Raw genomic sequence first — 57,671 nt, forward strand, 5'->3', positions numbered from 1 at the left:
CGCCGATGGTAGTGTGGGGTCTCCCCATGTGAGAGTAGGTCATCGTCAAGCTCTTAACTCTAAAAGGGCCATCCTAAAGGATGGCCCTTTTTTTATGTCTTCTTAAAAACAATCCATATACCCTTCAAAAATAACTCGCTAAATTAAAACTCTCATCAGTGTTTTTAATAAATATCCAACTCATCTTGGATGAGTTAATTTCAATTACCCAATACTAGTTAGATGATTGAAGATTACTCAGAATAGTTAGCTATTTTTGGCCAGCCCGGTGTTTGGGGCTCTGGTTCTATTACTAGTGGCCTATCTCCCTAAGTCAATTTGTTTCGTTAAACGCTATGATGACTTGCTAGTTTCAGTGTTTTTTTAACTACAGTTTCTGGGCGTTTAAATGTTGCGACTAAAGTAGCGGTAGCTAATTTCGCCGTGATTAATTATAAAGATGCAGATCTTGAGTCTGATTAAGATTGTTAGGGTTATTCATAAACCTAACGGGGCGTGCTTAGGATGAGCAGAGTACTCGAGCTAATAATTACAGTGTGCTCAAGTCCCTGAAGAACGGCGTCGCCGGCGCTAAACAAAACGCATAATAATCCTGAAAATCCGCGTTGAGTTTTTCTTCTAAATCGAGATTTCTGTATTTCTTATATGATCTTAAATCTCGCCATATTTCCCCTTTTAGTTATACAGATGCTGTTTTCAAATTTTTGAAATTTCTGTGAATCTCAAACAACGTCTCGATGTTGTATTCGATCACTCCCTTGCTCTGTGCGACTGGGAAATGTCCCATAACCGATAATTAGATTAGAACGGATCACTGGCAACAGAGAGCCAAAAGCAATTTTTCTGTTCTGAGTTCGCTCGGTGACCGATCCAAGAGGCAGTAAATTATGGATGGTGGAAATCCCCGTAGTAGTTACGAAGCACTTCATAAGCCGCAGAGTGAATTTGCGACCCGTGAAGAATATCTTGAGCATGAATTAACCATCATGGCGCCAAAGCGTTGGCGACCAAATTTACCGTTTAAAGACTACCGATTTGAATTCGAAGATCTTGTCCCTGCAATTGCAGCGACAATCGGTAAAATCGTAATGGTTGCCGCAGTAGCGGGTGCATTTGCTATTCCATTGGGTTTAGACAACGCATTTGTGATTGAAAACGCGCGATTTGAAATGCTTATCGCAGCAGTTTTGTTTGTAATTTTAATTAACGGATTTTTTAATCCCACCGCTAACCTCGCAGGTACTCACGGGCCGTTAATACCTTTAATTCCATTAATTGTCGCCGCTGGCGGACACCCAATGGCATTCGGCATTATGGTGGGTGTGCTCGGATTTATGCTTGGCGTCTCAAAGGGGGGAAGTTTGCTGGCCAAACTCACCAGTAAAGGTGTGTGCGGCGGTTTATTGCTCTATCTCGGATTTGTGGGAATAACCGGGCAGGTTAAGGCCCTTTATACTTGGGCCGGAGGCTTTGATAAAGCCTATATCGCCTTTGTGATCGTATTTGCCACAATTTTAATGTACGCCTATTTAGAACATGTTCGCTTACGTTGGTTGGCAATCCCATTGGGTGCGCTGCTTGCGGCAATTATTGCTTTTGCTCTTGGCGCTCCCTTTGAATTTAAAACCGAACCGGGCATTCCTAACTTGAACCCAGCGTATTGGTGGGGTGAAAATACAGGTTGGCAATTGGGCTTACCAGATTTTCAGAACTTTTTAGCGGTTGCGCCGTTTGCGGTATTGGCCGTAGCCATGTGGTCACCAGACTTCTTAGGGCACAAAGTTTTCCAAGAATTAAATTACCCAAAGCGCTCTGAAAAAGTACTGATGAACATCGATGACACCATGATTGTCGCTGGTGCACGCCAAGTTGTTGGTACTGCGTTAGGTGGTGGTAACCTAACCTCGTCTTGGGGTACTTACATGATTCCGGCGGCAATCGCTAAACGACCAATTCCAGCCGGTGCCGTGCTTACGGGTTTATTCTGTGTGATTGCAGCACTTTGGGGTTACCCAATGGATTTGGCTGTCTGGCGTCCCGTATTGAGTGTTGCTTTGCTTGTGGGTGTGTTCGTACCTTTGCTAGAGGCGGGTATGCAAATGACTCGTGAAGGTAAAACCTCACAATCCGCAGCCGTTGTTATTTTCTCATCTACGTTGGTAAATCCAGCCTTCGGTTGGTCGTTGACCATGCTGCTTGATAACCTAGGATTAATTGGCGACAAAGAACGCGGCCAAGAAATGAGTCACATGCATCGCTGGGTTATACCAACCATTGTGTTTGTATTGTTAACTGGTATTTTGGCGGGTATTGGTCAAATTCCAGGAATCCCTGCATTTTTGTAATTGATTAAACAGCTATAGGAACCTCTGACTAACTCATTCACAATTTCAATTGCCTACAGCTCTTGAAATTGGCGACACATCTTTGTGTCGTGAGAAACTCCAAGTAAATCAGAGTTTCCTATACATTTAGCCACCAATATTTAAACCGTAGTTCTGTTACAGAGCTGCGGTTTTTTTTCGCCCTTAAAAATTTTGTATTAATGCTTTTTTATTCAATCAATATAGATGTATTAATAACAAATGATTCTTGGTTGATAAGTTAAGAAATTATTATGGCTTGCGGAGGTGAATTTCTATCGGTTAACAGAAAAGTTAAAAGTTTTCGGTAAGAATGAATAAATGATCTAGCTCTGATTTTTTGACTGAAACACTAAACAAATCAAAAAAACAATAACCTGATAATAATTACAGGTGTGAGTTTTTGAAGCTGCTTATAAAAAACTTATCAAAAAGGTTAGAAAATTAAAAAACTATTGTTTTATCAGAGTATTAATGACCGATACGAAACATACTTTTAATTCAATAGAAATATTACTTCTGTAATCAACCTAAAAAAGTATGAATATGCACTGTCGAAATATTTAAATATATTTGAGGCGGGAATATCCTCATTCGTTGAGTGCTTGTTGTTAAGACTTTATTGTTAATTCGTAATATTAATCAGAATTGATTATTAATTGGCGAATTATTGATTCTTATTATTGTTACCGTCAGTGGCTAAAGGCTCAAAATTTAGCGGCATTTTTAAATTAGGTGAAATAACCGTATGAATAGACAATCTCATAACCTTAAGTTTTTCGTTACGACATTAGGGTTGTTAATGATTTTTTTATCTAACCTAGCAAATGCAGCTAAACCTTGGGGGCCAACCTTTACCGATCTTGCCAAAGCAGTAAATACAACTGCTTTGGTTGAAGTTGAGAGTCAGGCAGACGACGAAATAACGGTAAAAGTTAAAGACGTTATTTTGGGTGATTTTGAAGAAGGCAAAAGCCTAACGTTGAAATTCTCAGATGACACCTTTGGTGCCTTGAGCGTTAGTGAAACCAAATTAGTTACCTTTTCTTTTTTAAAGAAACATCCAACCCTGCGCGATGAATACATTGAAGATCCAAATGGCCCAAGAGTCCTCGATATTCGTGGTCTAAGCACTAACGCTGCTTTTGATGTTAATCCAAAAGTTGTTGAGTTATTTGGTTTACAAAAAGAAATCCTAACAGTTAAAGATGACGACGCTCTTACAGCTTTTCAGAAGAAAAACAGCGAGCTATTGGTAAGCGCGATTAAAACCGCCACAGATATTAGAACTCAGCGGTTATTACTGCCAGAGTTGATGTTGCGAGATGATTTACATTCAGTTATTTCAGAAAAGCAAGCGAACATCTTGCTAAAAGAATTGGAAAAATCTGATCGCAGTGACGAACTCGATATTATGTTGTTTACTGCCTTACAAAAAATAGAAGCGACCAACGATAAAAGATTAGCGAAATATTCTAAAAAGCTGTTAGGTCAAAAATCTGAACAGGTTAATTTAGCCAGCTATGAACCCGGTTTAATTGTTAAAGCATTAGAGTCGTTCCCAGCCGGTAGCAAATCGAAAGACCTGCACGTTATCGAAAAATACTTAAACAGCAATTCGCCCTCAATTGTTAAACAAACCATTAAAGCAATGGATACCGTTGATGCCGATGCTGCACATAAAATTCTTGCTGACTTCGAACTATCAGATTCAGCACATCGCGATGCTAAGCAAGCTGTAGCATCGTATTTAAAGAAATAGAATTTAGCACTACCCACGCTAAAACTTCGGTTCGCGAGATTAATTTTGAGTTTAACTTCTAAATTAATCTCATGAGCCAAGGTCGCTATTGCAAAATAGCGAGGTCTTCTATTGTCGAATATTTTTTACCCTCTGGTTCGGCAATAGCAATACTGAATATTTCAGCCATTCGCGACAATAAAAACTGACGCTTAATTTTGGTCAGTGATTTTTAGCAAATACTTACGAGCAATTAAAATTAATTGAGTTGAGTGGGCTGAAGTTATTTAGACAATTCCAAAAGCTCAGAAAAGCTTTATTTTTTACAACTTAGTGGAGCGAGACATGCGTAAATCGATGAATCGAAGCAAGTTCGCCGCTATTGGAGCAGGTTGCGTTATGCTAGCCTCTGCGATTGGCCAAGCCTTCGCCGAAGCACCTGTTACCAATGCGAGTGAATGGACTCAAGCTGGAGACTTCCAGATGATGGTTCGCAAACCTGTACAGTTTGATCGTACTGGCGAGCGTTTAGACGAATTATTATTAAAAATGCCGAAGCGCCCAGCTTCAGCGGCCCCACGTCCTAGCCGTGAAATTCCTAACAAATTCAATACCGACCTAGCACCACGTCCACAAGCAGCCGTTCCTGCTGACTACGTTGACGCCATGGTAAGTGCTCCAACTGCATTGGCTCCTGTAGGTAATGTAAGTGTTCCTGGCCCAAGCAGCGACGACAACGCAGCCGTTGTTGGCGGTCGTATTGCGCCACCAGATATCACTGGTGACGTGGGTCGTGAGTTTGTTGTGGCTTACGCTAACTTGGTATGGACTTACTACGACAAGTCTGGTGCCGTTGTTGGTGGTCCGTTCCCAGGTAACAGCTTCTGGGCAGGTTTCGGTGGCCGTTGTGAATCTGACAACAGTGGTGACCCAATTGCCATTTACGATCACCTTGCAGATCGTTGGGTATTCAGCCAATTTGCTGTTGACCAAGCTCCATTCTTACAATGTTTCGCAATCTCTGAAACCAATGACCCTGCCGGTCCTTACACTCGTTACGCGTACGAAATCGTACCTGGCGACTTCAACGACTATCCAAAAATCGGTCTTTGGAGTGACGGTGCTGGTCAAAGCGCTTACCACGCAACTTTCCGTCAGTTCGCTAACGGTCAAAGCTTCTCTGGTATCGACGCTGTTGCCTTCGACCGTGACGCAATGTTAGCGGGTGATCCAGCAGCTTCATTCGTAGTATTCCGTATTAACACCAACGCTGTGCCAGATGGTATTCAACCTGCGCACATCGACGGTGGTCCAGTTGCACCTGCGGGTAGCTGTGGTCTATACGGCGCTGCGTTAAACAACAACAATAACGATGGTTACTTGTTCTGGGAATTGTGTACCGATTGGAACAACCCAGCTAACTCAACCTTCGATGCCAAACCATTGTTGACTCAAGGCGTACCGCCATGGGCTGCAAGTGGCACCGTTCCGCAACCAGCACCTGGTAGCAGCTTGGATGATCTCGATAACTTCACTGCTTATCGTTTCTCCACTCGCTTCTTCCCAGGCCAAGGTATGCGCGGTGTAATGGCGCACACCATCAACGCGGGTAACAACACCGCTGGTATGCGTTGGGCAACCTTCGATCTAGACAACCCAGATGCCATCACTCTTGATGACACCGGTACTCTAGGCCAAGGCGACGGCGTACATCGTTGGATGGGTTCTGCGACCTTCGACCAAATTGGTAACATCGGTATTGCTTACTCTGCGTCAGCAACTAACCTGTTCCCATCAGTTCGTTTCACTGGTCGTGAAACTACCGATCCTGCGGGCACTCTTCAACTAGAAGGCACCTGTGTTGATGGTACTGGTGTACAAACTGGTGTAAGCCGTTGGGGTGACTACTCAACTACCGCGGTTGACCCTGTTGACCAATGTACTTTCTGGAGCTTCCAAGAATACGTTGAGTTGACTGGTAACTTCCAGTGGAGCACTCGTGTATGTAGCTTCAGCTTCCCATCTTGTACTGGCGATGAGCCACCACCACCTCCTCCAGGTAACCAACCACCTGTTGCTGATGCTGGCGGTGACGTAACTATCGCTGCTCGTTCACGTGGTACTTTCGATGGCACTGGTTCTTTCGACCCAGACGGCAACATCGTTTCTTACTCTTGGACTACCAACAGTGGTGCCCTTCGTTTAACCAACACTACCAGCGCAAGTGTTGATTACTCAGTGCGTCGTGTAAGAACTACCACTACTGCACTTGTGACCTTAACTGTCACTGATAACAACGGTGCAACTGCAAGCGACACCATCACTGTTACCATCACTCCATAAGTGAATAACTTTGTTGGAATATAAAGAGGGGCCCGAAAGGGCCTCTTTCTTGTGACGCATAAAAATATCAGCTAGTCGACCTTACGCCCAAGCAATTACCTTGGGATTGCATCCATCAAATTTATTCCAACAGTAAAAACCTCGGATTTATCATGAGTATTACATCCGTTTGTGCCCGAAAACCATTTCAGCTTAGCTTAATAGCCGCTTGTATCATCAGTGCGAACTCCATGGCTTTCGCCCAAACCGATAATGAAACATCCAGTAAAAACATTAAAACAACCGTAAGCAGTGATATCGAAACTGTTTTGGTAATTGCTGATCAAAATCGTACTCAAAAAATTGCCTCTGAAACTCAACACTTTCTGAGTAGCGACCAAGTAGATTCTATACGTGGCATTACCAGTGGTGACCTGATTGCACGTTTACCGTCAGCCAATATCACCACCAACTCCCGTGGTGAAACCCTCGTTAATGTACGAAGTGCCGGCGAACGTCAGCTTTCCGTATTTTTTAACGGTGCCTTGGTTAATGTTCCTTGGGACAATCGATACGATCTCGATTTATTTCCCGCCAATCTTATCGACAGCGTAGCGACCGCAACAGGAACGCTATCGCCTCAATACGGCGTAAATGCACTCAGTGCTGTTTCTATTCAGCCAAAAACACAATTAAAAAATTCAAATAATTTCCAAGTGGATGGCCAATTTGGCTCTGAAAATCAACGCGGCGTTGATGTTGTTGGCTCCATTCGACGTGGCGACCACGACTTTATTCTAGGCATTGGCAATTACGAGCGTGACGGTCTGTCTTTATCCAGCGATGAGAGTTTGGAATTCCATCAGCGCGACGATGATCAAAGAACCAATACCGACTACGAACGCGACAACGCATTTTTCCATTATGGATACGAACAAGACACGTGGAACGTATCAACATCCATAATTTATTCCAATATCGAACGTGGCATCGCACCTGAAAGTGATCGCCCGGCGGATGACGTACGCTTTTGGCGTTACCCAAAAGCCGATACCTTTATGGCCGTTGTGAGTGGTTCGGCGTTAATAAATGCCAACAGCGAAATTACCGCAACCACATGGATGCAAAATTACCAACAAACCATCAACAGCTACACCGACGAAACTTATTCATTGATTAACGCCGTACAAGAAGACGACGACAATACCTTTGGTGCCCGCGTTATTTATAGCTACCATTTAAATAAAGCGTTGGTTAATGTGTCTGGTAATTACGTTCATTCTGAGCATCAACAAAAAGACACCGATTTCGACGAACTGGGCATTGCCATTGCCGACAGCGTTAGCGACCAAAACTACAGCCAAGATCTCATCAGTGCAGGGCTTGATTTTAAAACCGACCTTACCAACCAATTAACCTTAGAACTTGGTGCAGGCATTGACAGTGTTAATTATATTGATACCGGTGAATTACCCGGAATTGATAGCTTCAACGAACCCGTGTTGCGTGCGGGCTTAAACTGGCAAGCCACAGACGAGCTAACGCTACGTTTAGCGGTCGGTGAAAAATCCCGAGTGCCAACCATGCGTGAATTATTTGGCACAGCGCTAAATCGCTTTTTAATTAATCCCGATTTAGAGCCCGAAAAAGTTTTCTCAACCGAACTTGGTTTCGATTGGTTTACCGGCCCACACTTTTTATCGGTGACCTTATTCGACCAACAACTTGACGACACCATCGATCAACAACGCGTTGGTCGGTTGCGTCAGCGCATCAATCTAAAAGGCTCGCAAGTAACCGGCATTGAAGTAAACAGCTCTTGGGCATTAACAGAGCAATTAAATATTATTGCTCAAGCAACACTTTCCGACGCACGCCGCAAAGTTAGCTCAAGCGACGAGCCAGATGTGTTATCTGAACGACCAGAAAACCTTGGCAGACTCAAACTCGACTACGCGTTTTTACCAAACAGCAATCTATACCTAGAAGCCGACTATCGCGGCAAAAGCTACTCACCTGACCCTGATGGCGACCTCCAAGAACTCGACGACGCGACCCTATACAATATTGGTGTTGATTGGGTTCCAGAAACCCTAAGCAACTATACTGATAACCAACTGACCCTATTTATGCGTGCCGAAAACATCACCGACGAATACTACCTACCGCAGTCGGGTTTACCCGCCGCAGGTATGAGCTACCGCTTAGGGTTTAGATATTCGCTGTAAACAAAACGCTAAAATAAATCAATAAAAAAGCCCGACATTGTTCGGGCTTTTTTATATTTAAAATATGCTGTTTTGTGTTGGAGCTTATGACGATAATTTGCATCCTAAAAAATTAAAGGAAGCTCTGATTAAATTAGAGCTTCCAGCGACACATGGATGTGTTGCCAATTTCAAGAACGGTAAGTGATTGAAATAGTGAAGAAATTGGAAATCGCATTTTCAATTTCTATTCTCTGATTAAATCAGGGATGAGTTAATCAGAGATTCCTAAAAGTTCTCGCAATAAATTATGGCCTCAGTAACCGCTTTTGCGCTTTCTTTTGAATAACCTCCACCACCCAGAATCACAGTGGGAATTCTTAAATTTTTTAATGTTTGCAGTGTTAAGTATTCACGATTGCAAATATCTTGCACTGTTAATTTCAGCTTGCCGAGTTTATCGCTAGTTAACGTGTCTGTACCGGCTATTACGTATGCAAGACGGTACTCGTTAGTTATTTTCTCTAGTGATTTTTTAAAGACGTCTAAATATCGATCGCCTTGAGTGCCAGACTTTAAAGGTACGGAAATATTTACACGGTCACGAGTAAACTTAGAAGTAGGATAAATATCGGAATTATAAACATCTAAAATGGTAACATTACTGTTATCCATAAATGTATAAGCATTACCATTGCCGTGATGAGCATCTGTGTCAATAATTAGAACTTTATCGTATGCGGATAATAATTTGTTTTTAATTAATTGGTCATAAACAATTCCTACGTCGTTATAAATACAGAAGCCTTCCATATTTTGATGCATGGCATGATGGTAACCACCCGATAAATTCCAATAAATACCACCTTCTTGTAAAGCTTGTTCAGATCCCAATTGTGTTCCAGCAACTCCCCAGCGCATGGGTATTAGAATTTTTTTATCGATAAAATCAAAAGATAAAAAAGGAATCCTCGGAATCTCTAACGCTTTTAATATTCCGTTTTTATTTCTAACTCGATGCTGCATAATACTTGATAAAAACTCATCAATTACCACCATCTCCATTGGTTGCTTGGGCGATATTATATTGATTTTTTCGTGATGTTTTATAGCCTCGAAAATATTACGAAATTTAGCGCCTTCAAAAGGATGAAGGTACTTCAAAACGCCGAGATCAAAATTGTAATGGTCATCGTATATTACATTCATGAGTTATTTCATCATTCGGTAGCCAGTTCACGAGCATATCGCAGTATATCACCCGGTGTCCAAATTCCTCTCCCTAAAAATCTTCCTAGTTTTGAATAATCTTTCGCTGTTGGTGCAAAGCTCGGTTCTTTACCGCTTGCGGCTTTTAGGCATTCGGCAACAACACTGGAACAGTTATATTTTGCCAATTGATAACGTGGAGTATTTGAAATCAAGTTTGCTACAAACTCTGAAAGCTTACGCTCATCAATTTTTCGTATGATTACAGTGATAGGTTGCCTATTGCCTTCGAATTCAATATCTTCTTCTAGAGCGTTTATAAATGCACCTGGATGACTTCTCTTAATTTTTAAATCTTTCTTTCCAGCCGCATCTTCTGGCCAAAAACTAATATAGTTATTGCCAAAAGATAGTGATGTGTGTCCAACCATATTATCGTGCGGAAGCCAAATATGAACTCTTAGCATAATCCAACTCCAGAAAATAAACTTACGTATGATTTAATAAAAGTTAGCAGGACGGTTATTTTGTAAATTAATTTTATAAGATCAGTGAAGGTGCGCTCAGAATAGAACATTTGAATTAATTTTACATTTAATAATGCATAAGATGTAATTAGTGAAATCAATGATTGACAATTATCGGTCAATATCTAAATCTAGATGTGGGAATATTAAGTGCATCAGTCTCGTTAACTACAACCCAGAAGAAATAGCTGTAATGGCTTCAATTCAGATTCCAAACTGGGGGGAGGGTATAATTACTGATGAGTGAATTGTTGAGATCCTTTGGAGGCAGGTTGGTAGAGCAGATGGCGCAGTAATTTCCCGGGCAGTGGTGCTATTAGCTGGAATGACACATACCCAGACTACACCAACAGCTAAGTTCCTAGAGTTAACACCGAGTCAGAAATTGGGGATATAGATAGGTTATTGTTCATAAGGTAAATAGCAGAAGCTATAGATTACCTTTAATTCAAAGAGTTTATTGTGTTCCAATAAATTAAGATTAATAGATTTCTGTACTATGTAGACAACTGCAAATTGAACACTTTGATAATTGGTAAATAAAATATGGCTGAAATAGCGATTAAAAAAATCAAGTTATGGGATATGGTTGGAGTTGGGTTGATTTTTCTCCAAAAAAGTGGCGTGATTTATACTAATCAAGTTGCTGGTACGGCGTGCTTACACCCGCAAGCAGAAGGAATATTTGCACCAATCGAATACGATATTCCACTGGCTCATCCTGAGGATACCTTAGAGTCAAAGTTAGTATATTTACTTTGTAATTATAATTCTCTGCCTTCAAAGAAGGCAGAGAATTAGATGAGTTATTCTCCAGTAGATGGGAAACTGAATATTTAACCGTCGATAGAAGTAAGTTGGTAATGTCTTGTGAGTCTTGGGTTTATGTTTTAGTAAACGCAGGAAAATGTGATTTGTTTTCTGGTGATGCTATTCATTCTGCGATATTAACTTGGTCAAATAGTGATTGAGTTTTATTGCTGACTGATTTTTAGTTTATTTATCCTGTAATAAATATACCTAATTCGATAGCTTTTATTCACTCTGATAGCACGTATATACAACCATAGATATCATCGGCTTAGTTAGTGCTGGTTTCATATCCTCAAAAAAAGTGAAGTTATAACTGAATACATTATTTATAGAAAATAATTGTAAGTTAGCACGAACAAAATCAATACATCATACGAGTCAATCTTGGGTCAATATGCTTTTATGTGCTGCTCAAATTGACATGATTTCGAGGAATGGAGAAATGATGCCGTACTGGTGTGATACAGCAATGGTTGCGAGTATTTAACTGATTCCATCATACCTAAATTTTTTAAAACTCTATAGTTTCAAGCTAGGTATTGCATCCTTCGAATTCTTTATCGAAAGTTAAAAAACGGCCTTAATGTTATGATTACGATATTAATTCGGTAATTACAATTTGAATTATGAAGATTCTAATTAATATTCCACAAACTTGGCGTGTAGCTCCGAGTTATACAGAGTTTTCTATTAAAATAGATCAAAGAGATAGTGTTTTCGAGGTCCAATTTGGTGCTACCGAAAAAAGAGGAAATAGGTTTGCAGAGCTTGAGAAGAAATTATCGTTTCAAGATGTTTATTATTTCCAACAAGTACAATTTGATAACAAAATTTTAAACTATTATTTGGAAAATAATTTTGATTTTAGTGAGGTTTATGATTTTTCGAATGGAGGGCATAACAGATTTCGCGAAGAGTGGGAGAATTCTGATCTCTGTCCTGACTCGTCTTTCTATGTTGTAGAAAATTCAGACATTATTAGTCTTACTTCCATGAGTGTTGGAGAAGCTTTACAACATTACGTTCTGTTGGGTGATGAAACGCTTATTGAGATAGTTGCTGCTGGTTATAATGTTTTACCTTGAAATCTAATTTTTCAATTGTCAATGAAAATCCCTCGATTTCACATTAAATTCCATCAAATATTCGCTTAGGTCTGTTAATTTTCCGGCAATAACATGTACAACGTTATTGTCGGTTTCTACAACGCCGTTAATTTGTAGCAGTTTGCTGGTTAATAAAATAGTGCGGTACTGTTCTTGTACGCGTTTCCACACCACCACGTTGGTGTTGCCGAATTCGTCTTCTAGGGTTAAGAATAAAACGCCTTTGGCGGAGCCGGGTTTTTGTCTGCCGGTTACAAGCCCGGCAATGCGAATAAATCCGCCGTGGTGAATGCTGTTTAGATCGGCGCTGGTTTTGCAGCGGTTAAAGGGGAATTGGTTGCGCAAAATGGCCATTGGATGGCGGCGTAGGCTAAGGCCGGTGGTTTGGTAGTCTTGCTGAATATTTTCGTATTCGTCGGGTTGGTTTATGTTGTTAAAAACTTCTGGTAATTCTTTTTGTTGTTCTGATTTTTGTGCATTAATTAGCGGGCGATAGGTTTCTACGCCGCTGCTTAACCAATGCGCTTGGTAGCGATTACCAGCGATGGTTTGCAAGGCATCGGCTGAGGCCAATAAATTAATTTCGCTTTTCTCCAATTTTGCTGCATGAATAACTTGCGTTAATTCAGAGTTGTTTTTACGTGCTTCTATAATTCGCTCGGCGGATTCTTCATTAAAGCCTTTTACCCGAGAAAATCCTAAACGAATCACACCTAAATGATTGTTATTTGGGTTTTGCTCTAAGGTGGTTAGCCAGTGGCTTTTTAAAATATCCACCGGTAATACTTTTACCTTGTGGCGAGTGGCATCTTGCACCAGCTGCGACGGCGAATAAAAACCCATGGGTTGGCTGTTTAATAGGGCAATATAAAACGCCGCCGGATGATGACATTTAAACCAAGAGCTGAAGTAACACAGATTCGCAAAACTTGCCGAGTGTGATTCCGGAAAGCCATAACCGCCAAAACCTTTTAGCTGTTCAAACATGCGCTCGGCAAAATTTAATTCGTAACCGCGCGCTAACATGCCGTTAATGAGTTTATCTTTAAAAGTTAATAAATTGCCATTACGGCCCCAGGCGGCCATGGCGCGGCGCAGTTGATCGGCCTCGCCACCGCTAAAACCCGCGGCAACCATGGCAATTTTAATGGCTTGCTCCTGAAAAATCGGTACTCCCAAGGTGCGCTGCAAAACACTTTTAATGGCATCGCTGGGGTAGCTAATTGGTTCTATACCGTCGCGCCGCCGCAAATACGGGTGCACCATATCACCTTGAATGGGACCGGGACGAACGATGGCAATCTCAATCACCAAGTCATAAAAGATTTTTGGTTTAAGGCGCGGTAGCATGGCCATTTGCGCGCGGGATTCCACCTGAAACACCCCAATGCTGTCGGCACGGCTCAGCATGGCGTAGGTATGCGGGTCTTCTTGGGGAATATCTTGTAACGTTTGAATGGTTGGTTGGTATTTATTCACCAGTTTTAAACATTGGTGCAGGGCGGTAAGCATACCTAATGCAAGTACATCGACCTTTAATAATCCAAGGGTTTCGATATCGGTTTTATCCCACTGAATCACCGTGCGGCCTGTCATGCTGGCGTTTTCGATGGGCACCATTTCGCTGATTTTGCCCTCGCTAATCACAAAGCCGCCCACGTGTTGGGATAAATGCCGAGGGAAACCAATAATGCTGTGCACCAAACGGTAAAAATGCTGCAATAAAAAATTATCGGCATCGATTCCATATTCTGAGAAGCGAATTTTTAGATCTTCGGTTCTGTCCCACCAGGCGATATTTTTACTGAGGTGATCCAACAGGGATTCATCAAAACCCAAGGCTTTGCCAACATCGCGTACGGCGCTGCGGGCACGATAGGTAATCACCGTGGCGGTAAGAGCGGCGCGTTCGCGGCCGTATTTATCGTAAATGTATTGAATCACCTCTTCGCGGCGTTGATGTTCGAAATCTACGTCGATATCCGGCGGCTCGTCTCGTTCGCGAGAAATAAATCGCTCAAACAAAACATCAATTAGCTCTGGTGAGACTTCGGTAATTTGCAGACAATAACAAACAATCGAGTTCGCCGCCGAGCCTCGACCCTGACATAAAATATCGCGGCTGCGCGCAAAGGTGACAATATCGTTAACGGTTAAAAAATAATATTCGTAGCGCAGTTCTTCAATAAGCGTTAATTCGTAATCTAATTTGGCGGCGATTTTTCCGGGAATACCCTTGGGCCAACGAATGCTAATGCCGTTGTTCACAAGCTGGCGTAAATAATCAATAGGCGTAATGCCTTTGGGCACTAATTCTTTGGGATATTCGTATTTAAGTTCTTCTAGCGAAAAACTAAATTGTTCGCAAAAATAATCGGCTTCATTGATCAGTTCAACCGAATATCGTCCGTAAAACTCGTGTAGGTTTTTAATGTGCGATTCGCTGTTTGCTTGGGCACAATTGCCAAGACGTTGCACCGAGGTATTTAACCGAATTGCAGTCAATACATCGTGCAGTTTTTTTTGCTCTGGGCTGTGCATAAGCACGTGGTCACAAGCTAATAATGGAATATTGCATTCCAAACTCAGCTGTTGCAGTTCGTTAAAAAAGAACGCTTCACCAGCAGTGTAATTATGATTAACACCAATCCATAAACGCTCTTTAAATTGCCGTTGCAGTTTTTTACCCAGCCAAAAATTATCGAGATTAATCTCGCGAGAATAATCGTCTCGCTGCGGTAACCAAACCAGTAAACAGGTTTTTAGACGAAATTGTAGATCGTTAAATTCAAGATGATACTCGCCTTTTTCGCTGCGCCTTCGCGCCAAGGTAATTAAACCCGAAAGCTCCGCATAGGCTTGGCGAGTGGGGGCGTAGGCAATAATGTGCATACCGTTGGCAAGCTTAAATAACGAACCTATTAAGAGTTGAATCGCATCTGTTTTGGTTTGTGCGTAGGCTTTTACCACGCCTGCCAGCGAACACTCGTCGGTAATGGCGATGGTGTTATAGCCAAGTTCGGCAGCGGTAGAAATTAAATCTTCTGGGTGTGAGGCGCCGGTTAAAAAACTGAAATTACTTTGGCAAAACAGCAGGCTGGGCATTAGCTAAAAATACCCTGCACAAACCATTGTTGCGTGTGCTTGTCTTGATAAATCCAAACCCGGCGAAAATCGTTTTGTTCAGCAATAAAATAATCGCGATAAACATCGCCGGTATTCGTCCACCATTGGCTTTGAATACGCGCTGGGCCTTGTAAAATGGTTAAAGGCCCGTGCCAACAGAGTTGATCTTCACGGTGATTAATGCAAATGGGCGGTTCTAGTAACCACGTGGGTTTAGGGTCAAAAACAGTCGAGCTTAACAGTGTAGACTCACTCTGTGCTTGCTCATCATTTGAATTGTGAGCAACGCTTAATAAATCTTGTTGAAGATAAGCGTTTTTTTTTAACTGTTTTTTAGGCGTGTTTTTAGATGAGAGCTGATTAGACCCTTGCCGTTGAATACTGGAATGCTGCCAGAGATTTTGTTGCTCCGGTAAATGCTCGGTTTGTGGATTTGGTTCGACAATAGCATTTGCATCTAAACGATTATGCAATTTGGTTAATAATAATTGCCACTGGCGCTGAACCTCATTTTTATTTAAACCGTTATTGTCGTATTGAAAAATCTCGTCGCTGCTGTGTTGTAATGCCGAGCTGTGCGTCAGTTTTAATTCAATGTAATTAACTTCAAAACTTAATTGCAAATGATCAAAATGCAGTTGTGTGAGTTCTTGTAATAATTCGCCATCGGTATAAATGGGCTGGCACAATACCGCAATAGTGATGGATTGATATCGGTCCCCTAAGACCCATTCCACACCTTCACACTGTAGCTGCTGTGTTTTTAAAAAAATCAGTAATTGTTGTATTAGCTGTTTACTGTCGTGTTCTAATAATTGGGTATTTTGAATCGGAAAATCTAAATCTCGTTTTTGTTGAAAATAATGATTCTCGCTGGGGCGATGTCTTACGTTTTGGCGCAGTCCTTTCAATTGTTGAATGTAATCAACAAAACCGTTACCAAAACGTTTGCCTAATTCACTGTGCGGAATTTTAAAAACGTCTTCTAGGGTACGAATACCCATTTTCGCCATTTTTTTAAACGCACTTTGATAGCAGTCTAACTGTTGAATGCGTATGTTATTCAGTAGCGCTAAAAACTCATGAATAGACGAATGTTCGTTAATTGAAATGTGACTGTGCGTTAGCGCCCAAGCGGATTCCGGTGTAAGGCCAACGCCAAAACAAATTTGAATGTTTTTCTCAGCAAAATATTCTGCCAATTGCTGTTTGATTTTTTCAAGACCAAAAAACAGTTTTAAACTGCCGGAAATTTCCAGCAATAAACCCGGTTGTAAATAAGTGGGTTGGTCTTTATCGGTATTTTTTTCAATAAAACTTTGGCTATTAATTTTAAAAGTCTGTTTGGCTTTGTCACTATCAAGGGTTTCGTTGGTATTGCAACTGTGCAAACGAGTTTCTAACGTTGGCGTATTGTGCAGTTTTACGTAAGGCGTAAAGTCGTAACAGGCATCGGCAAATTTCTGCAAATAAAACCATTCCAGTTGCGTATTTTGTCCAAGGCTTATGTGCGTTAGGCTTTTGTCTAAACCAGTGGATGATTGTGATTGCTCGTGATTGTTAGTGAATAAAGAGTTGTCATCCTTTAATGAAGAGCTTTGAGCCGTTAATAAGGCATCGGCGGTGGATACATTCATTCCCTGACAAACACCCAACGCAAGGGCGCGGTCGTTGGCAAACAACACGCTCTTTTTACCGGCATTGTGGTTAAACACAAAGGTTGGCTTGTGGGCGAACTCTGCTTGGGAATCTTTTGGTGTGTCTGCCAAAAAAACGTCCAATGGCAAACGCGGAAAACGAATGGCTAACCACAACATAACTACTGCCCCGAATTCTGTGGAAAGTGCGTGTTAAGCGGCGTTAACGCCAATGAACCGCGATTAAAATGCAACACCTTTGCGAGCTGTTTACTGGTTTGTGCGGATGAATCTGTTGTGGTTTTGGGTTTAAGTTGATGGTGTTTGGGCGCCCAAAGGTTGGGTCTTGCCAGCACACACTGCTGTGGCCGCTGTTGCCCGCGCTGCTTAGTGATATGCACTAATAAACCTTCAACTGAGAACGCAGCCGTAATACGCAGTGGCGCCGGTGACTGAACCTGCGCCGGGCGCTGTTTGCGAAAACAAAAGCACAAAGCTTGGCTTTGGCTGGCCGCCAGTTGCAGTTTGCGCAATTCGGCGTAACGCCAGTTGAGTTTACCCTCCCACGCCACCACCGACGTACAGCAGCGCGCTTGCAAGATATCGAGCAAAGCACTGATGGCTTGAGCTTTTTTGTGATGCGATTGAATACGCACCACGCGAATGCTGTCGCACCGAATACCCAGCTGACTTAAACCCGGTGCAAACGGCATGGCCGGTGGGTTAAACAGCAGAATCAACCCGGTCTTGTGGCTTAGACTCGCCAAAGCTGGCGCTATAAGCTGCCATTCGCCGTGGCCATTGGCCTTTTGGCCTACATCAATCAATTCCGAAACCGGCCAACCGCCGTTAATCAACAACTTATCTAAAGCTTTGTGTTTGCTGCTAATGACTCGTCCTTGAGTAACTGCTGCACCACGCCAAACATCTTTGCGGCGCAGCAGTTGTTCCAGTAAATCGTTGCTACCGTTGATTGCAGATTGCTCGGAAGAAGTATCGTAAATGATTGTGCTCATACTGTATTTATATACAGTACTTTGGTCTTTGGCAAGATATGGCCACACGCTTTAGCGCAAAGTTTTGTGTACCCACCAGAAAAGCCAGTAAAAACAAGAACTTCATTATTATTGCTGATTGCTATTGAAATTTTTATGCTAATAGTTTTTGTTGGGTAAAAATGTGCAAAAAAGAAGGGTTTTTGAGCGAACAAACATTTCTTAATGGCGTAAAACACCCATAAAGGCATCTAAGAGGCGATCATTTTTACCAATACGGCCGTTTTCTTAACGATGAGATTCCGGTCATTTAAGAAAGAGAGCATTCATTTATGAGAAACTTGATGGTAAATCGACCTGTTATGGGCTTGTTGTTGGCGGCAAGCCTTGCATCACCCGTGTGGGCGGCACCCATAGCGCAAGCGCAAACTGAGCTAAAAGGCTCGCCAGAAGAACTGCGTAACTTTTTGCATCCCCGAGAAAACATCATCAGCCTATCGGCCAGTGCCGAAGAAACCGCGTATTCTGACGAGGCGACCCTGAGTTTAGTCGTAACCACCGAAGAAAAAGCCTTGGCGCAATCCATCGAAAAGAACGCAGCTTTGCGTGATTCTATTCGAGCTACCTTGTTAAAAAGCGGCATTAAGGTTGAAGACATCAACAATTCTAAGTTTTCCAGCTCGCCGCAATACGGCTGGTTTGGCAAAAAGCCGAGCAGCTTTGAGGTGGTAAACCGCGTTGCCATTAAAATCACCACCGAAGAACAACTTAAAACCGTCGCCAAGCTTGCCGATGAACATGAAGAAATTATCTTGGGCGGCACCGAGTTTAAACACTCCGCCAAAGAAGAGTTTGAGAAAAAGGTAAAAGAAGAAGCCTTAAATAAAATTCTGGCCGAACAAAAGGTCTACGAAAGCAAGCTCGGCGTAAAACTCACACCGGTTGCCTTTTACGATCAACCCATTCAATTTGCTGCCACCCGTGGCGCGTTTGAGATAGAAGAGGTTGTGGTGCAACGTCGACAAAAAAGTAACGATAGTTATGCTGCTGAAGCGTTTGCGAGTTCACCTGTTAGCCAACAGGCCAGCAGTTTTGACGAGGTAACCTACCGCGCCAATATTCGTGTTGAGTTTAAAGTTGAGTCGGCTCGATAATTTTGGGCAATGGTTGTTGCAAATCGAGCCGTGGCATAATGGTGTTCTTGATAAGACACTTCATAAACGTTAGGAACCTCTGATTAACTCATCCATGATTTAATCAGAAGACATAATCAGCCCTGTTGATGTTTGGTGAAAGCTCAACGGGGCTTTTTGCAACAATAACCATAAAGAATTCAATATGTTACCAGCAGACTCTCATTCTACCTCACAACGAACAGCCGCTTTGATTGGTATCGCTCGTCGAGCAGAAAAGCGCGCAGCCATGGAAACGCTGCCAGAAAGCTGGATTACTCAACAATCCGGTGTGCAAGGTGATTCCCGAGGCAAACCCAGTCGTCGCCAAGTTACGGTGCTTAGCAAGCAAGCTTGGGAAGCAGCTTGTGCAGAAGTCAGCAGCGAAACACAACCTTGGACGATTCGTCGCGCTAACTTGCTGATTGATGGTTTTGATTTTAGTGAACAATACGTTGGTAAAAAAATTACCATTGGTGAGTTGGTACTAGAAGTTATGATTGAAACCGATCCGTGTTTTCGAATGGATGAACAACTCGATGGCCTACAAGCAGCGTTAAAACCCGATTGGCGTGGGGGCGTTTGCTGTAAGGTTATTAACGACGGATTTGTTCGCCTAGGTGATACAGTTGAAATAAATTAATGTTGCACAAAAAACTTTGTGTTTAATGCTTGAAGTTTTTTATTTCACGCCCATATTGATTCGCCACAAAATTAAATTATTGCGTGGCGATTTAGATTTTTGAACAGCATTAACAAAATCCTAAAACTGTAGGAACCTCTGATTAACTCATTCATGATTTAATCAGAGGATAGAAATTGACAATGCGATTTCCAATTTCTTCACAATTTCAATCACTTACCGGTCTTGAAATTGACGACACATCCGTGTGCCGCGAAAAACTCTAGGTTAAGCAGAGTTTCCTAAACCTGCTTTTTTATTTTTAGCTAATTTTATTCCTGCCTAATACAAAGCACACTACAACCAATTTAGCCTTTGTTGTTTGCGACGGTTAAAAAAATTATTTTTTTACCCTTGAAGTTTTCCAACACGAACTCATATTTATAGTAAGACGCAGAGAAGATACTCTTTAAAGAAAGTTTTCTGAAAGGGATTCTTTTCTAAAGGAAACTGTTTTTAAAAGGAAAGTTTTCAAAAGAAGTTGTTTTCAAAAGTGTCTTACCCAATGTAATGCTAAATGCTTTTTCGCAATGTTAATTTAATCGTTAATTAACTTGGATTTTAATTTTTTTGAAAAGAAATTTTAAAAACCTTAAAAAAGAAACTTGAAATCCCGAAAATCATCCTCAAATTATTTATTAAGAGATCGACTCTAAGAGTGTTCTCGAAATTAAATCGTATTGCTTCCAAGGAGAATATGTAATGAAATCTATCGACTTAAGCCCACTTTACCGTAACAGCGTTGGTTTTGATCATCTTGCGTCTTTATTAAATAACGCGATGCGTACCGACAGTGTTAATGTGAGTTATCCACCCTACAATATTGAAGTGCTCGGCGAAAATAAATACGCCATTACCTTATCGGTTGCAGGCTTTGCACAAGACGAACTCGACATTAATGTCGATCGAGGAATTTTAACGGTGCGCGGTAAAAAAGCGTCATCAGAAGAAAGACGATTCTTGCATCAAGGTATTGCAAATCGATCTTTCGAAAGAAAATTTAATTTGGCCGATCACGTAGAAGTAAAAGAAGCCGATTTATCTAACGGTTTGCTAACCATTAACTTGCTGCGTGAAATTCCAGAAGCCATGAAACCAAGAAGTATTGCGATTAATGGTGTCCAACCCGCCATTGAAAACAAGCGTCAAGATACTCGTGACGATGCAGTTAACGACCAAATCGACGTTGCCCAGACCAGTGCTGCATAATAAAACGCGGTCAATAGGGTTGTAGTAGCTGACGACGAGTCATCAGACAAGAGATTCGTCCGATGCGAGACCTAAAAATAAACTGAAGAAAATGAAAGATTCGCGAATAAAAAAACCGGCTTATGCCGGTTTTTTTATGGATTCTATAGCGTGCTTCTTAACTGAATTTCTGGGTTTTCCTGTAATTAGAATCTGCAAAAAAGCGGGCAGATAAGCAATGATCTGGTGACTTAAAATTGCAATAACAAACCAAGCAGGAGTTACAATAAAAAAGTAGACGATGTAAGGAAATTCGAGATCTTTACCAAAAAAGAGCTGCCAAGCGCCCCAGGTTAAAATAAAGAAGACGTTGTGCGCTAAAAAGATAAAGTAGGTGGATTTATCGAGTTTACCAATCCAATGGTTAAAGCGTGTTTGTGTCAACAAATAGGCTGCATAGATTGCCACAGCACTTACGGCAAAACGTTTAATGGTTTGATAACCGGGAACATCAAAAATATCGACGCCGTTAAAGGCTAGCCAATATTCTCTAACAAGCACCGCAACACTGAGAGCAAGTGTTAACCATTTGATGTTGTGAATAGGTTTAAAATCATTAAAGCGATAGCAATAAACAATGCCTAAACCAAAAAATACCAAAATAATGCCCCGCGTTACGACGGGTTGAAAGGTGATTGTGTTATCAATTAACAGCAATAAAACAACCAATAACCAAGAAATGCGTTTGGCTAACCAAATTAAAATGGGTGATAGAAAGGCACAAGCGAAAATATCGTGAAGGAAATTTAGGCTTTCGGACGATGATCCATTAAAGAAGCCCAAGAGTCTTAAAAATACAATCTGAAATGCATCCAATCCTTCTAGATCGTCAATGACCTGAATAGATACACCCGTTGGCGCTAGAATACCAAAGCCAATAACGATAATGGCGCCGTTCCAAAATACCATAGGAACGATCAGTGATTTAAGTCGATTAACGACAACATTAAGCCATTTTTGATAGTTGGAGTTGTCATTGTTGGCGTAATTGTGAACAATTAAAAAGCCGCTGATAAAACTCAAGGCCGTAACACTGGCGCGACCAAGAATATCGGCTAGGAATACATTAATGGCCTGAAGATAGCTTGGCATGCTATCAACAGCACCCAAACCCGGTGGGATGTGCACAATGCACATAAAAAAAATACAAATAAAACGACAATATTTTATTTGTAGAGAAGTTTGGTCATCTATTTTTCGAATTTCCATGCCTTCCTCAACAGCTGCATGTTATTTGCTTCCTTGAAAACCTTGCAACGGCGTCAATTCACAGTGCAGTCATCATAACACCATAGTAATTCAGTGATCAAAAGACGGGAAACCGGCACGACTTACAGTTGCTGAGTAATTAAACAGATGGTCATCCAAGTGATTAAATAATAGCGATCAATAAACGAGTAAATTAAATAGTGTTGCTTGTGCTTGAATAATTTGCAGTGCTAAAGATGTTGCACGAAAGACTCAGAAAAATCGTAAATAAGTTGTCGGTTCTCTAGGGTTAATGGATTAATTATCTCTTCTGGTGGCTGTATTGAATACACTGTTGATGGCTGTACTCAACCTAATGAAAGAATAATCCATTGGTCTAGACATGGTTTGAGCGCCAATCGGCGTATCTTGGCGAAGTAACCAAATAGCGCGCCTGTATCATTACCGGCAGAGACGAATCTTGTTGGTATTTGAGGCACCGATTGTTCGACTCATTGTCGTCAATTACGGGCCGTTAATTTATAGCGAAAACAATGGATTTAGGTGATTTATATACGAAAATATTTGGCTACCCAAACAATGATTCGGTAAAGCATAAAATTTATCATCAAAGAAACGCCAATTAACACGGGGTTTTCTGTATGAAAATCAGTGATTTTGGTATCGAGTATTTAATCAGCTGCCGACGTTAGCGATAGATCGCGTATCGCTGGTGTAATTAGGTTAATTAACGTTTGAGTGATTTTCTGGTAAATCTTGATCACACTGGAAATTGCGATTAAATACGCTTTACTCATACAAGGTTTGTTGGGTTTGGCATGAGTTATATTATGGATTCTACATATAAAGAAAGCGATCTTGTTAGATGCGGTCGATGCCGAGACGAATCGGGTTTAGATTTTGATTTTACAATGGCATTTCAACCGATTGTTAACTTACGTAATAAAGAAATTTTTGGCTACGAAGCTCTAGTGCGCGGCTTAAATAATGAATCGGCCTATTCCATTATCTCTCAAGTAAACGAACATAATCGCTACGCCTTCGATCAGCAGTGTCGCATAAAGGCTATTAGCCTAGCGTCACAGCTGAAATTGCAATCCATATTGAGCATCAACTTTCTGCCAAAAGCGATTTATCAGCCCGATCGTTGTATTCGAACCACACTAGAAGCTGCGAAGAAATATAAATTCCCTATCGAAAATATTTTGTTTGAGTTCACCGAGGTTGAAAAAATAGAAGACGCCGAACATGTTAGACGTGTGGTCGAGTATTATAACTCTCTAGGATTCAAAACCGCAGTTGATGATTTTGGTGCGGGTTATTCCGGTTTAGGGCAATTGGCAAACTTTCAAACCGATTTCATTAAAATCGATATGGGACTGATTCGATCAGTACAAAAGGACAAAGTCAGACAAATTATTTTAAAAAATTGCATTCATATGATGAATGAATTAAATATTTCAATTTTGGCCGAAGGTGTTGAGACCGAAGGCGAACTTAATTGGTTAGCCGAAGCCGGTATTGTGCTGATGCAAGGTTATTTATTTGCCAAGCCCGGATTTGAAGAATTACCGTCGGTTATTTTCTAGAGCGGGAATCGAAAAGAGATTTCTAGAGTTTTTGATCTAAAGGTAAGCTCCTAAAAAGTTATTATTGAAGAGCATGTTTGAAGAATAAATGTGCTTATTCGCCCCTCTAAAATTCCATTTTGAATACTCTTTAAAAACAGATTTGTAGATAAATTTCAGTGATCTGCAAATCTGCGCTTTTTTATAATCTGTATTTGTGGTGGTTGCCTTCGGTTTTTATTTAATGCTTAGATTTTAAAGAATGAACTTAAGTATTAGTTTCTAACAAATGTATCCCATTTTGACGCTCAAAAATCAGTGAATATCAATACATGAGGTTATAGCTCAATTTTTTTGGATTTATAAAAAATTAATTTTAAATTTCGCTATTTTATACGTTGCGAACACAAGTACTCTAAACGTCGTTAGTTGGAATGTAGGAACCTCTGAGTAACCCCAAAATTACTCAGCGTGATCTCACCCCACGGGACCTGCCAGTTTTTTCCTGCTCTGTGTTGTGCTTTTTCGATTTAATCTGTTAGACCTCCAAAAGCGCGCCTTAATCAGAAAAAACCCTTGGCCCGAGTGATCTTGGGGTTACTCAGAGGTTCCTATATATTCAACTCAAAGAATTCTTTCTTTAATATTTCGTTGACGAATAACAAAGGGGATAGTCATGCGGAAGATACTAAAATCGACAGCTAAAATTACCGTAGGAGCCGCGGTATTACTTGCTGTGCAAAGCAATATGGCATTTGCCGATCAGGCAAGTGCGCCGGGTCAGCTGAAGAAATTGGGCAGTGCCTTAATGCAGGTCTCTGCAAACTCAGCGAAAACCAGTGGCAAGGCCATGGGTTTGATGGGTCCTAAAGACAACGAAATGGTCTTAGCGGAAGTAACCGCTGACGGTTATGTTTTAGTCGATGCTGTTGCCTCGGGTGAGACTGCAAAATTAGTCGCCATGTTAGAAAAAGTAGGCGCTCGCAATATTTCTAGCTACGGTCGAGTTGTATCGGCGCAAGTGCCGGCCAGCAGCCTTGGTGACATGGCGTTAAGCGATACTCTTGCCTTTGCAAAACCCGCGTTTATGGAAACTAATGTTGGTGTGGTTACTCAACAGGGTGACCGTTCAATGGGTACCGATATCAATCGTGCACTTGCTGGTTTAAGTGGCGAAGGCTTTACCGTTGGTGTGCTTTCAGACAGCTTCGACTGTAACCCCGGTTCTTTGGCGGGCGGTTTATACACTACGCCGGACGAAGACGTTGCTAATGGTGATCTACCTGCAACCTTCCGTAACCTAGAACCAATCGGCGATCCTTCTGGCTGTACCGATGAAGGTCGTGCAATGGCGCAATTGATTGTTGATGCCGTTCCTGGCGTAAACATCCTTTTCCACACCGCGTTTAATGGCCAAGCAAGCTTTGCAGAAGGTATTGTTGAGCTAGCACGTGCCGGTGCTGACGTTATTGTTGATGACGTAATTTACTTCACCGAGCCAATGTTCCAAGACGGTATCATCGCGCAAGCCGCAGACGAAGTTGCACGTTTGGGTGTGCCATATTACTCATCCAACGGTAACCGTGCCCGCGATGCCTTCGAGACCGAATACCGCGCAACCACCGCAACCATCGATGGCGTTGAAGGCGTATGGCACGACTTCGATCCAGGTGAAGGTGTTGATTTACTTAAAACCATCACTTTTGGCGGCGCTTTACAAACTAACATGACCTTCCAATGGGATAGCCCAAGTCTTTCTGCTGGCGGTGTTGGTGCTCAAAACGACGTTGACGTCGTTATGTTCGACGAAAATGGCGTACGTGTTCCCGACTGTTTTGTTTTCCAAGCAGAAAACGGTTTCTTCCCGCCATTGTGTCAATTCCAGTTTACCGACGGTGGCGGCAACCCAATTGATGGCGGAGCCGGTGGCGACGCGATCGAATTCGTTTCTCTGGTAGACTTTGTTGGCGGTTCTACCGTGCAGCTTGGTTTCTTGGCTGAAACCGGTGATGCACCTGGATTCGTAAAATACGTACTTACCGGCGGTGCTATCGTTGAGTCTGAGTACCCAGTTGATGCGGCTTCAGGTTTTGGTCACAACAACGCAGCCGGTGCTGAAGGTGTCGCTGCGGCAGCGTTCTTCTTCACCGAAGAGTTTATTGGCGATGCCAACACCAATACGCTACGTGCGGGTGCCGGTGAGCCTGAGTGTGTTCCTGCGTGTTTGAACGATTTCTCATCAGCAGGTGGTACACCCATCTTCTTCGATGTTGCTGGTAACCGTTTACCTGCGCCAGAAATCCGCTTTAAGCCAGGTTTAACCGCGCCAGACGGTGCTAACACCTCGTTCTTCTTCTCTGATACCAGCCGTGACGACGACGACAGCGATGGCGAATTCGTTACCGGTGAAGCAGAAGAATTCCCGAACTTCTTTGGTACCTCAGCGGCAGCACCGAGTGCTTCTGCGGTAGCGGTACAAATGTTAGCAGCGGTAACTGCGCCAATTTTGACCACTCGTCCTGATGGCGAAGTTGTTTACAACATGTGTCGTCCATTGTTTGGTGAGCGTAAATACGGTGTTAGCTTCCGTGTGCGTGAAGAGAAGGTTGATCAACGTTTAGAGCAAGGTTTCTTGTTAGGCCGTTGTGATCGTCCTGATCCACAAGACATTTACCATGTAATGCGTGAAACCGCTGATGACATGACCATTCGTGCCTCACTGGGTACTGGCGCTACCGTTCAAGTCTTTGACGAAGTTGGTCCAGAAGGCTTCGACTTTGACTCAGGTTTTGGTTTTGTAAATGCTCCAGCTGCGGTAAAAGCCATCAAAAAGAAACAACACTACGGTCACTTCCCGTACTTCAAAAAGTTTTATTAATTAAAACTGCTGAACCCCAGTGACACGAAAACCGGTGGTAGAAATACCACCGGTTTTTTTATGCCCAAATTTCTAGTCGGTGATGGTTTTTAATACGACTGACCGATTTTGTTGTTTGTTTGGCGAATTTTGCCAGAATCCAAACCCTTTGCAGGGCACTATCCATAGGTGCTTTGCGAAAAACCACCGATTTTTTTTCAATGTGAAAACAATTGTCACTAAAACTGGTGACTTTTGTCATTGGATAAAAAAGGCGTTTAGCCGAAGCTTATTTCCACAAAGAACCCAATGCTGATAATGCCGATCAAGTATTTAAAAATCGGCGCTGAGCAATTCATAACAATAAAAATGACACACGAGGATGTTGGTTATGCCCGAATACAAAGCGCCGCTGCGCGATATGGACTTTGTACTCAACGAAGTACTTAAAGCAGAACAACATTACCAAAGCCTGCCAGGTTACGAAGACGCAACGCCGGATATGGTTTCGGCGATTATGGAAGAAGGTGCAAAATTCGCTGAGAAAGTCTTGTCACCGCTAAACCAAATCGGCGATCAACAAGGCTGTACTTGGGCGGATGGTAAAGTCACAACCCCAGCAGGTTTTAAAGAAGCGTATCAACAATTTGTTGAAGGCGGCTGGCCATCACTTGCGCACGAAGTTGAATACGGCGGCCAAGGTCTGCCGGAATCCTTAGGCTTGGTTATTAATGAAATGGTTGGCACTGCCAACTGGTCTTGGAGTATGTATCCAGGCCTAAGCCACGGCGCCATGAACACGTTGGATGCCCACGGTACCGAAGAGCAAAAGCAAACCTACCTAACCAAACTGGTAGAAGGTTCTTGGACCGGCACCATGTGTTTGACCGAGCCGCACTGCGGTACCGACTTGGGTATGCTCAGAACCAAAGCCGAGCCACAAGCCGACGGCAGCTACAAAATCAGCGGCACCAAAATCTTTATTTCAGCCGGCGAACACGACATGGCTGAAAACATTGTGCACATTGTACTGGCACGTCTGCCCGATGCGCCCGCCGGTACCAAAGGTATTTCTCTATTTATTGTGCCTAAGCATTTGCCAGAATCCTTGAGTGAATCCAACGGTGTAAGCTGTGGTTCTATCGAGCACAAGATGGGTATTCACGGCAATGCAACCTGTGTAATGAATTTTGACGATGCCACAGGCTTTTTGATTGGCCCGCCAAACAAAGGCTTGAACTGCATGTTCACCTTTATGAATACCGCGCGTCTAGGCACGGCATTACAGGGTTTGGCTCACGCCGAATGGGGTTTCCAAAACTCGTTGGTTTACGCCAAAGATCGCTTACAAATGCGCGCCTTAAATGGCCCGGCCGAGCCCGATAAGCCTGCCGATCCGATTATTGTTCACCCAGAAGTGCGCAAAATGTTGCTGACCCAAAAAGCCTTCGCCGAAGGTGGTCGAGCCATGATTTATTACTGCGCCCAGCTTGTGGATAAAGTCAAAGTTTGTGACGGTGAAGAAAAAGAATACGCCGACGGTCTGTTAGCCTTCTTAACGCCTATCGCCAAAGCATTCTTAACCGAAGTGGGTTTCGAATCCGCCAACCATGGTTTACAAATCTTTGGTGGCCATGGCTATATCGCAGAATGGGGCATGGAGCAGAACGTTCGCGACAGTCGTATCTCTATGTTGTACGAAGGCACCACGCAAATCCAAGCACTGGATTTGTTAGGTCGTAAAGTACTGATGACCCAAGGCGAAGCGCTAAAACGTTTTACCAAGATTGTTCACAAATTCTGCCAAGCCGAAGCCGACACCCAAGCCATGGCGAAATTTGTTAAACCGCTGGTTGAAATTAACAAAGAGTGGGGCGACATCACCATGCAAATTGGTATGAAAGCCATGCAAAACCGCGACGAAGTCGGTGCTGCCAGCGTTGATTACTTAATGTACTCGGGTTATGCCGTATTGGGTTACTTGTGGGCTTTAATGGCCAAAGAAGCCCAAGAAAAAATTGCCGCAGGTACCAATGAAGAAGATTTCTACCGAGCTAAAATTAAAACGGCAGAGTTCTACTTCGCGCGCATTTTGCCACGCACTCGTTCACTGGTGGCAACCATGACCTCCGGTTGCGAGAGTCTTATGGATTTAGACGCCGAGCACTTTGTTTTTTAATGAAAACTAAGAGAACGATCAAACAACAAATACTGAGTTCTCCTCCGGCTCGTGCGTTAATACAGGGCGCCGTAAAACTCGGCTTTGCACTGATTAGCGCATCGGCCAAATCAAGGCGTAAGCCCCGGCAAGAACTCAGAGAGAAAGATAATAAACAGGTACCAGTAATGACCGATTTAAACGCATTGTTTGCAGAAATGAAAAACCGCTTCAATCCAAGTGCAGCTGCAAACATGGAAGCAGTATTCCAATACGACATCACCGATGGCACACCGTGGTTTGTAACCATCGAAAACGGCGACTGTGCTTTTGCCGAAGGTGAGTCTGACGATCCAACCGTAACCTTGTCTATGGATTCAGTCACCTTAAACGAAGTCATGACCGGTGAAACCGATGGTATGCAAGCGTTCATGACTGGCAGAATTAAAGCATCCGGCGACATTATGTTGGCGACTAAACTCGCAGCATTATTCCCAGAGGCCTAAGCCAATTTTGCTCACGCATTTGGGCCTAGAAATGTGTGAGCAAAATCTTTATTCGCGGTTAAATATCGCTTGTGGTTAAACTAAAGCACGTAGCTTAGTTAAAAAAAGAGAATAACTTTCTTCTCGATAATAATAATTAAGAGGGGCTAACAATGGTGCAGCAACTGCCTGACGCCAAGACCATTCCCGCGGATATAAATCCTTACGGATTTAAAACGCTTCCCGATGTTTTAGATTATTGTCTAAGACATTACAGTGAACGACCAGCATTTACCAGCTTAGGTAGAACCATCGATTATGCCGAGCTTGATAAATTATCATCGGCTTTTGCGGTTTACTTACAGCAAGAAACCCGTTTAAAACCGGGTGACCGAGTAGCGATTCAATTGCCTAACTTGGTTCAGTATCCAATCGTCTTATTCGGTATTTTTAAAGCAGGATTAATTGCCGTAAATACCAACCCGTTATACACCGCTTCAGAAATGCAGCATCAATTTGTGGACAGTGGCGCTAAAGCGTTAATTATTCACAAAAGCATGGCACACAATGCTGAAAAAATTCTGACCAAAACCGCCATCGAAACGGTGTTTGTTACTCAGGTTGCTGACCTGCACAGCTTGATGAAGCGCACCGTTATTAATGCGGCGGTTAAATACCTTAAAAAATTAGAGCCAGAATATCATTTACCCAATGCCATCGATTTACGATCGGCGCTGACAAAATATTCCGGCGAAAAACCAGCACCGGTTAAAACCGATCCGGGTGATGTTGCTGTATTGCAATACACCGGTGGCACCACAGGTGTTTCTAAAGGTGCGGTGTTAACTCATGCGAATTTAATTTCCAATATGCTGCAAGCCCGTGAACGGCTTGAGGTTAAAGGCGTTAACTGGCAAGAGACGGTGATCTCGCCGTTACCCTTGTACCATATTTATGCTTTTACCGTGGCGCAGTTGGTTTCGCTCTTAGGCGGTCACAGTGTATTAATTCCAAATCCAAAAGATATTGATGGATTTGTAAAAGAAATGATGCGCTGGAAAATGACCACCTTTATTGGTTTGAATACCTTATTTGTAGCGCTGTGCAATAATGAGAAATTCAAAGACGTCGATTTTAGTCATCTTAAATTTACCGCCTCCGGCGGCATGGCGTTAAATCCGTCCACCGCAGAATTGTGGCGGCGCGTAACCGGTTGCCAAATTGTGGAAGGCTACGGCCTTACCGAAACTTCGCCTGCGGTTAGCTTTAATGTTCCCGGAAAAACCCGCTTGGGCACTATTGGCCAAGCTGTGATTCATACCGACGTGCGTCTGATCGATCCACAAGGCAACGATGTAGAACACGGAGCCGCCGGTGAATTGTGCGTTAAAGGACCGCAAGTCATGCGCGGTTACTGGCAGCGAGAAAAAGAAACAAAATCGGCGTTCACCGAAGATGGTTACTTTATTACTGGTGATATCGCCGTGCTCGACGACGAAGGATATTTACGCATTGTTGATCGCGCCAAAGACATGATTATTGTCTCTGGTTTTAATGTGTATCCTAACGAAGTTGAAGACGTTATTTGCCAGCATCCTGAAGTTATCGAATGTGCAGTCATTGGCGTACCCGATAACAACAGCGGCGAAGCGGTAAAAGCCTTTATTGTAACGAATAATTCGAGCCTATCATCGGGCGCTATTCGCACCTGGTGTAAAGATCGTTTAACACGTTACAAAGTACCAAAAATCATCGAGTTTGCCGACGAACTACCAAAAACCAACGTTGGTAAAATTATGCGTCGTAAATTGCGTGATTCTAGCTCCCACGCTGCCTAGGAGAGCCTTATGCCATTGCCAAAACCGTCGCCGAGGCGAGCCGATCACGCTCGCACGGTGACCAGCCAAGGTTATATGCGTGACGACGGCCTCTGGGACATAGACGCGCGCATGACCGACGTGAAAACCGATAACATGGATCATCCCGAGCGGGGTCTAATTCCCGCCGGTGTTGCCTACCACGACATCAGCATTCGTATCACCGTGGACGAAACACTGCTCATTAAAGATGTACACGTGAGTATGGATAGCACGCCGTTTTTTATGTGCCCAAACATCGCTCCTGCCTTTGATAAATTAAAAGACACGCGCATTGGGGGCGGCTGGTTTAGCGAAGTGCGTAAGCGAGTAGGCGGTATGCTCGGCTGTACCCACGTTAATGAGCTGCTTCCAGTTGTTGCGACAACAGCGTTCCAATGTTTATGGCCAAAAAGAATGGAGCACGAAGGCGAAAGTAGCGTCGAGAATATTTTAAATACCTGCCACACCTGGGCGGCGAAAAGCGACGTTATTAAAAATTACGCACCGAGCTATTACCAACCCGAAGACATAATTGCCAAGCAGGAATCCTAATGACAGTAACTGTTGCCACCGATCTGGTAAAAATCGAACTTAATGGTTCTGTATTAGAATTAGTCTTAAATCGTCCCGACAAAAAAAACGCCTTAACGCTCGATATGTACGAGAGTTTAACGCGCGCTTTAATTGAAGCCGGAGAGAATCCCGATATTTCTGCGGTTTTATTGTTTGGCGAAGGCCCAAGTTTTAGCTCCGGTAACGATATTGGCGAATTTATTGCCGTTGCAACCAGCGATAATAATCACGCCTTAAAAACCATTATTGGCTTTATTCAAACCCTTGTGAGTTTTCCAAAACCCATTATTGCCGCTGTACATGGTGACGCCGTCGGTATTGGCACCACCATCATGTTACATTGCGATCTCGTGTTGGTTGCCGAAAATTTACGAGCACAAATGCCTTTCGTAAAATTGGGATTAGTACCAGAGGCCGGTTCAACACTATTAGTGCCGAATTTAATTGGCCACCGCAAAGCGTTTCAATGGCTTGTAGAAGGCAGCGTAATTACCGCAACAGAAGCTGTAACCGAAGGCTTAGCAAACAGCGTTTGCAGCGATGATGAGCTAATTAATAACGCTCGCACCCGTGCACAAAACGTTGCGCGATTACCGCAAGAATCCGTAAAACTGTCTAAACAACTGCTTAAAAAAACCTACCTTAAACAGCTGCAAGACATTATCGACGAAGAAGGCGATTTATTTTATCAACGCCTTTCTTCTGCTGAAGCGAAGCAAGCGTTTATGAGTTTTATTAGCAAGGGTGCGAGATAAATAAAACGTAAATAACGTTTTTTATTGCTTAGTTGGGATAAGTGTTAAATTGTCCCAATGCCATACTTGTTGTTCGTAATTAGCCGCGTTTATTTTAACTTTTGAAAGCAAGGTTTGTGTTTCTGAGTCTATTTTAAATGCGGGATAGTTACCTAAAAATATAAAACCATTTGCTTCTGAATTTAGCCAATAATCAAAATACAAATTCGGCGTACCAAATGACGTTGATACAGCTAAGTCTAGACGGCCATCAAAATTAATGTCGCGATATTGCATAATCAAAATATCATCGTTAAAAACCGAAATCTCAGGGGAGCCGATCAGAGTATGAGTCTCGCTTTCTTGCGTTACAGAAATTGACTCTATAAGCTGTTCGTGTGAACCAACAGGATTTAAATTTAACGATAGATTTATCGAAGAATTTTCTGAATTAAATGTACAGCCATTAGCGTCACCTATTGTAAGTTCACATTTATAACCGCTTGTTGCAGCGTGATTCTCTGTGAATACATTAAGCGCGTGACATTTATTGATAGCCAACAAGAAAAATACGAGAACCCGCCCTAAATTTCTGCACATAAATAAATAATATTATTGATTATATTTTATTGGGCATCTTTTAATAAATCGTTTAGAGGAACCGGTGCAAAACCTTTTTCTTCTTCTTTTTTATAAATTTCACAAAGTCTAGCTAACTCAACTTCATACATGTACACACATTCTTCATAGTTTTCGCTATCTGTAGTGTCTGACTGAGACAACAGCTCGTAGTAACGAGTAGCATCCTCTAAAGCTTGAATGCAAACTGCTAAAGTTCGTATATCAACGTTGGGCATTTCGAGTTACTCCTATTTTTATTTTTGCATTGATGGCTAATTGATCGAGAGATTTAAGGAATTTAGTGACGGGCATATCATAGTTTGGTGATATGGAATAATGCCAACAATTCTTTTTAGGAATATGGTGATCTTTGGTAATAATTAATTCAGGAGGGATATTCGTTCCTGCGGGAATGAAGATATATTCCCAGCTTTTATGACCAAATAAGCCTTCTTTGTCGGATAAGGATGTGCCTCTACTCTCTTCAGATTTTACGAATAGAATGCCGTCGTCATTAAAATAAGTCGCAACATCTGCGAGCCTAGTTCGCCCGTTGGGTAAAATACGTTTATTCAAGTCTGGATAAAGAGGATTTGTTAGTTGCTTGTTAGATTTATTAACTGCTCGCCATAGAGTTAGAGATATGTCCGAACGGTAGATTCTTTCAATATCACCGCGGGAGATTATCATTTCTTCCAAAGTAATCATTACTTGTCTCAGCTTTAATTTAAAAATAGTCAAAACAGTACAATAATTTATATCGAAAAAAGTTAATTTAGATGTAAAACTTAATAAGTTTTAGAGACTGTTAACATATTCCCGAGTCGTGTTTTGCCAAATTTACTTGTGAAGAAAATGTCGGGAGAGGTGGTGAAGTTGCTGTCAGTTGGATATTTGTGACTCTTTTTGTCGGTCAAAAAACTCTCTAAAGCCTTTTGTTTATAAGCCTTAAAGCGTCTCTGATAGTTTTTGTTAGTCAATCAGCTGTATTTTGTCATTGTTGAAATCTGACTAAATACTAGTATTTATACACAGCCAGAGGCCCGTTTTGGGTGTGTGTTTAGAATAACAAGAACAATGAGGCAGTTATGAAAGTACTGGTCGCGATTAAGCGCGTGATTGACTATAACGTGAAGGTACGCGTCAAGGCGGATAATTCCGATGTTGATCTCGCCAATGTCAAAATGGCGATGAATCCCTTCTGTGAGATCGCTGTTGAAGAAGCCGTGCGTTTGAAAGAAAGCGGTGTGGCTTCAGAGGTAGTGGTGGTGTCTGTTGGCAGCAAATCCTGTGAAGAACAAATTCGTGCGGCGATGGCCTTAGGTGCTGATCGCGGTATTCGTATTGATGCCGAAGACGGCCCAGATTCGCTGTCGGTCGCCAAGCTTTTAGCCAAGGTAGTTGAGCAAGAACAACCGGGTTTGGTGATTTTAGGTAAACAAGCCATCGATTCGGATAACAACCAAACCGGCCAAATGTTGGCGGCGCTGTTGAATCGTCCGCAGGGCACCTTTGCCTCAGAAGTGAAGGTGGAAGGCGAGCAAGTCTTAGTAACCCGCGAAATCGACGGTGGCTTACAAACCGTTGCCTTGGATATGCCCGCCATTGTCACTACCGATTTACGACTGAACGAACCGCGTTACGCAAAACTGCCCGATATAATGAAGGCCAAGCGTAAACCTCTAGAGGTTAAAGCACCTGCTGATTACGGTGTCACCGTGGCCAGCAAACTAAGCCTTGTGAGCGTTGAATTACCAGCCACTCGCCAAGCGGGTATTAAAGTGGCGTCGGTAGATGAGTTAATCGATAAGCTTCGTAACGAAGCCAAAGTGATTTAAGGGGAGCGATGATGACAACTTTAGTAATCGCAGAACACGATAACAACGAACTTAAATCCGCAACCCTAAGCACCGTTACCGCAGCCACAGAAATCGGCGGCGATGTTCATGTGTTGGTGGCAGGCAGTCAATGCCAAGCCGTTGCCGACGCTGCTTCTCAGCTGGCCGGTGTCAGCAAAGTGTTGTTGGCCGATAACAGCACTTACGAGCATCAATTGGCCGAAAATCTAGGTCAGCTTGTGGTTAGCCTTGCCGGTGATTATTCCCACATTTTGGCCAGCGCCACCACCACCGGTAAAAACTTCTTACCACGTGTTGCGGCCTTGTTGGATGTGAACCAAATCTCTGAAGTGATCGCCGTTGTTGCGCCAGATACCTTCAAAAGACCAATCTACGCGGGCAATGCCATCGCCACCGTAAAATCTGAAGACGCCGTAAAAGTCATGACCGTACGCGCGACTGCGTTTGATCGCTGCGCCACGGGTGGCAGTGCGGAAGTGGTTTCAGTGGGCGAGAGCTGTGATGCCGGAATCTCTAAGTTTGTGGGTGAGCAATTAACCGTTAGCGAGCGTCCAGAATTAACCGCAGCCAGCATTGTGGTATCGGGCGGTCGCGGCATGGGCAGCGGCGAAAACTTTGAGCTACTGTATAAATTGGCCGACAAAATAGGCGCCGCAGTAGGTGCATCGCGCGCTGCCGTTGACGCGGGCTTTGTACCTAACGATATGCAGGTTGGTCAAACCGGCAAGATGGTTGCGCCAGATTTATACATTGCCGTGGGTCTTTCGGGCGCCATTCAGCATTTGGCGGGCATGAAAGAGTCTAAAGTTATTGTCGCTATCAACAAAGACGAAGAAGCACCGATTTTCCAAGTGGCCGATTACGGCTTGGTGGCGGATTTGTTTGAAGTTATTCCAGAGTTAGAAAGCAAGTTGTAATTGCCAAACCATGTTGTTCAGCCGTAAAAGCGTAAAAAAACCACGCTTTTATTGGCTGAGCTAAACACATACGCGCAGTTTTGCAAATTTGTGTTGCACGGGTGACGTTAACAATTCCGCTGCAACAACCAGTGTCGCAAGAGCTTCTGATAAACATCAGGGTTCCCATACTAAAAAGGGGCAAACAATGCTTTTTGAAGGCAAAACCGTTTTCGTAGACGCGTTAGAAGACGGCATTTACGAAGTGGTTATCGATCACAAAAGTGATTCGGTTAATAAATTAGATCAGGCAACACTTGCCGAGCTTGGTCAAGTAACCGAATTATTAAAGGGCCAAGACAAATTAACCGGTGTTATTTTCGCAAGCCGCAAAGACACCTTTATTGTTGGTGCCGACATTACCGAATTTATGGCGATGTTTGCCGTAGAGCAAGATGAAATCGTCGAAGGGCTCTTAAAAATCCACGATATTTTTAACGCTATCGAAGATCTACCATGTCCAACCGTTACTGCTATTAATGGTTTGTGCTTGGGAGGTGGTTTTGAATTAGCGCTATCCACCGATTTCCGAGTCATGAGTGACACGGCAAAAGTGGGTTTGCCTGAAGTTAAACTCGGTATTTATCCCGGCTGGGGCGGCACTGTACGCTTACCGCGTTTGATTGGTGTTGATAACGCCAACGAATGGATTTGCGCCGGTGATGAAAAACGTGCAGACAATGCCTTAAAAGATGGCGCCGTTGATTCGGTCGTTAGTGGTGATAAGCTTCAAGCTGCAGCCATTGATCTTATTAAAAACTGCGCCGCTGGCAAATTTGATTACCAAGCGCGTCGCACCGAAAAACAAAGCCCCATTAAGCTTAACCAAATTGAGCAAATGATGGCCTTTGAAACCGCCAAAGGTTTGGTGGGTGCAAAAGCAGGCCCGCATTATCCGGCGCCAATGGAAGCGTTAAAAAGCATCCAAAAACATGTGAACGTAACGCGCGAAAAAGCGGTTGCGATCGAAGCCAAAGGTTTTGCCAAATTGGCAAAAACCGACGTGTGCGCGGCATTGGTTGGCTTGTTCTTAAAAGATCAGCAAGTTAAACGCGTGAGCAAACAGTACGAGCGCCAAGCCGAGCCAGTTAAACAAGCGGCGGTATTGGGGGCAGGCATTATGGGCGGCGGCATTGCCTATCAATCGGCGTCTAAAGGCACGCCGATTATCATGAAAGACATCAACCAAGGCGCCATTGAATTGGGTTTGAGCGAAGCCACCAAGCTTTTGGATAAGCTAGTTTCCAGAGGCAAAATGGACAGCTTAAAAATGGCGAAAGTCTTAAACTCCATTACGCCAACGCTAAGTTACGGTGACTTCGCCGGTGTTGATTTGGTGGTAGAAGCCGTTGTTGAAAACCCAAAAGTGAAAAAGTCCGTATTGGCGGAAGTTGAACAACAACTGCAAGATGGCGCCGTGTTAACCTCTAACACCTCAACCATTTCAATCACCGATCTTGCCACTGCGCTAGAAAAACCAGAAAACTTCTGCGGTATGCACTTCTTTAACCCGGTACACAAGATGCCGTTGGTAGAGGTGATTCGCGGCGAAAAAACCTCGGAAGCGACCATCGCAAAAACCGTTGCCTACGCAAAAGCCATGGGTAAAACCCCAATCGTTGTTAACGATTGTCCTGGGTTCTTGGTAAACCGCGTATTGTTCCCGTATTTTGGTGGTTTTAGCCAATTGATTAGCGACGGCGCGAATTTCCAACAAGTCGATAAAGTCATGGAAAAATTCGGCTGGCCAATGGGCCCCGCCTATTTGCTTGACGTTGTCGGCATGGATACCGCGTATCACGCCGATGCGGTAATGGCGGCGGGTTTCCCCGATCGCATGCAACACGACGGCGAAAACGTGATTGATCGCTTGTATAAGCTAGAGCGTTTTGGTCAGAAAAATGGCAAAGGTTTCTACAAGTACGAAATCGATCGCAAAGGCAAACCAGCTAAGTTGGTTGATGAAGAATTGGCAAACTTACTAGATGGCGTTGTCACGCAAGCTCGTGAATTTACCGACGAAGAAATTATCGAACGCATGATGATTCCGTTGTGTATCGAAACCGTGCGCTGCTTAGAAGACAACATTGTTGCCAGTGCCGCCGAGGCCGACATGGGCTTGATCTACGGTATTGGTTTCCCTCCATTCAGAGGCGGCGCCCTGCATTATCTTGATCAGATGGGTCTCGATAGCTTTATCGCCATGACCGAAAAATATCAGGCGCTTGGTCCCTTGTATCAACCGACTGAAACCATGAAACAAATGGCTGCCGACGGCAAAAAATATCACGGTTAGGAGAACAGACATGACGTTAAATCCAAATGATGCCGTGATTATCGACGGCGTTCGTACCCCAATGGGTAAATCCAAAAACGGTTCTTTCAGAAATGTGCGTGCAGAAGCTCTGTCTGCGGCCGTTATGAAAGGTTTGCTAGCTCGCCATCCTTCGGTAAACGTAAACGATATCGAAGACATTATGTGGGGCTGTGTTAACCAAACCAAAGAACAAGGTTTTAACATTGGCCGTAATGCCGCCGTACTCGCGGGCATTCCACACACGGTTTCGGCGCAAACCATCAACAGATTGTGCGGCTCATCCATGGCGGCACTGCACGCCTGTGCACAAGCCATCATGACCGGTAACGGCGATGTATTTATTGCCGGCGGTGTTGAGCACATGGGTCATATTTCGATTATGCACGGCGTTGACATCAACCCAGAAATCTCAAAATACGCGGCTAAAGCGGCGATGATGATGGGTTTAACCGCAGAAATGCTCGGTAAAATGAACGGTATTTCTCGCGAGATGCAAGATGAGTTTGGCGCTCGTTCTCATCAATTGGCCTATCAAGCACAATTAAACGGTCTTTGGGATAACGAAATTATTCCCGTAGAAGGTCACGACGATAACGGCTTTAAAAGCTTGTTAGAGCACGACGAAGTTATTCGACCCGAAACCACCGTAGAATCATTGAGCGGACTAAAGCCCGTATTTATTCCTAAAGTGGGTACCGTAACTGCGGGTACTTCCTCTGCGTTCTCCGACGGTGCATCGGCAATGCTAATTACCTCGGCAGCAAAAGCCCAAGAGCTAGGCCTAAAACCGCGCGCGCGTATTGTCAGCATGGCCGTTGCCGGTTGTGATCCATCCATCATGGGTTACGGGCCGGTACCTGCCACGCAAAAAGCGCTAAAACGTGCGGGCTTAAAAATCGACGATATTGATTACGTTGAATTAAACGAAGCCTTCGCGGCGCAAGGCTTATCGGTACTCAAAGGCCTTAAACTCATCGATAAAATGGAAGAAAAAGTGAACCTAAAAGGCGGCGCCATCGCTCTAGGTCACCCATTAGGTTGCTCTGGTACACGCATCACCACAACCTTGTTAAATACCCTTGATCAACAAGACGGCACCCTTGGTTTAGCGACCATGTGTATCGGCATGGGACAAGGTATTTCTACCGTGATTGAACGTTTGAATTAATCGTTCTCTTCAATCACGAACTCCAGTTAAATCGCTATTGATTTAACTGGAGTTTTTATTTTATGTACAGAATTAAGACTTTTCTCTTGCGTAACAAAATTTCTAATGTATTAAATACGCGATAAGTAAGTTTAGTAACCACGTTTACTTTTTGCAGATTTGGTATTGGACTGAATTTTTGTTAAATCGGCTTTTTTTAATCTACTTTTTGCCTCTTCTACAGATTTCGCTACATTTGGGGTTTCTACCAATTTAGTCATCCTCATCTCCATATTTTTGCTGGCGTTTAAGCTCTAACTCATCAAATTTGCCGCTAATAAGCGACTTTGGTTCTTTATCTTTAGATTTACTGTGATTAGCGTCGATTTTTACTTTTGCCTTTTTGAGTCGATCTATAGCAGATTTAATCTCGTCCGGTTCCGTGCTCATAACAAATCTCCAACTCTCGATGATTTAGATACATTTACACAAAAAAACGATGATTCTGGATTCAATAAAATATCGGAGCTATAGATTTAGGCGTCAAAAAAGGTGAAGTAGATAACTTTTTCTATTAATGAGAATAAAATCTCTATTTCACAAACTTAGGTGAGATTTTTACCAATCATCTAATCTCGCAGGCAAATAAATGCAAGACTAACAGAAAGTCAACCCTGCCTTTTAACTTAAAGTGACGGTAAAATAGCTGAAATCAAAGTTTAGGGAGAGAACACACAATGATCGTAAAAGTACTACGTAACGCCACCGGTGCGGTGGTAGTTGGGCTGGATTTACTTACCCGTTGGAGCCGAGTTAAGCGCTCAACAGAAGGTCAAAACCAAGTAAACAACGCCACCAAAAACATGAAGCTCTATCACTTTTTGGGCTGCCCGTTTTGCGTAAAAACACGCCGCGCTATGTACAAATTAAACCTACCCATAGAAACCCGCAGCGTAACTAATGGATCACCATATCGCGAATCATTACTCAATGGCGGCGGAAAAATCCAAGTGCCGTGTTTACACATACAACACGAAGACGGCAAAGAAGAATGGATGTATGAATCAAAAAGTATTATTGCTTACTTGAATAATCAGTTTGCAGATATTAGATAAATATCTCCATGATAAAAATTGAAATTTCACCGCGTTAGTGCTTTTTCCTCGAATATATAGATTTAATAATTAAGAAAAGCATTATTACATAATGAAATTTGACTAAATGTGAATTTTAACAAAGATAAAGCTCTTTTTGATGCTCAAAAGCGTCTTGATGCGCGTCTTAAAGAAATTAATAAAAGGCATGAAAAAGGCATAGAGAACAGTACGGAGGAGCCTGATAGAATTCAATCGGGAAAATCGCTAGATGAATTAGAAATTCGCCGTATTCAAAGGGAGCAGGAAGATGAAAACTAAAACAGTCTCAAGTTATGATATTCGAAAAGCTCTTGATGCTGCAATGAAACATGTTGATGCCAAAGAAGAAAGAATACGTAACAACACTGTTTCTGCGATTACAAAACGTAAAGTAATTCGCAACGGTAAATCCCTCTAAGGGCTTAAATGCTCTCTTCCCGACATACTTCAGATACCTCTGATTAAAGCGCGATTTAGTCAGAGGATAAAGATTTAAAATTTCTTCAAAATCTAAGTTGCTTATCGTTTTTGAAATTGATAACACATTCTTACATGGCTAACAGTCGCTATTAATCAGAGGTTATTTATAAATAAAAAAGCTGGTTTTTGTTTGACGGTCTTGAGTTTTATTTAAAAATACCGAATGGAGTTTTTGATTAAGGTTTTTTGATTAAAAGTTTTTAAGAAATAAGGATTTGGGCCGGAGTGAATCATCTCTTTATGATGTTGTGAAAGATAAAAAGCGTATTTTAATTTGCCTTTCTGTATGGTTTTTTTTCGTAATTATTAGTCTGACAGTTTGTTGATAATAATCATTTTAAGGTTGTATTTGTTAAACCTTTTGATTTTTACGGCAGTAGGCTTTTTAAGGCATCGGCGCTTGCTACGTTGCAGGCAAAGGGTACGTTGTAAAGAATGGCCAGTCTTAATAAGGCTTTTACGTCCACGTCGTGGGGATGCGGTGATAAAGGATCGATAAAGAATACCATTGCGTCTAAACGGGCTTCACAAATGGCCGCGCCGAGTTGTTGATCGCCGCCAAGGGGACCGCTTTTTAAGCGTGTTACGTTAAGTTGCGGACATTTTTCTTGAATTAAACCGCCGGTAGTTCCTGTTGAAAGAATCGAAAGGTCTTTTAATTGGTGTTGATTTTTTTCAACCCAGCTTACTAGCTCGGTTTTTTTTTCGTCGTGGGCTACAAAGCCGATGGTTTTAATGGTCATGTTTTGGCTGCTCTTTTATTTATTTTATGTTTGCAACGGAATTTCGAAGAATTATCTTGTACGGGCATAACCCCGAGATTTTTTCTGGTGCTTGTTTTCGTATTGTTGCAATTAATGCATCGGCGCAGTTTCTTGCAATTTCTCGGGCCGGTAGTCTAACGGTGGTCAGTGGTGGCCAAAGGCGTTCGGCGGTGGGGCTGTCGTCAAAGCCAACGATGGATAAATCCTTCGGTAGGGTTAATCCTTGGGATAATGCGTATTGCATAGCGCCTGCGGCCATGGCGTCGTTGCAGGCGAATATGGCGGTGGGTGGATTGGGTAGTGCGAGCCATTGCTCGCAGCTGTCTTTACCGGATTGAAAATCAAACAGGCCGCGATGGCGGTAGGTATCGGGGCACGAAAATCCCGCCTCGGCCATAGCGTCTTCATAACCTTGCAAGCGCAAATAGGCGGCACCGTGGCTTGGATCGCCGCTGATAATGGCGATTTTTTCATGACCAAATTCAATTAGATGTCTGACTAATTCCCGAGCTGCGGCGCGCTCATCGATTCCGGTAAAGGGTGCGTTTGATGCGCTAGGGTCGCCCGGTTGCAAGCGGGCGAATGGCAACTGTTGTTGATCTAATGCCTGAATTAACGCTTGCGTGTCGCACATTGGCGGGGTTAACAAAATGCCATCGACCTTGCGTGATTCATACAATGCGAGCAACTCGCGAGTTAAGTGTGGATCGGTGTGATCACAGGGATGAATAATTAATTCAAAACCCCATTTTTTGCAGGCCTCTAAAGCGCCAGATTGAGCATCAAATATGTAACTTGGGCTTGCGTTGGAATACACCAGTGCAATGTTAAACGTCAGGTTTCCAGCGAGACTTCTTGCGAAGTTGCTCGGCTGATAATTTAGCGCTTTGGCCGCCGTAAGGACTTTGTTAACGGTGCTGGCACGGACGTTAGGTTCTTGGTTAATGACTCTCGAAACTGTTTTGATCGAGACCTCAGCTAAGCGTGCAACGTCGTTAATGGTGGCTTTTTTTGATTCGGTTTCCATAAATGATAAATTTTCTAGGGTGGTTTAGGGCCTGTTAACAGCGTTAGCGTAAGTGCTCAGCCCAAAGCGTTGCGCCTTGATCAGTAGTTTCCGGTGTAACAGAAACGGCTTGATGCGTGTTAACCGAGTCTAGAAAGTACTGCGCATTGACAGCGCTGTCAATTGAGAATAGGATGACAACGCTGTCATTACCATTGTGTGAAGATTAAATCGTTGCACAACGTGATTTATGAAGAATAACAATAGAACAATGAATCGCTGCGCCAGGCAGACTCAAGCGGAAAACATTATGAGAAGTGAAGCCGATATTGTCGTATTCGGAGGTTTAGGAGATTTATCACTACGCAAGTTAATCCCCTCGCTGTACCGCAGTGTGGTTGCCAATCAGCTGTCGTCAAACAGTCGAATTATTTTGGTTTCCCGAGAAGACGTCAGCCAACAACAGTGTCTTGAGCGAGCTGAAGCATCCCTGCGTGCGCACTTAAATGATGAGGAATTTGAGTCGAGTCACTGGAGCACGTTTTCTCAGCGGTTGTCATACTGTTTTCTCGATCTCGCGATCTGCGATGAGCGTTGGGATTCACTCAAAGCGCTCATTGGCGATGACGAAAGCCGCACACGAGTATTTTATTTTGCCATTCCACCGGGCTTATACGGTGACGTCTGTGCGCATCTATCCAGTTGTCAGCTGCTCAATAAAAATACCCGAGTGGTGGTCGAAAAACCCTTGGGTTACGACCGAGAATCCGCCGACTCGATTAATTCTCGAATCGCCGAGTTTTTACCGGAAGAATCCATCTATCGAATCGACCATTATCTTGGTAAAGAAACCGTACAAAATCTCATGGCGTTGCGCTTTGGCAACGTTTTATTCGAGCCGCTGTGGGATTGTAAACGCATCGATAACGTGCAAATTACCATTGCCGAAACCGTGGGTTTAGAAGGCCGAGTCTCTTTTTACGATCGTGCCGGCGCCCTTCGAGATATGGTGCAAAATCATTTGTTGCAGATGATGTGTCTGCTGACAATGGAGCCGCCCACCAAGCTCAATGCCGATAATATTCGTGCAGAAAAATTAAAAGTATTGAAATCGCTGCGCGCCATCGATGCATCCAACGTCGCCGAAGACACGGTTCGCGGCCAGTACGGGCCGGGTGTGGTTGGCGGTAAAGTGGTGCCTGGCTATCAGGATGAACTCGGTGGAGCCAGCAGCACCGAGACCTTTGTCGCTATTCGCGCCCATATTGATAACTGGCGCTGGGCGGGGGTACCGTTTTATTTGCGCACTGGCAAACGTTTGGCCGAGCGCTTTGCCGAAATCGTCATTAACTACAAACCTGTTACTCACTGCGTGTTTGAACCCGAAGCAGGGCCGCTGCAACCGAATCGGCTGGTGATTCGTTTACAGCCCGATGAACGCATTCAACTCACCTTAATGTCGAAAGAATTGAATCGCCAAGGGATTCGATTAAAACCGGCAACCCTTAATCTCAACTTTGCCGACACCTTTAAATACACCAAAAGTGATGGTTATCAGCGTTTGATTCTCGACGCTGTGCGCGGTGATCCCGCGTTATTCACGCATCGCGATGAGGTTGATCAAGCCTGGGCTTGGATCGACCCCATTATTGCCGCTTGGCAGAGCGAGCAGATTGACCCAGTGCAATACGCCGCGGGCAGTTGGGGACCAGACAAAAGTGTTGGTTGGTTTGGTGATCATTAACGGCGGGGTGCAAGACCATGGTTGAAGAGCACTTTTTCGATGATCGCGACGAACTCATTCAAACCTTAGCGGCGCGCTGCGAAGCCCAATTAATTCACGCCATCGATCAACGCGGTAAGGCGTCGTTATTGGTCTCCGGTGGCTCCACACCGGCTCCGCTTTATCGAGAGCTTTCTCACCGCATGCTCGACTGGTCGCGTGTTGGTGTGGGTTTGGTGGATGAGCGCTGGGTAAATGCCGATCACAGTGCCAGTAATGAACGTTTTATCCGTGAGCACCTATTATTTAATAAAGCCCGTGACGCTGCTTTTTATCCCATGAAACAAAACGGCAGCAGTGCGCAGGCTGCGGCGGCCGACGTCGCCGAGTTGTATCAATCTAAGCTGAGTTGGCCTGCGGATTTGGTGATTTTAGGCATGGGAGCCGATGGTCATACCGCATCGTTATTTCCAAGAGCGGAGGGCTTGGAGCAGGGGTTAAATCCTGATAATCCGAGCGTTTGTTGCGCGATTAACGCGATCCGTTCGCCAGTGACCGGCGAGTATACCGAGCGGCTCAGTTTGACCTATGCAACCCTTTGCCGAGCCAAAGAGCTAGTGTTATTGATAACCGGCTCAGAAAAATTAGCGGTGTACCAAGCGGCGAAAACATGGCAAAACACCATTGACGATTGCCCGATAGCGGCGCTGTTGACAGATGCCAAAGTGACGGTTTCTGTCTTTTGGGCGCCTTGATAGAGGAATTCTTATGTTGCATGAATTGGTTAGCGAAGTAACGGAACGATTAAAAGAGCGCAGTGTTCGCACTCGCACAATCTATTTAGACCGAATTGAAAAATCAGCGGGAGAAGGCCCAAGCCGCAAACGATTATCCTGCGGTAATCTCGCCCACGGTTTTGCCGCGTGCAACCCGTCCGATAAAGACGGATTAACCGGAGAGCAAAAGCCAAACGTGGGCATTGTGACCGCCTATAACGACATGTTGTCGGCCCATCAGCCCTACGAAGATATGCCAAAGTTGATTCGCCAAGCCGTGCGTGATGCCGGTGGTGTCGCTCAAGTTGCCGGTGGTGTACCAGCCATGTGCGACGGCGTTACCCAGGGTCAAAGTGGCATGGAGTTGTCGCTGTTCAGTCGCGATGTGATTGCTATGTCCACTGCCGTGGCTTTGTCTCATGATATGTTTGATGCGGTTTTGTGTTTGGGTATTTGCGACAAGATCGTGCCGGGTTTGCTGATGGGCGCGCTGTCGTTTGGCCATTTGCCGTGTATTTTTGTGCCCAGCGGGCCCATGACCACAGGCGCTTCTAACGACGAAAAACACCAAGTTCGCCAGCTCTACGCCGAGGGCAAGGTTGGTCGCGAAGAACTGCTGAAGATGGAATCAAAATCCTACCACGGGCCGGGTACCTGTACCTTTTATGGTACGGCGAACTCCAATCAAATGCTGGTAGAGATTATGGGCTTGCATTTGCCCGGTTCCTCGTTTGTAAATCCTAATACGCCGTTGCGCGAGGCGTTAACAATAGCTGCCGCTCAGCAGGTGTTAAAGCTGACGGCACTCGGTGATGATTATCGTCCCATCGGTAAAGTCATAGACGAGCGCGCCATCATCAACGGCGTTGTTGGTTTGTTAGCAACCGGTGGCTCAACCAATCACACCATGCACCTAGTGGCCATTGCCAAGGCCGCTGGCATTCAATTGCAGTGGGACGATTTTTCTGAGCTATCGAAAGTGATTCCGCTCTTGGCTCGCGTTTATCCAAACGGATCTGCGGATATCAATCACTTCCAGGCCGCAGGCGGCATGGGTTATTTAATGGCGAGCTTGATGGATGCGGGTTTGCTGCACACGGATATTCTGTCTGTGGCTGAAACCCCGGGGCTTCAAAGCTATCGTACCGAGCCGTTTTTGGTGGGGGATAAAGTCGAATGGCGCCCAGCACCCGAAGTTTCGTTGGATTCGGATGTATTACGCCCAGCCAGTGAGCCGTTTTCCGAAGACGGCGGCCTAAAATTGCTGACCGGCAATATCGGTCGCGCGATCATCAAAACCTCTGCCGTAAAACCAGAGCACTGGGTTATTGAAGCGCCTGCCATTGTGTTTGACGACCAAAACGAACTGGAGGCCGCGTTTAGAACCGGTGCTCTGGACAAAGATTTTGTCGCCGTCATTCGCTTTCAAGGTCCCAGAGCGAATGGTATGCCCGAGTTGCACAAACTCACGCCGGTGTTGAGTTCTTTGCAATCGCGCGGTTTTAAGGTGGCGTTGGTTACCGATGGCCGTATGTCTGGTGCATCTGGAAAAGTCCCCGCTGCCATACAGGTGACTCCAGAATGTGTTGCCGGTGGTTTGCTCAGTAAAGTACACAACGGCGATGTCATTCGCCTAGATGCCAAGAATTGCACCTTAGAGTTGCTTGTGGACGAGACCGTATTGGCCAATCGCATTACCGTCATGCCCGATTTGAGCGCTCGCCAGAGTGGTACCGGACGAGAATTGTTCGGTTTGTTCAGAGCCAACGCCACAGACGCCGATCAAGGTGCCAGTGTGCTGCAACTGAGCGAGTACTGATGTGAACGCTGGAATCTCTGCTGCAATCTTAGTGGCCGATATTGGCGGCACCAACGCTCGGTTTGGTGTTGCCTGCGAAGACCCGGATTCCGGTGTAATCATCGTCAAACACCAACGCCAGTTTCTCTGTAGCGAATTTGACAGTGCCACCGAGGTTTTTGAGCATTACCGCCGAGAGTTAGACGCCGATTGGCCGACATTGGCGTGTGTGGGTGTTGCAGGCCCTGTGGTTTCTGATGTGGTGAAATTCATCAACCTCGATTGGCAAATCGATTACTCAACCCTTAAAACTCAGTTTGCCTTCGACGAATTGCTGTTGGTGAATGATTTTGTCACCCAAGCCTACGCTGCCGTTCATTTGCCAGATGCGCAAATACAGTGTTTTCGTGCTGGAAAGCCCAAGTTGAGCACCCCAAGGTTGATTGTCGGCCCCGGCACCGGTTTGGGCGTTGCCGCACTAAAACCGCTGGGTAATGGCCGTTGGCTGGCAATTCCCGGTGAAGCCGGGCATGTCAGTTTTGCACCGTCCAATGAGCTTGAGCGTGAAATCCACCGTGTACTCAGTAATGAGTTGAGCTTTGTGGCAGTAGAAGATTTGATTTCGGGGCCGGGCCTTCAGAGGCTCTATCAGGCGCTGGCAAAAATCCGAGGTGAAACCGTGCGTTTACGCAGCGCGCCAGAGATCACCGCCGAGGCTTGCGAGCACCCTCAAGGTATTGCTTTTGAGACGGTGAATGTCTTTTTGAGTGCTCTGGGCGGTGCCGCCGGAAACGCTGCATTGACGCTTGGCGCCTTCGCGGGTGTTTATTTTGCCGGTGGTATTTTGCCGCAAATTCAATCGCTGATTGCCAACAGTGGTTTGATCTCAGCGTTTGAAAACAAAGGCCCATTACAACCGCTTTTATCGGAAACCCCGCTGCATCTGATCACCGGACAAACCCCGGCGTTGGTTGGTGCCGCACACTTACTTATCGACCAAATAGGTCTTACAAATACTTACTCCCGCTAACAGGAGACAAACAGTGAAAGCCTCACTCGAAGAAATTATGTCTGCATCTCCGGTCATTCCGGTCATTGTGATTGACGAGATATCTCAAGCATTACCGCTGGCCGAAGCACTCGTTGCCGGTGGTTTGAAGGTATTGGAGATCACCTTGCGCAGTGACTGTGCCATGGCCGCGATTGAGCTGATCGCCGAAAAAGTGCCAGACGCATACGTCGGAGCCGGTACCGTGACCACGCCCGAACAGGTCACCGATGTTGTTAAAGCTGGCGCCTGTTTTATGGTGAGTCCAGGTTCCACCGAAAAACTGCTTGATGCCGCTGAGGCGTCACCCATCGAAATTTTACCGGGCGTTGCTACCGCCAGCGAAGCCATGCGCTTGAGAGAGCGTGGCATCACGCGCATGAAGTTTTTTCCCGCCGAGGCCGCCGGTGGTGTAGCCATGTTGAAATCGTTGGCAGGGCCTCTGCCGGATTTAAGGTTCTGCCCAACCGGTGGCATCACCCCGGAACTTGCCCCTAAATATTTGGCTTTGGCCAACGTTGCCTGTGTTGGCGGCTCTTGGATGGTGCCGAAAGATTTGGTCGCTGCGGGGGATTGGCAAGCCATCACCGAGTTGGCTAAAGAAGCCTCGAAATTAGCCCCTTAAGTATTCGAAAAATCACAGAGGCGTTTAGCGCCTCGTTTGTAATCAAAAAATATCCGTTAAAAGCGCCCCTAAAAAATGCCCTGGGGCAGATAGCTTAATGAGGCTCTGCGTTTTCAAACAATGCCGAAAGCTCGTGACGCTCAAACGACCAGCTTTAAGCGCTGAACCTGTTGCTCGCGCGGGGTTTTGGCTCGGTTTGAGGCGGGCATACAAAAATAATAACGATAAAAATTAATTCAAATGTGTTGAGGTGAACAATGTCTACACGTGTTGCAATCAATGGCTTTGGCCGTATTGGCCGAAATATTCTGCGTGCCTGCTACGAAGGTAACTACAAAAGTAACTACAAAGGTAACGACAACGATCAGATCGAAATCGTTGCCATTAACGACCTCGGCGATGCCAGCATTAACGCGCATCTGACCCAGTACGATAGTGTTCACGGTCGCTTTGCCGGAGACGTATCGGTAGAGGGCGATAGCCTGTTGGTCAACGGAGATCGAATCCGCTGTGTACAGGAGCGCTCCCCAAAAGACTTGCCTTGGAAAGAACTCGACGTCGATGTGGTGTTGGAGTGCACCGGATTATTTACCGATCGTGCAGCGGCTGCCGGACACATTGAGGCGGGTGCGAAAAAAGTCATTGTCTCGGCGCCGGGCAAAAACATGGATGCCACCGTGGTTTACGGTATTAATCACAAAGCGTTAAACCGCGATCATCAGATTATTTCCAACGCTTCTTGTACCACCAATTGCTTGGCGCCACTGGCGTCGGTACTCAATCGAGCCATCGGTATTGAACGCGGATTGATGACCACCATTCACAGCTACACCAACGATCAGAAGCTCAGTGATGTTTATCACACCGACTTGTACCGTGCACGCAGCGCTACGCAATCAATGATTCCCACCAAAACCGGCGCTGCTCAAGCGATTGGTTTGGTCTTGCCTGAATTGGCCGGCCGCTTAGATGGTCTGGCGGTGCGAGTACCGACCATCAATGTCAGTTTGGTGGATTTCACCTTTGATGCAGCAAGAGCAACCAGCGTTGATGAAATCAACAGCCTGATGGCTGAGGCCGCGCAGGGTGAACTTGGGTGTGTGCTCAATTACAGCGAAGCGCCCTTGGTCTCCATTGATTACAACCACAGCCTCGCGTCTTGTAATTTCGATGCTAGCCATACACGGGTGCAAGGTAATTTGGTGAAAGTACTCGCGTGGTACGACAACGAGTGGGGTTTTGCCAATCGCATGCTCGATAACACGCTGGCGTTAGCCAGTACGTTTTAAATTGGTCGGCATTGCACAGGTGAGTTCGAACATGTTACGTAGAACCAAAATTGTAACCACGTTGGGTCCCGCAACGGATTCAGAACCGGTATTGCGCGCACTTATTCAGGCGGGCGCCGATACGGTACGGCTGAATTTTTCCCACGGTAATCCGGAAGACCATCGCAACCGCGCATGCTTAGTTCGCAAGCTGGCCGCTGAATGCAAACGCTCAGTGGCGATTTTAGGGGATTTGCAAGGACCTAAAATTCGCATTGCGCGCTTTAAAGACGGGCCTATTGAGTTGGCTGAGGGTGATTGTTTCGCGTTGGATGCCTCACTGGGACGCGACGACGGTGATATCACGCAAGTGGGTATTGATTACCCTGAGCTGCCCAACGACTGCAAGGCTGACGATCTTCTTTTACTCGATGACGGACGCGTGGTTTTACGTGTTGAGCGTATCGCTGGCACTCGCCTCGAATGCATTGTGGTCAACGGCGGCCCCCTATCAAACAACAAGGGTATCAATCGCCAGGGCGGCGGCCTAAGCGCGCCGGCGCTGACCGAGAAAGACAGGGCCGATATCAAGCTCGCCGCTGAGATTGGCGTCGATTACGTAGCGGTATCGTTTCCCCGCAGTGGTGAAGATATGAACCAAGCTCGACAGCTGCTAACCGCAGCGGGTTCTAAGGCGCACTTGGTGGCGAAAATCGAACGTGCCGAAGCGGTTGCCGATGCCGAAACCCTCGACGGTATTATCCTCGCGTCTGACGCGGTGATGGTGGCGCGTGGTGATCTTGGTGTCGAAATCGGTGACGCCGCATTAGTGGGGGTGCAAAAGCGCATTATCAGTCGCTCGCGTCAACTTAATCGCGCGGTGATTACCGCCACCCAAATGATGGAATCCATGATCAACAGCCCGCTGCCGACCCGTGCCGAAGTAATGGATGTCGCCAACGCCGTGCTCGACGGCACCGATGCGGTGATGTGTTCGGCGGAAACCGCCGCGGGCAAGTATCCGGTCAAAACCGTGGAGGCCATGGCGCGCGTGATTTTGGGGGCGGAGCGTGAGCGTAGCATTCAGCGCTCGGCGCACAGAATCCATCAAGAATTTTCCCACGCCGGTGAGTCTATTGCCATGGCGGCGATGTATACCGCCAATCATCTCAAGAATGTAAGAGCCATTGTTTGTCTGACGGAATCTGGCAATACGCCGCTGTTGATGTCTAGAATCAGTTCAGGGCTGCCGATTTTTGCCTGTTCCAATCGGGCCGATACCTTAAGTCGTGTGGCCTTGTACCGAGGTGTGTACAGCTTGTGGTACGACGATGATAACGGTCAACACACTACGGGCGAGTCGGTGGTGGAATTGCTGAAATCCCAAGGTATTGTTGCCCGCGGAGATTTTGTCTTGGTTTCTCAAGGTGATCAGGCCCATGTACAAGGCGGTACCAACACCTTAAAAATCCTGGCGGTGTCTTAACTCGCCACCTATAGAAAACAGCGTCGATTGACAGCGCTGTTGATGCTCACTATTTTTAGGCTCAAACCATGTCTATGCCAACGTTTATGCACAACGACGATCTGCAGGCGCTGCAAGAGGTATTGGCGTCACAGTCGTTGGTCAGCTTGTTTGTCGAAGACGCCCAGCGCGTGGAACGATTTTCCTGCGTGGCGTCGGGGCTGTATTTGGATTATTCGAAAAACCGCGTCAACGAGCGTGTGATGGGATTGTTGCTGGCAACCGTTCGAGAAAAAGGGCTGCCGGAGAAGATTCAAGCCTTGTTTTCGGGCGAGCTTGTCAATTACACCGAAAAACGCCCAGCGCTACACACCGCATTGCGCGGCGCGGTGCAAACGCCCGTCGACAAGCAAGCGCTCATCATGGCTGCGCAGGCCCAGATGGCGGCATTTGTGGACTCAGTCCACAGTGGGCGCTGGCTTGGGGCAACGGGTAAAACCATCACGGATGTTATTAACATCGGTATCGGCGGCTCGGATTTAGGCCCATTAATGGTCACCCAAGCATTAAGAGCCTATCGCCATAAAGGCATCCGCTGTCAGTTTGTCTCGAATGTGGATGCCGCCGATTTGCTTGCCAAGCTAGAAGTCGCTAATCCCGAATCGACCTTATTTGTGGTGGCGTCAAAAACCTTCACCACTCTAGAAACACTCACAAACGCCACGACCGCGCGCAGTTGGCTTATCGATGCCATGGGTGACAATGCCGATATCTCTAAACACTTTGTCGCCACCACATCCAACGTTGCCAATGCGGTAGCGTTCGGTATTTGTGAAGACAATGTCTTTCCCATGTGGGATTGGGTTGGTGGTCGTTATTCGTTGTGGTCGTCCATTGGTTTACCCATCGCCCTGGGCGTGGGCATGGATCACTTCAAAGCCCTCCTGGCCGGCGCCCGAGATATGGACACGCACTTTGCCAGCCAGCCTTTTGAAAGCAACATGCCGGTCATTCTTGCGGTGCTTGGTGTTTGGTACGCCAATTACTGGGAGGCCGAGAGCCATGCGGTGATTCCCTACGCCCACGATTTGCGCACCTTTCCTAAGTATCTCCAGCAATTGGATATGGAAAGTAACGGCAAATCGGCGAGCCGTGATGGGCTTGTCAAATACACCACCGGGCCGATTATTTGGGGCGAAGCCGGTACCAATGGCCAGCACAGTTTTCATCAACTGCTACACCAAGGTACTCGGCTAGTACCCGTCGATTTTATTGCGCCGATGAAGGCTAATCATGAGCATGGCGCGCATCAAATTCATTTATTTGCTAACTGTTTAAGCCAAAGTTACGCCTTGATGGTGGGCAAAACCGGAGAGCAAGCCAAGCAAGAGTTTTTAGACATTGGTTATAGCGAAGAAGAATCCGAGCGGCTCGCCGATCACAAGGTCATGGAAGGAAATCGCCCGACCAACACGATTTTGATGAATCAGCTGACGCCAAAAAACCTCGGGGCGTTAATCGCCTTGTACGAACACAAGGTGTTTGTGCAAAGTGTTCTGTGGGACATCAATCCCTTTGATCAATGGGGCGTTGAGTTGGGTAAAAAAATCAGCACCTTAATTTCAGCGGTCATGACGGATCTTGGTGATGCCGGAGACTTTGATGCCTCTACCCAAAACTTGATTCGGCGCTTCCAAGCGGTTCAGGGAGACAATGACCACGAGAGTAACACGTGATGTTAAACACTCGTCTCCCGCTCACAGCAACCGAGCAATGGCGAACAACAGCACTACAACCGACAACATTAAAACCAACGACACGACAACCGCAAGAGGTGCAACAGTGATAGGTATTATCGGCGAAGCATTGATGGATATGATGCTTGAAACCAATGGCACATTGTATCCGATGGTTGGCGGATCGCCGTTTAATGTGGTTCGTGCCCTTGGTCGATTGCGAGCACCGAGTTGTTATCTTTCACCGTTATCGCGCGACGCTTTTGGTGATCAACTAACAGCGGCATTGCTGCTTGAAGGTGTGCTCCTTAACGATGATTTTCGCTCGGATAGGCCGACGTCGCTAGCGGTGGTGAGTAAGAACGACCAAGGCCAGCCGAGCTACAGTTTATACCGCGACGGTGTTGCCGATCGCGATTTTACCGCCCAAGCGCTACTGGCAAATCTGCCGCAAGGTGTGCAGGTGATTCACACCGGTTCTTTGGCGATCGTGCCCGAAGAGGCGGAGAAAATTCGCGACATTTTAACCGTCGCGCGCGGACGCGGTATTTTGATCAGCATCGATATCAACATGCGTCCCGGCGTAGTTGCCGATACCGCCGGATACATCGCAGCGGTGAAATCGCTACTGCCTTTGTCTGACTTGGTGAAAGCCAGCGATGAAGATCTGATGTTGTTGGGATTAGACGGCTGTCCTGAACAACAATGCGAACAATTACTGAGTCTCATGAACGGTGGCCTCGCGATCATCACGTTGGGATCAGAGGGCGCCATTGCGTTGAATTCGGCAGGTTTGGTTCGTTGTGCGGGTCTCAACGTCAGCAACGTTGTTGATACCGTTGGTGCCGGTGATTGTTTTCAGGCGGGGCTTTTGGCGTCGCTGTTTGCAAGTGGCTGCTTAACCTCAGAGCTTCTGCCAAAAACCTCTTTAGACGTATTAGCGAAAGCCTTGCGTCAAGGATGCACAGCAGCAGCGATAAACATCACTCGCAAAGGTTGCCAACCACCGAGTAAAACAGAACTCGATGCATTACTTGAACAGCAAATATAACAACTCTGTAGAGTGTCAATGATTGGGCTTTTTACCGGCTTTGATCGCTTGCTGTGCACACGCTGGAAGGGCGGTGCTTTGTTGCAACTTCGCCCCCTTTTCTGTATACACCGTCAGTAACAGCAGTTCCACAGTCGGTTTTACAGCAGGATATGTCGTCGAAAACTAAGTCTCCCCAACTCACGCAAATGACCGATATCGCTCGGTTAGCCGGTGTGTCTGTGTCTACCGTTTCACGGGCGTTATCAGGCAGTGAGCTGGTCAACGAGAAAACCCGGGATTTGGTTAACCGAATCGCCCAAGAACACAATTATCGGGTCAATACCCGCGCGCGAAACTTCCGCAAAAAAGATTGCCTGACGTTTGCATTTCTGCTCCCTGCCGCCCATCGCGGTGATTGGAGTCTGTCCGATCCGTTCTTTATGGAAATTATGTCGTCGGTGGCCGAAGCCGTAGATAGTCGCGGGCACCAATTGTTGTTGGCCAGCACTCGGGCGATTTCGGGGGATTGGCTGAAAGACTTTGTGCAGTCTCATACTACCGACGGCGTGATTTTAATCGGCCAAGGTGGACAGCATGTTCATATCAACGACATTGCCAAGAGCTTTCCATTTATCTCGGTTTGGGGTGCTAAGATTTCCGACGATCAAAGCTACTCAACCGTGGGTACCGATAACGAAGAGGGCGGCTTTAGAGCAACCAGTCATCTGTTGAATATTGGTCGCCGCCGCATCGCCTTTTTGGGCTATTCCAATCAGCCGGAAATCAAATTGCGCGACCAAGGTTATCGTCGCGCCCTGCGTGAATTCGGTTTAGATGTGTCACCTGGATTAGAGCGTATCGCACTGGCAGGTAAAGACGTGGGTTATCAAACCACACGCGAATTGATTCGCTCGGGAGTTGAGTTCGATGCCATCTTTGCGGTGAGTGATGTGTATGCCATTGCCGCGTTACAGGCGCTGCAAGAAGAAGGACTTCGCGTGCCGGAGGATGTGGCGATTGTTGGTTACGACGACATCGCTATGGCGTCTTTGTACAATCCATCGTTAACGACCATCCGCCAAAACCATATCGATGCCGGGCCTTTGCTGGTGGATAACGTGTTATCCGCTATGGCGGGTGAAAAGCCCAAGCACATTGAAATGGTGCCTGAGCTGGTTGTTCGCGCCTCTAGCGTTCCGTCTGCGAAAAAATAACGTTAAAAATCCGTCTCCCTACTCAACCAAGATCAAGCTGCCATCGGGGTTTTGCTCAATTCGTTTGGGTGAGCAAATACCGCTGACAAAGTTTCCGTTGCTGTCGAGATTTCTAAACGCCATAAAGTACCAGTGTTTATCTGGGCCTTGAATAACTTTACCGGCATAAAGACTGCCAATGGTGTCTGCACCCAGAAAGCCGCTGCCCTCAACGGAAAAAGGGCCGAGAGGACTCGTCCCCGGAAAGTACTTCAATCCGGTTTGTGGATTCGAGTCATCAGCCGAAGCGTGGTACCTAACAGACACAGAACAAAATAAGTAATAACGCCCACCAATCAGCGCCACTTGTGGCACTTCCATCTCACCAAAAAGACCCGGTGCAAAAATCGGTGGTCCGGCTTCCCAGTGAATTAAATCTCGCGACGACGCATAACCAATAGCGCCACGTCCGGCGGGTTCGCCCTTATTGACTCGACAGGTAATCAACATGTGGTACAGATGTTCGTGTTCATCTTTGAATACCCAAGGATCACGCCAAGACTCGTCGTGCCAGAGATCAAGATTAATGCAGTCGTACCAGTGCGTATCGACACCGATCAACGGGTTGGCGGGGTGTTTTTGCCAAGTGATTAGATCGTGCGAAGTTGCCAAGCACACGCGCTGAATCAGGCCGTTTTCCGACTGTCTTCCACCGGTGTAAAAGAGATACCAAAGATCCCCTTCTTTAATAACAGAGCCAGTCCAAGTGGTTTTGGTATCACCCGGCTCCTCCGTGTTCTCGTCCATAGGAGAAGGTGCAATAGCGTCGGGCAGAACCTGCCATTGGTTTAAATCTTGAGATATTGCGTGGCCGATACTGACATGCCAATGCCGATCATCAGGATGAAGTTTTCTATCTGATTGCAGATAAAACATATGGTAATCGTCGCCATCGACGGCAAACCAGAAATCCCAAACCCATTTATCGGTAAGATCAAAAGCCATGAAAGTATCCCTATAGATCGTAAGAGAATAGAAGTGAAACCGACGCGCTCGTTATTATTTAAATGTAAGTAGGGCGCCGTTAATGGCTCTAAGATAGATGGTCATGCAAACGATTGCAAAATTTTTTTGCAATCGTTTGCAATTTGTTCTGCATTACTGTGTAATGCACCACATAACAATAAAACGAGGGGTAGATAACACCCCCTAAATCGGAGGCTTCAAGTGTCTACTTCCAACCCGATTCCCGCCGCCAATGGAACTCTCATTCGTTGGTTGACCTATCTGATGTTCATGATGTTTGGCATGACCACAGACGCAGTTGGCGAAATCATCCCTGTCATTATTGAAGAATTTAACTTAAGTCTTACGGCCGCAAGCTCGTTCCATTACGCATCCATGGCAGCCATTGGTTTAAGTGGTTTATTACTCGGATTTTTAGCAGATCGCATCGGCAGAAAAGCCACCATAATTATAGGATTGGCCGTATTTGCGATAGCCTGTTGGCTATTTATGGTGGCGTCATCGTTTTATTCTTTCGTGGCTTTATTAGTATTTTGTGGCGTGGCTATTGGGATTTTTAAAACCGGCGCCTTGGCCATGGTTGGTGATATCTCCAGTTCAACTCGGGCACATTCCTCAAACATGAACATGGTAGAAGGCTTTTTTGGCGTTGGCGCTATTGTTGGCCCGGCGGTCGTTGCCTATCTATTGCAAAATGGCATGTCGTGGAAATATCTGTATTTAGTGGCTGGTGTTATTTGTTCAGCATTAATTATTGCCGCAGCTCTTGCGCGTTATCCGCAAACCATCAAAACCTGTTCAGAACCGGTGAGCTTTAAACAAACCCTACCCATGATGAAAAACCCTTACGCATTAGGTTTTTCGTTCGCGATTTTTTTATACGTGGCAACAGAAGTAGCAATTTATGTGTGGATGCCAACGCTTTTTCGCGGCTATGACGGCGAATACGGATGGATGGCGACCTACGCATTAACCGCATTTTTTATTGTGCGCGCTGCGGGTCGTTTTTTGGGGGCGTGGGTATTGCGATATTTTGATTGGACTCACGTAATGGCACTTTTCAGCGGTTGCATATTCGCGTGTTATTTGGGTGCCATGGTACT

General features: G+C 45.0%; 48 protein-coding genes and 1 pseudogene (1 of these 49 running past the window's edge). 35 read left to right on the forward strand and 14 right to left on the reverse strand.

Annotated elements, in window-relative coordinates:
* Positions 1–887 precede the first annotated feature (887 nt).
* The 4 genes from ACYQ28_RS11090 (at position 888) to ACYQ28_RS11105 (ending at position 8,654) form a co-directional block, all read left to right on the forward strand.
* A complete protein-coding gene (locus ACYQ28_RS11090; protein WP_460051934.1) occupies positions 888–2,345 on the forward strand; it encodes a DUF3360 family protein in 1,458 nt (485 codons plus the stop codon).
* A 766-nt stretch (positions 2,346–3,111) separates the two neighbouring features.
* Positions 3,112–4,125, forward strand: a complete 1,014-nt coding sequence (locus ACYQ28_RS11095; protein ID WP_460164710.1) for a hypothetical protein — start codon at positions 3,112–3,114, stop codon at positions 4,123–4,125.
* Between the two features lie 324 nt (positions 4,126–4,449).
* Positions 4,450–6,447: a PKD domain-containing protein gene (locus ACYQ28_RS11100; RefSeq protein ID WP_460051931.1), complete on the forward strand. Its 1,998-nt coding sequence runs from the start codon at positions 4,450–4,452 to the stop codon at positions 6,445–6,447.
* Between the two features lie 152 nt (positions 6,448–6,599).
* Positions 6,600–8,654 carry a TonB-dependent receptor gene (locus tag ACYQ28_RS11105; protein WP_460051930.1) on the forward strand — a complete coding sequence of 685 codons (2,055 nt, stop codon included), beginning with the start codon at positions 6,600–6,602 and terminating at the stop codon, positions 8,652–8,654.
* A 267-nt stretch (positions 8,655–8,921) separates the two neighbouring features.
* On the opposite strand, the gene ACYQ28_RS11110 is transcribed toward ACYQ28_RS11105, so the two are convergent.
* Both ACYQ28_RS11110 and ACYQ28_RS11115 read right to left on the reverse strand, forming a co-directional pair.
* Complete coding sequence (locus ACYQ28_RS11110; protein WP_460051929.1) at positions 8,922–9,842, reverse strand: histone deacetylase family protein; 921 nt, start codon at positions 9,840–9,842, stop codon at positions 8,922–8,924.
* Between the two features lie 11 nt (positions 9,843–9,853).
* Positions 9,854–10,309, reverse strand: coding sequence for a hypothetical protein (locus tag ACYQ28_RS11115; protein WP_460051927.1), 456 nt, complete (start codon positions 10,307–10,309; stop codon positions 9,854–9,856).
* Between the two features lie 606 nt (positions 10,310–10,915).
* On the opposite strand from ACYQ28_RS11115, the gene ACYQ28_RS11120 reads away from it, so the two are divergent.
* The 3 genes and pseudogenes from ACYQ28_RS11120 to ACYQ28_RS11130 all read left to right on the forward strand — a co-directional run bounded on the left by ACYQ28_RS11120 (position 10,916) and on the right by ACYQ28_RS11130 (position 12,267).
* Positions 10,916–11,170 carry a DUF6210 family protein gene (locus ACYQ28_RS11120; RefSeq protein WP_460051926.1) on the forward strand — a complete coding sequence of 85 codons (255 nt, stop codon included), beginning with the start codon at positions 10,916–10,918 and terminating at the stop codon, positions 11,168–11,170.
* 50 nt (positions 11,171–11,220) lie between these two features.
* Positions 11,221–11,340, forward strand: a pseudogene (locus ACYQ28_RS11125) (DUF6210 family protein); the annotation flags it as partial.
* A 468-nt stretch (positions 11,341–11,808) separates the two neighbouring features.
* Positions 11,809–12,267: a hypothetical protein gene (locus ACYQ28_RS11130; protein ID WP_460051924.1), complete on the forward strand. Its 459-nt coding sequence runs from the start codon at positions 11,809–11,811 to the stop codon at positions 12,265–12,267.
* Positions 12,268–12,285: 18 nt separating this feature from the next.
* Here ACYQ28_RS11130 and ACYQ28_RS11135 read toward each other — a convergent pair whose 3' ends face one another.
* The 3 genes from ACYQ28_RS11135 to imuA are packed head-to-tail and all read right to left on the reverse strand — an operon-like array spanning position 12,286 to position 18,067.
* Positions 12,286–15,393 carry an error-prone DNA polymerase gene (locus ACYQ28_RS11135; RefSeq protein WP_460051923.1) on the reverse strand — a complete coding sequence of 1,036 codons (3,108 nt, stop codon included), beginning with the start codon at positions 15,391–15,393 and terminating at the stop codon, positions 12,286–12,288.
* The gene (locus ACYQ28_RS11140) at positions 15,393–17,231 is read right to left on the reverse strand and encodes a Y-family DNA polymerase (RefSeq protein WP_460051921.1); all 1,839 of its coding nucleotides are present in this window, start codon (positions 17,229–17,231) and stop codon (positions 15,393–15,395) included. Before ACYQ28_RS11140 ends, ACYQ28_RS11135 begins: the two co-directional genes overlap by 1 nt.
* A gap of 2 nt (positions 17,232–17,233) precedes the next feature.
* Positions 17,234–18,067 carry a translesion DNA synthesis-associated protein ImuA gene (gene imuA, locus ACYQ28_RS11145; RefSeq protein ID WP_460051920.1) on the reverse strand — a complete coding sequence of 278 codons (834 nt, stop codon included), beginning with the start codon at positions 18,065–18,067 and terminating at the stop codon, positions 17,234–17,236.
* A 323-nt stretch (positions 18,068–18,390) separates the two neighbouring features.
* On the opposite strand from imuA, the gene ACYQ28_RS11150 reads away from it, so the two are divergent.
* From ACYQ28_RS11150 to ACYQ28_RS11160, 3 genes are all read left to right on the forward strand, one after another.
* Positions 18,391–19,200 carry an SIMPL domain-containing protein gene (locus tag ACYQ28_RS11150; RefSeq protein WP_460051918.1) on the forward strand — a complete coding sequence of 270 codons (810 nt, stop codon included), beginning with the start codon at positions 18,391–18,393 and terminating at the stop codon, positions 19,198–19,200.
* Positions 19,201–19,384: 184 nt separating this feature from the next.
* Positions 19,385–19,861 carry an MOSC domain-containing protein gene (locus ACYQ28_RS11155; RefSeq protein ID WP_460051917.1) on the forward strand — a complete coding sequence of 159 codons (477 nt, stop codon included), beginning with the start codon at positions 19,385–19,387 and terminating at the stop codon, positions 19,859–19,861.
* 741 nt (positions 19,862–20,602) lie between these two features.
* Positions 20,603–21,109 carry an Hsp20 family protein gene (locus ACYQ28_RS11160; RefSeq protein ID WP_460051915.1) on the forward strand — a complete coding sequence of 169 codons (507 nt, stop codon included), beginning with the start codon at positions 20,603–20,605 and terminating at the stop codon, positions 21,107–21,109.
* Positions 21,110–21,229: 120 nt separating this feature from the next.
* Here ACYQ28_RS11160 and ACYQ28_RS11165 read toward each other — a convergent pair whose 3' ends face one another.
* The gene (locus tag ACYQ28_RS11165; RefSeq protein WP_460051913.1) at positions 21,230–22,357 is read right to left on the reverse strand and encodes an acyltransferase family protein; all 1,128 of its coding nucleotides are present in this window, start codon (positions 22,355–22,357) and stop codon (positions 21,230–21,232) included.
* Positions 22,358–23,187: 830 nt separating this feature from the next.
* Between ACYQ28_RS11165 and ACYQ28_RS11170 the strand changes: the two genes are divergently transcribed.
* From ACYQ28_RS11170 to ACYQ28_RS11200, 7 genes are all read left to right on the forward strand, one after another.
* Entirely contained in the window at positions 23,188–23,946 is a 759-nt protein-coding gene (locus tag ACYQ28_RS11170) for an EAL domain-containing protein (RefSeq protein ID WP_460051912.1), read from the forward strand.
* A 655-nt stretch (positions 23,947–24,601) separates the two neighbouring features.
* Positions 24,602–26,803, forward strand: a complete 2,202-nt coding sequence (locus tag ACYQ28_RS11175) for a S8/S53 family peptidase (protein ID WP_460051911.1) — start codon at positions 24,602–24,604, stop codon at positions 26,801–26,803.
* A gap of 370 nt (positions 26,804–27,173) precedes the next feature.
* A complete protein-coding gene (locus ACYQ28_RS11180) occupies positions 27,174–28,961 on the forward strand; it encodes an acyl-CoA dehydrogenase C-terminal domain-containing protein (RefSeq protein ID WP_460051909.1) in 1,788 nt (595 codons plus the stop codon).
* Complete coding sequence (locus tag ACYQ28_RS11185; protein ID WP_460051908.1) at positions 28,961–29,446, forward strand: SCP2 sterol-binding domain-containing protein; 486 nt, start codon at positions 28,961–28,963, stop codon at positions 29,444–29,446. The genes ACYQ28_RS11180 and ACYQ28_RS11185 overlap by 1 nt, the downstream gene beginning before the upstream one ends.
* 152 nt (positions 29,447–29,598) lie before the next feature.
* On the forward strand, positions 29,599–31,263 hold the full coding sequence (locus tag ACYQ28_RS11190; RefSeq protein WP_460051907.1) for an AMP-binding protein: 1,665 nt from the start codon (positions 29,599–29,601) through the stop codon (positions 31,261–31,263).
* Between the two features lie 9 nt (positions 31,264–31,272).
* Positions 31,273–31,836, forward strand: coding sequence for a DUF2889 domain-containing protein (locus ACYQ28_RS11195; RefSeq protein ID WP_460051905.1), 564 nt, complete (start codon positions 31,273–31,275; stop codon positions 31,834–31,836).
* Positions 31,836–32,612 (forward strand): enoyl-CoA hydratase-related protein, encoded by a 777-nt coding sequence (locus ACYQ28_RS11200; protein WP_460051904.1) that lies wholly within the window; start codon positions 31,836–31,838, stop codon positions 32,610–32,612. The genes ACYQ28_RS11195 and ACYQ28_RS11200 overlap by 1 nt, the downstream gene beginning before the upstream one ends.
* A gap of 21 nt (positions 32,613–32,633) precedes the next feature.
* On the opposite strand, the gene ACYQ28_RS11205 is transcribed toward ACYQ28_RS11200, so the two are convergent.
* From ACYQ28_RS11205 to ACYQ28_RS11215, 3 genes are all read right to left on the reverse strand, one after another.
* Positions 32,634–33,152 (reverse strand): XAC2610-related protein, encoded by a 519-nt coding sequence (locus tag ACYQ28_RS11205; protein ID WP_460164711.1) that lies wholly within the window; start codon positions 33,150–33,152, stop codon positions 32,634–32,636.
* Positions 33,153–33,217: 65 nt separating this feature from the next.
* Positions 33,218–33,448, reverse strand: a complete 231-nt coding sequence (locus ACYQ28_RS11210) for a hypothetical protein (protein ID WP_460051901.1) — start codon at positions 33,446–33,448, stop codon at positions 33,218–33,220.
* On the reverse strand, positions 33,435–33,920 hold the full coding sequence (locus ACYQ28_RS11215; RefSeq protein ID WP_460051899.1) for a Tse2 family ADP-ribosyltransferase toxin: 486 nt from the start codon (positions 33,918–33,920) through the stop codon (positions 33,435–33,437). Before ACYQ28_RS11215 ends, ACYQ28_RS11210 begins: the two co-directional genes overlap by 14 nt.
* Before the next feature lie 380 nt (positions 33,921–34,300).
* On the opposite strand from ACYQ28_RS11215, the gene ACYQ28_RS11220 reads away from it, so the two are divergent.
* The 4 genes from ACYQ28_RS11220 (at position 34,301) to fadA (ending at position 39,512) form a co-directional block, all read left to right on the forward strand.
* Positions 34,301–35,050 (forward strand): electron transfer flavoprotein subunit beta/FixA family protein, encoded by a 750-nt coding sequence (locus tag ACYQ28_RS11220; protein WP_460051898.1) that lies wholly within the window; start codon positions 34,301–34,303, stop codon positions 35,048–35,050.
* A gap of 11 nt (positions 35,051–35,061) precedes the next feature.
* Complete coding sequence (locus tag ACYQ28_RS11225; RefSeq protein ID WP_460051897.1) at positions 35,062–35,988, forward strand: electron transfer flavoprotein subunit alpha/FixB family protein; 927 nt, start codon at positions 35,062–35,064, stop codon at positions 35,986–35,988.
* Between the two features lie 187 nt (positions 35,989–36,175).
* Complete coding sequence (fadB, locus tag ACYQ28_RS11230; protein ID WP_460051895.1) at positions 36,176–38,323, forward strand: fatty acid oxidation complex subunit alpha FadB; 2,148 nt, start codon at positions 36,176–36,178, stop codon at positions 38,321–38,323.
* Between the two features lie 10 nt (positions 38,324–38,333).
* The gene (gene fadA / locus ACYQ28_RS11235; protein WP_460051893.1) at positions 38,334–39,512 is read left to right on the forward strand and encodes an acetyl-CoA C-acyltransferase FadA; all 1,179 of its coding nucleotides are present in this window, start codon (positions 38,334–38,336) and stop codon (positions 39,510–39,512) included.
* Positions 39,513–39,643: 131 nt separating this feature from the next.
* Here the strand turns inward: fadA and ACYQ28_RS11240 are convergent, their stop codons facing one another.
* Both ACYQ28_RS11240 and ACYQ28_RS11245 read right to left on the reverse strand, forming a co-directional pair.
* Positions 39,644–39,772 carry a hypothetical protein gene (locus ACYQ28_RS11240; RefSeq protein WP_460051891.1) on the reverse strand — a complete coding sequence of 43 codons (129 nt, stop codon included), beginning with the start codon at positions 39,770–39,772 and terminating at the stop codon, positions 39,644–39,646.
* Positions 39,765–39,941, reverse strand: coding sequence for a hypothetical protein (locus tag ACYQ28_RS11245; RefSeq protein WP_460051890.1), 177 nt, complete (start codon positions 39,939–39,941; stop codon positions 39,765–39,767). Before ACYQ28_RS11245 ends, ACYQ28_RS11240 begins: the two co-directional genes overlap by 8 nt.
* 287 nt (positions 39,942–40,228) lie before the next feature.
* On the opposite strand from ACYQ28_RS11245, the gene ACYQ28_RS11250 reads away from it, so the two are divergent.
* The 3 genes from ACYQ28_RS11250 (at position 40,229) to ACYQ28_RS11260 (ending at position 41,045) form a co-directional block, all read left to right on the forward strand.
* Positions 40,229–40,606 (forward strand): glutathione S-transferase N-terminal domain-containing protein, encoded by a 378-nt coding sequence (locus ACYQ28_RS11250; protein WP_460051888.1) that lies wholly within the window; start codon positions 40,229–40,231, stop codon positions 40,604–40,606.
* A 108-nt stretch (positions 40,607–40,714) separates the two neighbouring features.
* Positions 40,715–40,906, forward strand: coding sequence for a hypothetical protein (locus ACYQ28_RS11255; RefSeq protein WP_460051887.1), 192 nt, complete (start codon positions 40,715–40,717; stop codon positions 40,904–40,906).
* Positions 40,896–41,045 carry a hypothetical protein gene (locus ACYQ28_RS11260; protein ID WP_460051885.1) on the forward strand — a complete coding sequence of 50 codons (150 nt, stop codon included), beginning with the start codon at positions 40,896–40,898 and terminating at the stop codon, positions 41,043–41,045. Before ACYQ28_RS11255 ends, ACYQ28_RS11260 begins: the two co-directional genes overlap by 11 nt.
* A gap of 430 nt (positions 41,046–41,475) precedes the next feature.
* Here ACYQ28_RS11260 and ACYQ28_RS11265 read toward each other — a convergent pair whose 3' ends face one another.
* Positions 41,476–41,850, reverse strand: a complete 375-nt coding sequence (locus tag ACYQ28_RS11265) for a methylglyoxal synthase (protein WP_460051884.1) — start codon at positions 41,848–41,850, stop codon at positions 41,476–41,478.
* A gap of 19 nt (positions 41,851–41,869) precedes the next feature.
* Positions 41,870–42,898 carry a LacI family DNA-binding transcriptional regulator gene (locus ACYQ28_RS11270; RefSeq protein ID WP_460051882.1) on the reverse strand — a complete coding sequence of 343 codons (1,029 nt, stop codon included), beginning with the start codon at positions 42,896–42,898 and terminating at the stop codon, positions 41,870–41,872.
* Positions 42,899–43,187: 289 nt separating this feature from the next.
* Between ACYQ28_RS11270 and zwf the strand changes: the two genes are divergently transcribed.
* The 10 genes from zwf (at position 43,188) to ACYQ28_RS11320 (ending at position 55,563) form a co-directional block, all read left to right on the forward strand.
* On the forward strand, positions 43,188–44,621 hold the full coding sequence (zwf, locus tag ACYQ28_RS11275) for a glucose-6-phosphate dehydrogenase (protein ID WP_460051881.1): 1,434 nt from the start codon (positions 43,188–43,190) through the stop codon (positions 44,619–44,621).
* Between the two features lie 17 nt (positions 44,622–44,638).
* Complete coding sequence (gene pgl, locus ACYQ28_RS11280; protein WP_460051880.1) at positions 44,639–45,355, forward strand: 6-phosphogluconolactonase; 717 nt, start codon at positions 44,639–44,641, stop codon at positions 45,353–45,355.
* Positions 45,356–45,368: 13 nt separating this feature from the next.
* Complete coding sequence (gene edd / locus ACYQ28_RS11285; protein WP_460051878.1) at positions 45,369–47,195, forward strand: phosphogluconate dehydratase; 1,827 nt, start codon at positions 45,369–45,371, stop codon at positions 47,193–47,195.
* A 1-nt stretch (position 47,196) separates the two neighbouring features.
* On the forward strand, positions 47,197–48,204 hold the full coding sequence (gene glk / locus ACYQ28_RS11290; RefSeq protein ID WP_460051877.1) for a glucokinase: 1,008 nt from the start codon (positions 47,197–47,199) through the stop codon (positions 48,202–48,204).
* 13 nt (positions 48,205–48,217) lie between these two features.
* A complete protein-coding gene (locus ACYQ28_RS11295; RefSeq protein ID WP_460051875.1) occupies positions 48,218–48,847 on the forward strand; it encodes a bifunctional 4-hydroxy-2-oxoglutarate aldolase/2-dehydro-3-deoxy-phosphogluconate aldolase in 630 nt (209 codons plus the stop codon).
* A 257-nt stretch (positions 48,848–49,104) separates the two neighbouring features.
* Positions 49,105–50,136, forward strand: a complete 1,032-nt coding sequence (gene gap / locus ACYQ28_RS11300) for a type I glyceraldehyde-3-phosphate dehydrogenase (RefSeq protein WP_460051874.1) — start codon at positions 49,105–49,107, stop codon at positions 50,134–50,136.
* A gap of 31 nt (positions 50,137–50,167) precedes the next feature.
* Positions 50,168–51,601, forward strand: coding sequence for a pyruvate kinase (pyk, locus tag ACYQ28_RS11305; RefSeq protein ID WP_460051873.1), 1,434 nt, complete (start codon positions 50,168–50,170; stop codon positions 51,599–51,601).
* 68 nt (positions 51,602–51,669) lie between these two features.
* A complete protein-coding gene (gene pgi, locus ACYQ28_RS11310; protein WP_460051871.1) occupies positions 51,670–53,316 on the forward strand; it encodes a glucose-6-phosphate isomerase in 1,647 nt (548 codons plus the stop codon).
* Positions 53,294–54,367: a carbohydrate kinase family protein gene (locus tag ACYQ28_RS11315; RefSeq protein ID WP_460051870.1), complete on the forward strand. Its 1,074-nt coding sequence runs from the start codon at positions 53,294–53,296 to the stop codon at positions 54,365–54,367. The genes pgi and ACYQ28_RS11315 overlap by 23 nt, the downstream gene beginning before the upstream one ends.
* A 152-nt stretch (positions 54,368–54,519) precedes the next feature.
* The gene (locus tag ACYQ28_RS11320) at positions 54,520–55,563 is read left to right on the forward strand and encodes a LacI family DNA-binding transcriptional regulator (RefSeq protein ID WP_460051868.1); all 1,044 of its coding nucleotides are present in this window, start codon (positions 54,520–54,522) and stop codon (positions 55,561–55,563) included.
* Positions 55,564–55,581: 18 nt separating this feature from the next.
* Here the strand turns inward: ACYQ28_RS11320 and ACYQ28_RS11325 are convergent, their stop codons facing one another.
* A complete protein-coding gene (locus ACYQ28_RS11325; protein WP_460051866.1) occupies positions 55,582–56,547 on the reverse strand; it encodes a hypothetical protein in 966 nt (321 codons plus the stop codon).
* A gap of 222 nt (positions 56,548–56,769) precedes the next feature.
* Here ACYQ28_RS11325 and ACYQ28_RS11330 point away from each other — a divergent pair, with 222 nt between their 5' ends.
* A protein-coding gene (locus tag ACYQ28_RS11330; RefSeq protein ID WP_460051865.1) for an MFS transporter crosses the window boundary here: on the forward strand, positions 56,770–57,671 show its 5' portion. 331 nt of this gene lie beyond the right edge of the window; the window shows 902 of its 1,233 coding nt (coding positions 1–902); its start codon is at positions 56,770–56,772; its stop codon lies off the right edge, out of view.

This window comes from Sessilibacter sp. MAH1 (assembly GCF_054658315.1).

What these genes read in the sequence shown, in the direction of transcription:
- ACYQ28_RS11090 (WP_460051934.1), top strand. Translation starts at nt 888, where the DNA reads ATGGATGGTGGAAATCCCCGTAGTAGTTACGAAGCACTTCATAAGCCG.
- ACYQ28_RS11095 (WP_460164710.1), top strand. Translation starts at nt 3,112, where the DNA reads ATGAATAGACAATCTCATAACCTTAAGTTTTTCGTTACGACATTAGGG.
- ACYQ28_RS11100 (WP_460051931.1), top strand. Translation starts at nt 4,450, where the DNA reads ATGCGTAAATCGATGAATCGAAGCAAGTTCGCCGCTATTGGAGCAGGT.
- ACYQ28_RS11105 (WP_460051930.1), top strand. Translation starts at nt 6,600, where the DNA reads ATGAGTATTACATCCGTTTGTGCCCGAAAACCATTTCAGCTTAGCTTA.
- ACYQ28_RS11110 (WP_460051929.1), bottom strand. Translation starts at nt 9,842, where the DNA reads ATGAATGTAATATACGATGACCATTACAATTTTGATCTCGGCGTTTTG.
- ACYQ28_RS11115 (WP_460051927.1), bottom strand. Translation starts at nt 10,309, where the DNA reads ATGCTAAGAGTTCATATTTGGCTTCCGCACGATAATATGGTTGGACAC.
- ACYQ28_RS11120 (WP_460051926.1), top strand. Translation starts at nt 10,916, where the DNA reads ATGGCTGAAATAGCGATTAAAAAAATCAAGTTATGGGATATGGTTGGA.
- ACYQ28_RS11130 (WP_460051924.1), top strand. Translation starts at nt 11,809, where the DNA reads ATGAAGATTCTAATTAATATTCCACAAACTTGGCGTGTAGCTCCGAGT.
- ACYQ28_RS11135 (WP_460051923.1), bottom strand. Translation starts at nt 15,393, where the DNA reads ATGCCCAGCCTGCTGTTTTGCCAAAGTAATTTCAGTTTTTTAACCGGC.
- ACYQ28_RS11140 (WP_460051921.1), bottom strand. Translation starts at nt 17,231, where the DNA reads ATGTTGTGGTTAGCCATTCGTTTTCCGCGTTTGCCATTGGACGTTTTT.
- imuA (WP_460051920.1), bottom strand. Translation starts at nt 18,067, where the DNA reads ATGAGCACAATCATTTACGATACTTCTTCCGAGCAATCTGCAATCAAC.
- ACYQ28_RS11150 (WP_460051918.1), top strand. Translation starts at nt 18,391, where the DNA reads ATGGTAAATCGACCTGTTATGGGCTTGTTGTTGGCGGCAAGCCTTGCA.
- ACYQ28_RS11155 (WP_460051917.1), top strand. Translation starts at nt 19,385, where the DNA reads ATGTTACCAGCAGACTCTCATTCTACCTCACAACGAACAGCCGCTTTG.
- ACYQ28_RS11160 (WP_460051915.1), top strand. Translation starts at nt 20,603, where the DNA reads ATGAAATCTATCGACTTAAGCCCACTTTACCGTAACAGCGTTGGTTTT.
- ACYQ28_RS11165 (WP_460051913.1), bottom strand. Translation starts at nt 22,357, where the DNA reads ATGGAAATTCGAAAAATAGATGACCAAACTTCTCTACAAATAAAATAT.
- ACYQ28_RS11170 (WP_460051912.1), top strand. Translation starts at nt 23,188, where the DNA reads ATGGATTCTACATATAAAGAAAGCGATCTTGTTAGATGCGGTCGATGC.
- ACYQ28_RS11175 (WP_460051911.1), top strand. Translation starts at nt 24,602, where the DNA reads ATGCGGAAGATACTAAAATCGACAGCTAAAATTACCGTAGGAGCCGCG.
- ACYQ28_RS11180 (WP_460051909.1), top strand. Translation starts at nt 27,174, where the DNA reads ATGCCCGAATACAAAGCGCCGCTGCGCGATATGGACTTTGTACTCAAC.
- ACYQ28_RS11185 (WP_460051908.1), top strand. Translation starts at nt 28,961, where the DNA reads ATGAAAACTAAGAGAACGATCAAACAACAAATACTGAGTTCTCCTCCG.
- ACYQ28_RS11190 (WP_460051907.1), top strand. Translation starts at nt 29,599, where the DNA reads ATGGTGCAGCAACTGCCTGACGCCAAGACCATTCCCGCGGATATAAAT.
- ACYQ28_RS11195 (WP_460051905.1), top strand. Translation starts at nt 31,273, where the DNA reads ATGCCATTGCCAAAACCGTCGCCGAGGCGAGCCGATCACGCTCGCACG.
- ACYQ28_RS11200 (WP_460051904.1), top strand. Translation starts at nt 31,836, where the DNA reads ATGACAGTAACTGTTGCCACCGATCTGGTAAAAATCGAACTTAATGGT.
- ACYQ28_RS11210 (WP_460051901.1), bottom strand. Translation starts at nt 33,448, where the DNA reads ATGCCCAACGTTGATATACGAACTTTAGCAGTTTGCATTCAAGCTTTA.
- ACYQ28_RS11215 (WP_460051899.1), bottom strand. Translation starts at nt 33,920, where the DNA reads ATGATTACTTTGGAAGAAATGATAATCTCCCGCGGTGATATTGAAAGA.
- ACYQ28_RS11220 (WP_460051898.1), top strand. Translation starts at nt 34,301, where the DNA reads ATGAAAGTACTGGTCGCGATTAAGCGCGTGATTGACTATAACGTGAAG.
- ACYQ28_RS11225 (WP_460051897.1), top strand. Translation starts at nt 35,062, where the DNA reads ATGACAACTTTAGTAATCGCAGAACACGATAACAACGAACTTAAATCC.
- fadB (WP_460051895.1), top strand. Translation starts at nt 36,176, where the DNA reads ATGCTTTTTGAAGGCAAAACCGTTTTCGTAGACGCGTTAGAAGACGGC.
- fadA (WP_460051893.1), top strand. Translation starts at nt 38,334, where the DNA reads ATGACGTTAAATCCAAATGATGCCGTGATTATCGACGGCGTTCGTACC.
- ACYQ28_RS11240 (WP_460051891.1), bottom strand. Translation starts at nt 39,772, where the DNA reads ATGACTAAATTGGTAGAAACCCCAAATGTAGCGAAATCTGTAGAAGAG.
- ACYQ28_RS11245 (WP_460051890.1), bottom strand. Translation starts at nt 39,941, where the DNA reads ATGAGCACGGAACCGGACGAGATTAAATCTGCTATAGATCGACTCAAA.
- ACYQ28_RS11250 (WP_460051888.1), top strand. Translation starts at nt 40,229, where the DNA reads ATGATCGTAAAAGTACTACGTAACGCCACCGGTGCGGTGGTAGTTGGG.
- ACYQ28_RS11260 (WP_460051885.1), top strand. Translation starts at nt 40,896, where the DNA reads ATGAAAACTAAAACAGTCTCAAGTTATGATATTCGAAAAGCTCTTGAT.
- ACYQ28_RS11265 (WP_460051884.1), bottom strand. Translation starts at nt 41,850, where the DNA reads ATGACCATTAAAACCATCGGCTTTGTAGCCCACGACGAAAAAAAAACC.
- ACYQ28_RS11270 (WP_460051882.1), bottom strand. Translation starts at nt 42,898, where the DNA reads ATGGAAACCGAATCAAAAAAAGCCACCATTAACGACGTTGCACGCTTA.
- zwf (WP_460051881.1), top strand. Translation starts at nt 43,188, where the DNA reads ATGAGAAGTGAAGCCGATATTGTCGTATTCGGAGGTTTAGGAGATTTA.
- pgl (WP_460051880.1), top strand. Translation starts at nt 44,639, where the DNA reads ATGGTTGAAGAGCACTTTTTCGATGATCGCGACGAACTCATTCAAACC.
- edd (WP_460051878.1), top strand. Translation starts at nt 45,369, where the DNA reads ATGTTGCATGAATTGGTTAGCGAAGTAACGGAACGATTAAAAGAGCGC.
- gap (WP_460051874.1), top strand. Translation starts at nt 49,105, where the DNA reads ATGTCTACACGTGTTGCAATCAATGGCTTTGGCCGTATTGGCCGAAAT.
- pyk (WP_460051873.1), top strand. Translation starts at nt 50,168, where the DNA reads ATGTTACGTAGAACCAAAATTGTAACCACGTTGGGTCCCGCAACGGAT.
- pgi (WP_460051871.1), top strand. Translation starts at nt 51,670, where the DNA reads ATGTCTATGCCAACGTTTATGCACAACGACGATCTGCAGGCGCTGCAA.
- ACYQ28_RS11315 (WP_460051870.1), top strand. Translation starts at nt 53,294, where the DNA reads ATGACCACGAGAGTAACACGTGATGTTAAACACTCGTCTCCCGCTCAC.
- ACYQ28_RS11320 (WP_460051868.1), top strand. Translation starts at nt 54,520, where the DNA reads ATGTCGTCGAAAACTAAGTCTCCCCAACTCACGCAAATGACCGATATC.
- ACYQ28_RS11325 (WP_460051866.1), bottom strand. Translation starts at nt 56,547, where the DNA reads ATGGCTTTTGATCTTACCGATAAATGGGTTTGGGATTTCTGGTTTGCC.